The organism is Amphibacillus marinus, assembly GCF_900110345.1.
Lineage (GTDB): Bacteria > Bacillota > Bacilli > Bacillales > Amphibacillaceae > Amphibacillus_D > Amphibacillus_D marinus.
On the sequence record NZ_FODJ01000003.1, the window covers coordinates 115,343 to 173,013 of the forward strand.

The window sequence follows — 57,671 nt, forward strand, 5'->3', positions numbered from 1 at the left end:
GATATTAGTCCTTGATTACGGTAGCCAGTATAATCAATTGATTACCCGCCGTATTCGTGAATTCGGTGTCTACAGTGAGCTTCATTCCCACCGAATAACAATTGAAGAAATTAAAGCGATTAATCCTAAGGGGATTATCCTCTCAGGAGGCCCTCATAGTGTTTATGGTGAGAATAGCTTCCGCGTTAATGAAGCAATCTTTGATTTAGGTATTCCAGTGTTAGGTATCTGCTACGGCATGCAGCTGATTACCCAGCATTTTGGTGGTACGGTCGAGCGCTCAAGCCAACGTGAATATGGCAAAGCGGATATCGCTGTCACAGACGGTGCGCAATTGTTTATCGGCACTCCAAACGAGCAAACCGTGTGGATGAGTCATAGTGATAAAGTGGTCGCAGCCCCAGCTGATTTTGTTGTTGAAGCAACAAACCCATCAACACCGATTGTAGCCATGCGCCATCAAGATAAAGAGATCTATGGTGTGCAATTCCACCCAGAGGTGCGTAATACAATTTATGGTAATGATATTCTGCGCAACTTTGTCTTTAATATTAGTGGTTGTACCGGCGATTGGACGATGGCTAACTTTGTAGAACAAGAAGTTGCCAAACTGCAAGAAAAGGTGGGCGACCGCAAAGTGCTCTGTGCCTTAAGTGGTGGCGTCGATTCATCTGTTGTTGCTGCACTCATTCATAAAGCAATTGGCGATCAACTAACCTGTATTTTTGTTGATCACGGGCTGTTACGTAAGCACGAAGGCGATATGGTCATGGAAACGTTCCGTGACGGCTTTAATATGAATATCATTCGCATTGACGCAAAAGAACGCTTTATGAACAAGCTAAGAGGCGTTAGCGATCCCGAGCAAAAACGTAAAATTATTGGTAACGAGTTTATTTATGTCTTTGATGACGAAGCAGCACGCTTAAAGGACATGGATTTCCTTGCCCAAGGAACTTTGTATACTGATATTGTCGAGTCCGGCACCGAAACCGCTCAGACAATCAAATCTCACCACAATGTCGGTGGTTTGCCAGAAGATATGCAGTTTGAACTACTCGAGCCATTAAATACGTTATTTAAGGATGAAGTGCGGGCATTAGGGATTGAGCTTGGTGTTCCTGAAGCAGTTGTGTGGCGTCAGCCGTTCCCAGGACCAGGATTAGGGATTCGTGTCTTAGGTGAAGTGACAGATGAAAAGGTAGAGATTGTTCGTGAATCAGATGCGATTTTGCGGGAAGAGATCAAATTAGCAGGTCTAGAACGTGAAATCTGGCAATATTTCACCGTCCTACCAGACATCCGCAGTGTTGGGGTAATGGGCGATGCGAGAACATATGACCACACGATTGGTATTCGTGCAGTTACTTCAATTGATGGAATGACTTCTGATTGGGCGCGGATTCCGTGGGATGTATTGGAGAAGATTTCAACACGGATTGTGAATGAGGTTGATCATGTTAATCGGGTTGTTTATGATGTGACGAGTAAGCCACCGGCTACGATTGAGTGGGAATAGCCCACTGTCCTGATCTGATAGTAAAAGGTTTATTTAAGAGCACTTTTTGGTGTCTAAATTGACTTGATTTGAGTATATTCCCGCCTAGACTCCGTCAGGGGAGTTTTGAAGGAAATACTTGAGCGGGTTTTAAGAGGGATAATCTTTAGAAGATGTCCCTCTTTTTGTGTGCTTTTCCGCCAAAAAGCGAAATTATGCAAAAAAACGTCTGAACGGTTGGCTGACGAAGTGTTAGTCAACCGTTCAGACAAGATGTGATTGGTGTGATGCAAGCCACGCAAATCGACATTCCCCTATATTTAAAAGGGGATAGGAAAACATTTAGGAATATAAAAATAGTGGTGCGAAGTTGGTGTAAGGGTTTTAATAGAAACTAAAAGAATCAAATTTTCCATTTATTTTATATAAATTTGAGTAAAAAAGAGATAGTTATTTTTCTACACTTTCAATAATTGATTGTGCAAAATCTTTTGCGCCTTGTAACAGTTTATGAGTGTAAGCCTTTTTGTTAGTAGGATCTTGTTCTGACTTAAACCAACTTTTATTCTTATAAAAAATATTACTAATTATTTTTTCTGAAGAGGATAACCCTAAAATGTCAGTCATTAAGCATTGAACATCAGCATTCGAAAACCATTCGCCTTTACCTTCCACTGTAACAATATAAAGAGTTAATATCATTTTTTCTTTAAACGTTTTTTGATTTTTAATTTCTGGATAATTTTTGAGCTTTAAATCATCAGCACTAAGAGATGCATATGTAGAGGACTTTCTATCTAGTTTTTTCCTCTGTCTTGTTGCTTTAGATTTCACTTCACTATCTTCTTTTGGCTGGTAACTTTCAACATATTCCAATCCCTCACTAGTTAAAACATAATGTTTTGGATGGGCTTTTTCAGCATTTGAGTCATCCATTATAAGACCTTTTTGAGCTAAATCATTTAATAATTGACTGTTATTAGAATATTTTTTCCTTCTAGCATTAGAGTAATATTGTTTAACATTTTCTGATGAAAAAGATTTTATTCCATTTTTATTTTCTTCATAATAAGCCGCAATTAATACAAAATCTTGCTCTGTCAATTTTCCAAATCCGTTTGAATATGAAACTAAACTTGTTCGCGATAAGTCTTTAGCAGGGGAAATACTGTACGAATCTTCTTTATTCTCAATTTCAAGAAGTGTAGCAGGTTGCTCAACTACTCCGATATTTGATTTAGTTTGACGCTCTCCACGAGTACGAACAATAGCATCAACAGCGGCAGGAAGTAGCTTATTCATGAATACAGCCCTTTCACGTTCTATTGTTTCAGCTGATCCCTCCGCTTCAAACTCTATCTCTCCAATTTTAAATTTCACACGATTTTGCACTTTATCACTCCTTATACTGGAAAGCCAGATTTATTAAATAACTCTTCAAGCATCACACGATAATTAAGTTTTATATCATCTATATCTTTTTTTCCTGCTGTATAGGTAATATTATGAGCAGAAAAATTGCCAACTTTCCGAAATGTGTCAAACTCATTTTTGATACGAGATAATTTTAATGTCTTATTATTTTTTGCATTTTTTACTATTCCCTCTAACATTATGTATCCTGAGTCAGATTTATTTTTTATATCATCATCTATATTATAGTGTTGGAATGAAAGCACAAGTGCTACTTCAAAAAGTCTTCTCATAAGGACTGCACAAGCATCATAACAATTATGAGCATAGGAGTGATTTATCTGATGTATCAACTTATCCAAATACTTTCTTTTTCCACAAAACTTTGATTCTTCCAATAATTCACTGTCGGAATCAATCGTTTCTGTATCATCCCATAATTCATTTAAGCTACTTTCTAATTCTTGCAATTTAGCTGAGATAAAAATAAATTTACTTTTATCTTTTTTTTCAGGTAAAAAAATTTTGTCTTTCCCTTTTAAAAGTTTATTTTTTAGACGGGATGGGTTTGGAGCATTATAGCCGCTTTCTATCATCAAATTTTTTATTTGAGTCATTGTAAAAATGCCCTCTCCCGTTTCTTTATAATGATAGAAACAGAGTAGTTTTGCCCGCTCCACCTCAACGCAATTATCCAATTGAGTTGTATTAATAAAATTTAATAATTGCATCTGAATTTTTACTCCCTTTTTATGCTTATAATTAGTTTTCACCTTTGATTTTTTACAACCTTCTTCAAAAAAATATTATTTATGAATCCCTATAAGTTTATTTAGTAACCTCTAAATTCAGAAAAAATCATACATATTAATCTTATTTTACTAAATCTCAATGTAATCCGTATCACTTAGTGTGATGACTAGATAATACTTTTATTTTAGAGTAAAGCGCCATATAAAACTAGACTATATATTTATTATTCCTAAATATTACTTTATAACATTTATTTTAAATACTATACCATAATATGGATCTTAGTCAATATTATGTACATAAAAAAGTTAAGCCATTTTTCAGAAAGGTATCTACTCATGAAGTTTCCTTCTTTTTTTATTGATTTCTCCTTACTTTAACATTACTTTTTAGTCTTGTTTATATGTACATAAGAGACGCCAGTGAAAATCTCTTTTGTTTTCAAACGCTTTCAATAGAGAGAATACCCTTCACCAACGTCAAATATTATGCAAACAATTTTTTTGGTTTTATTGCTTTCTACTTCACCATTACTTCTATAATTTCATTATTAATTAGGTAAGCTAAGTTCAATCGTATTTAAAAATCAAATTGCATTTTTTAAATACTTACTTATTTTTCCTCTGTATAAAGCTCATTAGGGACACGCAAAATAGTAAAGATTAATACAGCAGATAATAACAAGAAAATAAACAAAGTCAATGTGAAACCATAACCATACCGATTATGAATCTTGAGACCAGTAATGAAAATTCACTAAAACCACATCTCCCATAACAGAATTCATAACATCACGGTACAGAAAGTAAAGAAATCCTGTAAAAATTAAGAGTCATATTAGAAATTTTAATTTGGTTAATTTGAAAAATTCTAAAACATATAATATTAGAAAATATAGTAATTTTAGGAATAAGTATACAACTATACTACTAAAGACAATTTGTACAGATTAAGAGTGTTACATAAGAAAAGCTAGAGCGTAACAAAATAGCAATTACATTAGAGAAGGAAATAGCACTAACTATTATTAATGCCATGATTAATTCAAACAGCAAGAATGAAACACTGCGTTCTTGATTAGTAATAAGGAGTTGCGACGTTATTTTTAAAAAAGAACCTCTTTTCAAAAATAACAATTTTATAAACAGAAAATTACCACATTTGATTCCCTTATAATGATTTTATTTTCCACATATAGTTATTGTTAATTTCTCTCTATAATTAACATACACTGAAAATTTACTTTAAACAATAAAAAAAAACATAAAAGTGTAAGTTATATTCCAATAATATTGTAGCGTCTAAATATATTCATTATTTTTTCAGACAAAGCATTTGTATACCGATAACTATTATCCGCAAATGAGAAGATGTGAGTCTCATTATTGCTCCTAACAAAATTATGTATTGGCAGGATTTATTTAACTGGTTTAAATAAATCACTAGAAGATTCAACAAATATTGACGTAGGTTCATTTAGTTATTTTTAGAGCTGTTAACAAGGAAAAAAGCATAAGTATAAATGATTTAATTTGCAAACTCAAAAGAGATTTTTTATGTGGAGTGTTAGACAGTGGAGAGGAGTTTTAAATTTCATATAAGCATGAAGAGGAATAGTCTATAAAAGAACTTTTGTCATTATCCAAATCCTTTATTCTAAATGGCTATAAATCAACCATATTACTTTTAAGTCTCTAGAATATAAAAGAGTGGGAGTAATAAAATAAGTTTGGACATTGATAATTTGCTCCCCCATTTGATAAACAGGTGGAACTGTCAAGAAAAACTAGACATTAAGTTAACAGAATCAAGGAATTATTTCTTTCAAATTCTTTTGGTGATTAAATAGCCTAGTACAGAATGAATCCATTTTGTATTATTGCAATAGGTTTCAATGTATTTAAAATTTTCTATTTGAGCGTGATCAGTGGATGTAAAATCTGCATCATTGATTAGCTATCTTTTTATTGTCTTGTAGGAAGATTCCATGAGCGCATTATCATATAGATTGCCTTTGCGGAGCTCATGCTTGAAATCGCGCTTTTATTTCGTAGAACAACTTGAATAAGTATCGACAAGGGATCAAGGCAGTATTAGTCCCTGCTTCTTCATCCATCAAGGGAAAAGAGATTTTCACTCTTAGGTCTTTAAGGAACGATTTTCATCGACTAATAAACAGTGAGAATTTACAAGAGAAGTACCCAAGGTAGAATATGTTTGACAGTTGGAACTTTATCCAAATAGTAACCCTGAGATGGCAAAAAACTCAATATAATTATTTAGTCAATCTTCTCATGTTTCCTATATTTTTCTATCAGTCCGATTTGCCAAAGTGCTGTGATTTACTAGTTCTTTTCTTCTTTCAATTTAATCGGAACATATCTCTGCATTTGTCGATAACCTAATCCTTTTTCAACATCTTGTTGATAGATATTTTCTTCATCCAGATATGGCATATTGAACATGAAGCTTCGGCTCTCATCCAGTTTGAAATTGGTCATCTCAATCCATTGACAGATTTTATCTTGTACCTTTCGGATACTCTCATCATCCTCATCAATACTGACTGCCATAGCATAGAGACCTCCAGGGAAATCAATAATTTTAAGCGGGCTGACATCAACATCGTGAACATTATTTTTAACGGCACAGATCATTTCACCCTTATCATCAGTCCTCACTAATGTGAAATCTAAACAGTCAAATATAACTGTTTTAAACGAGTGGTAATGTTGCCATAATTGAAACATATATCCACCTTGTTTGAAAATTTCTTTCCATGAATGCGTACCAGATGTCAATGCTCTAAATGGTGGGACTCTAACAACCATGACATCGGGAATTTTCTTATCCAATCTATCTGTTATCTCAATTAAACGACTAATGTTGGCAGTTTTTCCAATATAGTCTTTATTTACAATCTGTTGCTCAATTTCTTTTGCTTTACTGTAAAGTTGCTTTATATCTGAGTGATCAGTAAAGTTTATTCTTTCAATTTCCTGAATGAAATCAAGTACAATCTCCTTTAATTCGTGTAACAAGGAGACTTCGTCATCAATATGCTCGACTTTCTTTCCTAACACATCTAAAACGACCTTTGAATCAGAAGAGGCAAAAATGCGTTGAATATCTTTAATGCTGATGTTCAGTTTACGTAGAATAAGTATTTGTTCGATTCGCTGAACTGCATGTTTATTATACATTCGGTAAGCCACATCATTATGACGTATACTCGTTAGCAATCCAATGTCTTCATAATAACGTAAGGTACGAGCTGTAATGTTATATTTACTAGAGAGATCTTTAATTTTTATTAAATTTTTCACAATTTTATACCCTCCCTGTTTCTTGATTTATTTGTATTATATAGGCTTCCCTAAAGGAAGCGTCAAGCGTTTAATCAAAAAATACTTTCCGTACCTGTAGGTAAAAGAATGAAATTGATTCAGGTGAAATAATTAAAAATATTATAAAGTGCAATTATGAAAAAATAGTAACAGGAGAGATATAGGAAAACAAAATAATATTTGTCGGCATATTTATTTTTTTGTCGACCAGAACTCAGCAATTCATGCATTAATAGAATGCAATTCAATCTTTATTAGCTGGTGCTAGGTACATATTAGAAACAGCCATTAATAGTACTAAAGATGCTCTGGGTGGAAATTTATCATTGTTATATCAACAGTAACCTATCTACTTTTAAAAAAACTAATAATAGTCATTAATTTTCGTGACTTTGACCGAACGTCAAATGATATAATTATATCAAACCACAAACTATTGTAATTGGCACAAACGGGCAGGATAAAAAGTTGTTTCGCTCTATCAAAATTTCACAGCTAAAAAGCATGCCAAAAATAAACACAACGCAAGGAGCGCTGAAAGTGAATATAAAACAAAGTAACAATATTTTGCCGAATTTGCACCCGATCGCCCGCGAAGAACATGGAGAAAATTATTGGTTTAATGGGTGTGCTGGCTATCTAATGGAGTGCTTGGGAGAGAAAGATTTCGATTATTGGTTCTTTGCAGGACTTACGGGCGATAATTTCACGCAAATTTATTCTAAGGACTATTTTAGAGGAAATAGTGCGCTTGATTATTTAATAAGTGAGAAAAATAAACATGAAATAGTGGAGCTGATTTTTAGTAATTGTGGTTATGCAAGCACTTTTGTTCCATTGAAACAAATTCTTAGTAACCGTGAAATGTACGTTCAAATGGTTATGAGTTACATTGATAAAGGTGTGCCAGTTATTTTAAATGATTATGGTAAAAATCCTCATGGTCGGTTTAGTTGGGGCGTTTTAGTCGGTTATGCGGATTTCGGGAAAACCTTGCTTTACACTGGGGCGGATGCCAGCGAACCTGATAGTATTTCACTTGAGGATTTACTTCCCAAAAATTATGCTGAAGAAGACGAATATTGCCACGGGTGGGTCTTTGTTGGTGAAAAATTGGAAGAGAAAGAACTAGCGAAAATCTACCGTAATCGCATACTTTCCCTACCCGATTTATTTGCTATTGAGAATGAAAAATTTGTCCTAGGTGCTAACGCATTTCGTACATGGGCAGACAAAATAGACAGCGGTTTCTTTGAGCAAGTTCAAGCTGTGAATTTTGATAATTGGGCCTTGCACACCGTTTATGTCTGCTGTCTTGCCACAAATAGTGGCGGTTGTAAGGGCTTTTTAGAACAGGCGCTTGAACTCAATCCCGACATGGATTTTATTGGCGAAATCATCGATATTTATACAGAAACTGGTCAATATTGGAACAATGACTATGGCACAGATTTAGAGGCGATTGGTGGCGGTTTTAATATTACACTTGAAGCCTTACAAAATAAAGAAAATCGTCCAAAAATAGTTAGTAAATTACATGATTTTGCGATTTGTATGGATGAAGTTGTCTCGTTAATTAATAAATTTAAGACGGCTAATCAAAGGAGAAATTATGACATTTAGAATTATTTCACTACCACCATTCAGAGCAGTAACTTCAGGGGTTGACACAGCTTTTGACTTTTCGGAAAATGGAATTCTTGGTAAATTTAACGCATTTTTTTCAGAGCTGTCGCCAAGGCACCAGGATAATTTTACGCCACGCGATTTTCTCTATTTTGATGAAGAAAAAGGCGGAATGGTATGGATTTATGCTATGACAGATTATTTTGATACAGGTGGTTTTAAAACAGTTGATTTTGATGGCGGATTATATGCGACTTATTACTATAAAGACGGTGATGATGAAGAAAATGATCGACTTTATAAGCAGATTTTGGACTGGATTGAAAAATCGGATGTTTTCGAGGTTAACAAATATAGAAATCACTATCCAATGGGGCATATTATCACGCCGCCAGAGGTGATTAAGGCACAAGGTTTTGCACAAATGGAGGCTTTCGTACCTATAAAATTAAAGGAAATCGACTAAAGCGATATCTAGTTTATATTAACAAACTATCATATTTTATGATGCCTTGAATTCATATTCAAAAAACAGAAGTTTAGCGCATGCAAATTCGTGATGACTGAGCAGAAGCAAGTATTCTGTTAGTACGCTGGATTTTTCAGTAGAAAGGATATTTAAGAGACAAAAGAAGCAAGTATTACTACATGATTTGTTATGGATGTGAATTTTTTGTCTCGTTAGCTTAAATCGAAAAAGTCCCTTTACAAAGACTTATCATAATCAGTATTTCTAGTTCAAGAAGCTCTTTCTCAGAAAGACGATGAGACTGTGACTTATATACAAAACATTACAGAATGCTTCTTTGGTAACTTAAGTATGCTTTCTAAAGAATGCTATACTTAATTAAATGGAACGCATGCAAACTTCTTTAAAAATTTCTGTGTGAATAAAAAAAACATCTATTACAGTTGAAAGAAGAATAGCTAATGCACCATATCAAATTCTAATGAATTCTAATTTTTGGATATAGATAGTATAATTAATCACAATGTTAACTTTGGCTTGTGTTTAATAGATATATAGCTAACTGATATGACATAATAAAAGATACTAATTAATAGAATTGTTATCCATATTGGATGTAATTGATTAATATCTAGTCCAAATTGCATATACAAATCCCATTCTGGAGAGTCCTCACTTATTTCCAAGGTTACAGCTCCAAAGTATGTTGTATAGTATCCAACATGCTCATTACTAAATAAAAGAACTATAAAGCTAATTACTAAAATTGTTAATGTGGTAAGCACTGATGCAACTAAACAGTTAAAGATTAGTCTAACTTTTCGCATAAATTACTTCCTCCTTCAACTTCTCTAAACTTAACCAACTTACATAGATTAAGAGTAATTAATATAGATAATTAGTTATTTTTGTAAAAGTTTATTCTATAATTAGGTTAAACTAAATTTTAACATATTACAATATAATAATATGAAAAAATGAATAATAAATGCTATTAGTTATTCGCTAAGTTGTATTAATTAATGATTGTTATTAAGGAATTACAGCATAAATTAAATGCAACTCCCGATTCTTGCCAAACGCTGCTCTTTACTCATCCTCTTAACAAATCTCAGGGTTCTTTTCCTTAAAGACATTTAGCGCAGAGCAACAATCAGTAAAAGACCGATTGGCTCATCTAATATTCCGTAAAACCCGTACTGATTAAAGATTCACTTTAAGTAAGCGGAACTATGTTTTATACTTAGTTAAGTAGCATTACAAAAAGAGCAATTTTATACTTGGAAAGCTTGCAATGATGCCTTAATCTGGGCTTTTCAAGTGTTTAGGAGTAGTAATAAGGAGCGATAATATGATCGACATCTTTAGTGGCTTATTTATTAATGCGACCATTATGATTAGTGCCGTAACGATTGTTTCTATTTTACTAAATAGTCATCTGTACACGTTAAATTCAATTACAAAAGAAATAAGCATTGGGGTTATTGCCGGTTTACTAGGCTGTAGTCTCATTCTATATAGTGTGAGTGTGACTGAAGGCCAACTGATTGACTTTCGTTTAATTCCGATTGCACTTGTTGCTATTCATTACTCACGGAGAGCAGCGATTTTAACGGCAGTGATGATTAATATTTTTCGGCTAACATACTATGGTGTTAACATTAGTTCTATTGTTGCCATTACAGCGGTTTCGGTCGTGACCGTTGCCACTTATTTTATTTCAAAGCTCGAGATACCAAGACACGAGAAATGGATTTATGTTGTTCTGACAAAATGTTTAGTAGCAGGAGTAAGCTTTCATTTTTTGTTGAGAGGAGAGGGGTTTTTCAACGTTATTATTCCTTATTGCTCAGGTCTTGTCATTCTCAGTTTTTTGGTCTATACCTTTACTGAATACTTTACAGCAGTGGCTACACATTATGAAAAAGTGATTGTCGAAGCACAACGGGATTACTTGACTGGTTTATTAAATTTACGACAGTTTACCTTCTTATATGAGCGCCTACTCAAGGATAAAAAATTGACGAGTAAGAAAATTGCGGTCTTGTTTATTGATGTTGATTTATTTAAAGCGGTTAATGATCGCTTTGGCCATATTACGGGTGATTTAGTTTTAATTGAGGTGAGTAAGGTTCTTGAAAAAGTGTGTAGCCCTCATGGTATAGTCGCAAGGCGTGGAGGTGATGAGTTTGTTGCGCTGTTTGAGAATATCGGTTATCAAGCTGCAGAAGAAATTGCATTACAACTTAAGGATGAGGTGAGTAAGCTCAAATTCAATCGGGGTTCTAGCAAAGAGTTTGGGATTAGCATTACGGTGGGAATCTCCGCTTATCCAGAGACTGTACAAATTATACAGCAATTACTAAATTATGCTGACATCAATTTGTACGAGCACAAAGGACAACGGGAAGCTAATAAATAGTTAGTTATAAACGTTAGGTGCTATTTTGTACAAAATAGCACCTAACGTTTATAATAAAAATAACCATAATAAAAGGAGAATCATGATGACGAAAAGTAAAGCAAAGAAACGAAGAGACAAGCTGGTTAGAGAGGGTTATCGAGACCCTGGTGAAAATAGGGGCATTTATGCTTTGGGAGATTTAAGAACAAGAAAGTGCAAGACAAAACATGAAAAACAGTACCAAAACAAATATGGAGAGCTGTCAGCCATTGATAAAAATCAAATGGATGACAGCTATTTTTGTGCTTTTACCGATGCAAATATAGCATAACTAATTGCATAGTAATAATAACATTCTCCCCAGCCATACTAGGTGTTCCACTGGAGCGATTTGAGCAAGAAGTCGGTATAGTTTAGGCCATGATTACAATGAACTGGATAAATAAGTAGCTAGGTCAGCTGTCTTAGTTAATCATGCTGATTTACTTATCGTTAAATTTCGCTATAATAAAAAATATTATCCGGGAGGAAACGCCGCATGGAAACTGAAATTATAGTTATTATTCTAGTCATTGTCATGTTTGTCGTACTTATCTATTTGTTTGCAAAGCTATTAAACGTCATTCAAAATGGGACATTAAGACGGCAAGAACAGCGCATACCGAAGTTTAACGATAAGAAATTAATGAGAGGCTACCGTAGCTTAAACCATCAAAGAAAGAATAAGTTCTTGGCCATTTATCTTACGGGTTTTTATTATAAAAGCACGTTAGCAATGTACGAGAAGCAGTTTCAACTCTATCAAGCAGAAGTCGAAAGACGAGGCTTGGACGCGAGTTAATTTATAAGATAGAGTATAACCTCCTGTAGCATGACCAACGGGAGGTTTCTTTAGTAGCGCATAGAAAGTCAGTAAAGGCCCGATTCGTTCAGCTAACAACCAGTGAGGGGATAAAGGGAGATCCCCGACTAATTGAAGGTTCACTTTATACTCGTGTTGATCTGGTAAGAGGGAGGGACTGACTTAGGTAATAAACTATTTATAGTGGTCATCTTGGGATAATCAATGTAATATGAAGATGGAGTGCTAAAATGCATTTACTGCTTAAGCAGAGGGGGCATATAATGAAATTTACCACTGAACGGCTAACTATTAGACCATTTGAGCCAGAGGATATGACGGCTGTCTTTGCTATTTATCAAGACGAGAATGTCTGCAAATATTTACTTCATAATAGTTGGACACAAAGTGATTTACGGAGAAACTTCACTAAAAAACTGAACAATAATAAACTGACAAAGGATACGGTACTTAACCTTGCAGTCCTCCGTGCTGATCAGGTTATTGGTGATTTATCTGTCTGGTATACGGATATGAAGGATACGATTGAAATTGGTTATAGCTTCTTGCCCGTGTCAGCAGGGCAGGGCTATGCAACTGAGGCTGTAAAAGGTCTCATTAATATGCTTTTTGACACTTTTGGCTGTCACCGCATTCAAGCTAATTTGGATGCGCGGAATCGAGAATCGGAAAAGCTATGTCAACGGGTTGGAATGAGAAAGGAAGCGCATTTTATCCAGGATTTTTGGAATAAAGGTGAATGGACAGATAGCCTTGTCTACGGGCTACTACAAACCGAGCATCTTCAGGGGCATGCTTAGATTTGATGTTGGGCATCTAGTATGAATATATCTGCTAGCTTGCGACGATTTAAAGAATGAAGTTAATCTGTTCATTTGTCAAGGTGGCACCCAGATTAATTCAATGTTCGTTCTTAAGCGTGATTTATGCAGCAATTGTCATAAAATTAGTCAGTTTACTTAAGTGCGCTCGCATCTAGCTCATTTACTTTGCCCTTGTCTGCTGCATGCTTTATTGGCAAGCTTTACGTCATAAACTAGTTAACTTGCGCACCTGAAAAATAATACCGCGCTTAAAACAAAAAGCTAAGGAAAATCAGCAGGCAGGCGCTGTCCAAGATAGTGATGATCATTAATACGCTTGGATACGCTGTTTAAGATCATTAACGATTTCATTTCTGTCGACTTTTTCTGCGGCGTTTTTTAAGTGAATAAGACAAACCTCGAAGCCCATTTTTTTATTCATTCGCGCCATCCACCGCCCAATTAGAGAGAGCTGACGTAGGTAATCTTCTTCATTTTTGAGTTGAATACAAATGTACAAATTAATTCCATAAGATTTTGTGTAAACCTTTTTAATGTTGACAAAAGGTATTTCTTTGCCGGCAATTATGCCCACCGAATAATTAATTAAATGATCGTGTTTGATAATGACTAAGGGTCGATTGGAAAATGTCATTTTTGCAAGGGAGAACGTTGTCAAGCTAAACCACAAAATTGCGATTAAGCCAATAAAAGCGATTAAGTAACGCCCATTTTGTTCCACCGCCAAATTGTAAGAAATAATAACGCCTTCAGATGCGAGCACATACCACACTACAAAGATAGAGGTCGCTAGCATAAATAATGAGAGTACAAGTAAGATAAAATAAGCTGTTTTACTTTTTTCAATAATTTTATCCTGTTGCGCCATCGTTTCTTCACCTCCATGTTATATAATGCTAATATTGTATCATAGATTAATTGCCGTTGTTGTACAGAAGAAAGTTGAAGTTTGTTGCAGATTAACTGACTGTAAGACCTTGATTGATTAATGATTTATTTTAGATGATCTTGACTTTAGCTGAGCAAAGTCTAATCAGTAGAGGAGTGGTGAAAAATGATTATTTTAGGTGGCTTATTTTTTCTAGTATTGGGAACGGTTTCGGCTTTTTTTCCTAATGGAGTGATCGAGCTTGAAATGATGTTTAAAGCGAGAGAATACGAACCGGCTGAGTCTTATATTACACGAACACGTTTCCTTGGCGTTATTTGGATGATTATTGGGGTGTTATTTATTTGGTTAGGTATTGCAACCATATCATCATAAGACATTATTTAGTTGAGCATGAATAAATGAATCATGCTATTAAAAGGAATCTGTAAAACGTGGCTCGTAAATCATTATTAGAGTAAAATGATATGCCTATTTTATTATGTTGTAAATCTGGTTTTAATTATAGCGAATTATTAGATGATAAAGAAATAACTTTGAAGCGCTAGCGGTAAGTTAATTCAGCAGAGCGCTTCTTTATCTTGTCAGTTGTTATCTTACATTGGATGTTGTTTTGTCTAGGCAGGACCAGATAAGCCAGTGATTAACGATTCACTTTATGAGGATTGGTCCTGTTTATTTTTATTTTGGCCTAATTAACGTAAATTCTTTGTCTAGACTAGCGTATTGGTTTCCAGCTAAGCGCGCGACAGGATTGAGTTCTTTCGTGTTAATATAACTTCTGTCTAAAACGGATTCAGCAAAACAAAAATTGACCACTTTCAGTATAAGTAAGTCAGTGATGACCACTTGTTCATCATTCTTTACGGGAACATATTGATGTAAGATTGATTCAAGCTTAATCTTAGGCTCGTTAAGCTGAGGTGGTGCAACCAGCTTGCTTTCTGATAGTGTGAAATTAGTAAGGCTTAGTTCGCTTTGATCAGGTGGTAGGGAGGTACATGTTGCATTCATGTCCTCTGCGATCGTAATGTCAACAATATGAACGACTGCTTCTTTCTGGTCTAAAATATTTCTTACCGTATCTTTCATGTGCCCATTTGCGCGAAGGGAGGAAATGGTTAGTAATGGTAATTGGTCAGATGCACCACTAAAGAAACTGAACGGTGCTATGTTAACTGTCTGCCCATCCTGTGCGAGAGTGGTGACTAACGCAATAGGGCGGGGAACGACGGAACCAATGATGTACTTGTATTGCTGCTTTACCGTTAATTCACTTGCTTTAAACGATTTCACTAGTTAAACACCTCTTAATTAAATAGTAAGTGGACGCTAAAAGAAGGGCAGCATAATTGCCCCTATTCTACTAATTTTAGGATGCTTGTGCTTAATAAGCAAGCAGAAAGAGGCGATAAATGTAATTTGTGTTACGATAGAGAAAATATCTGCTTAACGAGCTTGCCATTGTGAGTCTAAGCATTTTTTATTAAAACTATTAGTCGTTTAGCCTTGGCCTCACAATTCATTAGCAGACATAATGGGTAATCGGATAAATGGATAAAAATGCTTTAAATGCGCATTTTCTTGCTTAAAGTTAAATAGAGCTTTATAAATCCAGCATGCCAGTTCTGGGTTAGCTCTAAAACACGTGCTTATCACTAATCTTCCGAATCCGCTTATTCACCACCTGAAGCAATCTGTCCATCATTGTTGTACTCAAATTATTTCTCATCCGCTTATAATAGAGAAATTCTGGCCAATATTCCGCACCTCTTGTTAATTTAAAATTCCCTACCCCTGAACTCATGTGAAAGCAGGTTGTTTCGTTTACTTTCATCAGTGTATAGTAAGTCAGCAACCGGTAAATTCCTGCTTCTTGGGGATAGGTCAAATCATAGCCCAAGATCGGGACGGTAATGACCTGATCTAACGTCCAGCTCATCGTCACGCCGACTAGCTTATCATGATCAAAAATGCCGGTAAAGGTAGTATTTTCGACCGCAAACATCTCGATAATAAACTTGCGCGTATACTGAGGATTGATGGTTGAATACTTCTCAATGTAGAGCTGTTGATACAAGTCGACAATCCGATCGGCATAATACGCAACATCAAAATCGGTCTTTACCGTCAAATCAGTTTGTCGGGCAAATTGGCGATCTTTTTTGAAGCTTTTTTTCTTTTTAATTTTTTGGGCATCATCAGCAATGTAGACCTGTCGTGATAAGAATGGTTGATAGCCTAGTTCGGTTAAATTTGCGATCAAGCCTTTATTTAGACAGGCATTTTGGGAGCGGAAAATAATGGTCCGATTAGGCAATTGTTTGGCAACTACTGCTTCGATTTCCGCTATTTCTGCGATTGATAACGATTCAAACAGATTGGTTGAGAACAAATAGTTACCAACGTATAAGACCTTATCCGTTTTGTTTGGAACGATCCGCTTTAGACCTTTAAAGAGGGCAGAGAAGATGGTGGCACCTTTAATGTTAACAATCTTTAATTCCTCTTGGGCATAATCTAGATATTGTGCTCGTATAGAAGTGACATAGGACTGGTTTGGTTTATAGTCGGCATCGACAAGCAGCATCAGTTTATTGCCAACTTCTAAAGCGTAGCATTCCGCATTTGTTATGTTCGCGATTAGTGCAGATGGGTCGTTGCTCATCAGCACCCTGATATAGTCATACAAAGGATGGGTCACGTTTTGACATTGTGAGAATTGATCGGCACGGTAGAGTTTAACTTGACTCATCGTCACTTTGCTCCTTTCGTTCACTTGGGGGTGGGTATGAAATATCATGAACCACAAAATCGGTCACGTTCAAACCAAGCTGCCTGCCTTTCACGTAATAGCTTGCTAACACCCAGGGCAACATGCACCAGGTTTTGAATGTGAACGCTTCTTTGAGCACATCATTCGCCTGTTTATATGACCTAATTGTTTGGCGCCAATTTCTTCGCGTTATAATCCTCCACCACCAGACCAACTTGATCCCATAGCTGTCGCTCCGGATGGCTTGTGGCTTTACTTCACCTAGTAAATGGGCAATGAGATTGTCACCATCTAGTATCGCACCGACGGTTAAACGCGGGTTACATTCAATTGGATAAAAATCAGTACCGGTAAAGAAAAAATCAAAGCTATAGAAGCCATTTGCACCTAGATTTTCGGCTAAGCGTGTTATCAGCTGATCCAGTTGAGGATGCTGAAACGGGACATAGGTGATGCTGGCATAGCTTTCTATGCCTAAATTGGTATCATGGGCAATTACTGACACGAGCTGGCTATCTTTAATCATTAGGCAGACACAAATTTGCTGACCGGCTAATTTTTCTTGGACAAGATAGGCCTTATTGGTCGGAGCCTTACTAAATGCGTGTTCATCTAAGAAAACCGCTTGCCCAAACCGCGAGTATTCTGGTTTCACTAGGTTTTGAGTGAAGTCGACGTCTTGTCCGTAATATTTCTCTGTATGCGGGACAGCAATCCCTATTGATTCACACCAGTTGATAAAATAATATTTATTATGCAACGTTTCTAATAGGGGTAGCTCACCGATTAGAAAGGTAATCCCAAGCTTGTGTAGCTCTGCTTGCAGTTGTGCATAATAAAGGGTTTCTTCATTTATTGGTAGCAATAAGTCAATCGCGTTAGCCTGTAAGTAGGCGAGGACTTGCTTGCTAAATAGAGTCCAGTTTTTGGCCGGTGAAGCGATCAGCTTAACCTCTTCAAAAAAAGAACTATAGGTGGCAAAAGTCGGACTAAAATGCTCGAGCATAAAAAGCTTATGGCCTTGTTCACTTAATTTCTTGGCAAAATATAAAGCTAATGGCGAGCGACCGCCAGTTAGTGCGATCCGCATGGTTAGCTACCTACTTTCTTTAAAGGTGGAGCTCACACGACGTAGCTTCCGATCGTTCTGGTAATCAAGCTTGGTAAAAGTGATGGTGATCACCAAGTTATCGCGACACGCACTCGGAAAGAGCTGTTGTAACTGCTTAATAATGGTCTCCTCAATTGTTGCTTTCAGAGCTTTATCATCGATTTCCAATAATACTTCAATTTCATATTCACTGTGCTGGATACATTGGAACTGACTAATCGCATCACTAGCGCGTGTAATCGCATAGCGAATAAAATCAGGGAATATTCGAACCAACCCTTGATCAGTGGTTACTTTAAAGCAATCATCCTCACGCCCTTCAATGCGCTCGAGGGCAATAAAGCTACTGCCACAAGGGCAAGGCGTCTCCTGTTCGACTAGAATATCGGTATGACGATAACGAACAAGCGGTTGAGTGCTTCGATAAAGATCGGTGATAATCGGCACAAAGCGTCGTGACTTTTTGTCAATATATTCTTTTTCGATATAAACAATATCCTCATTTAAATGCATCATGCCTTCATGACAACTGATACCCAAAAAGCCCTCGGTTGCTTGATAGATTTCTTTTAATGGAACCTTCATTTTTGATTCAATATAGTCGCGATCAGTTTGCTCTAACACTTCGGCAACACTGAATATGTCCTTGAGCGGATAGGTTCGTTCATGTTGATCGTAGTAGCTGGCAATTTCTCTAAGCATTGATGGTTGAGCGACGATAACGTTGGGACGTAATTGCTCTAGCTGAGTCAGATTTTCCTGCACAGGTGTTAATAAGTCAAAAAAGTGCAACGTGATCCTCTTCTGATTAATACCGGTATAGAGATTGTTGCTGGCCCGCATAAAAAAGGCAATTACAATGGGTGTGTTTTTAAATTTTTTGCGATTAATCGCTTTTTTCATCATCATTGCTGCCCATTGGACGACCTCTTGATCACTAACTAAGAAAACGCCCTGATTGCCGGTTGTTCCCGAGGAAAGACCGACCGAAATATCGCCAAGCTTTGGTGAGAATTCTCGGCTTTCTTCAGCATGCAGAGCAATTGCTTTAGCTTCCTGTAAGCTCACACCGCGTGTATTTAATTGGTCAAATTCACGCATCATCACATTTTTATTCATAATTGGGAATGACGCATAGGTCGGCGCAACTGTGTCTTTAACTACACTGTGATAATAAGGCGAATGTTTAACGACTGTTTTCAGTTGCTTAGCTAATCTTCTTGCTTGTAACCTTCTAAACCGTTGAGGATACATGCGGTTAAGGAATGCTTGATAGCTGATGTCTAAATAAGTAGAAATAAAGGTTTTAGCCTTCTTGATTGACAATTCGGTGACCTCCTTTTACCTGATCCCATTCCATTAATTGTGCAAGTGAATGTGGGCAATGACTCAGTAAAATTGGAATATTCTGATGCTGCTGGTGCCAGCGACTGAGCTGATTAATATTTGCCATCATGCCCTGATAATTATGGACAATTAGTCGAGTAACCGGATGGGGCATGCGTTGCTGCTGAATGGTCTCAATATGCCAGGCAACGTCAACGCCAAACACTACTGGCCCTTTACTGGTTTGAAGATAAAAAATGTGCTGACCGATTGCGTGACCAGCCATCGGAATGGCGATGATGCTCTGATCACCCAGCAAATCATAGCCAAGTTGATTATCAAAGCCATATGCGGCCATTGACAAGCTGTTGGCATCTTCAAAATATGAATGAGGCGCGATAGAAGGAAGTAGTTCTTTAAAAAATCCTTTGCGTAGCTGCGCTAGTCGTGATTGCTGCATAAGTTGTTCTACATCATGTGAATACTTTAGCTGCTGATATTTGACCTCACTTAGCCCACCTAAATGGTCTGGATGGAAATGAGATAGAAAAACGTGATCAAAAGTTGCCTGGTAGATCGACGATTGAGCTAATTGACCATGTTCCTTATCCATAATTAAGTGCTGATAAATATAGCGTGGAAACCGAGCTAATCGCTGTAGAAACTGCTGTCCATAGCCTACGTCGATTAAAAGCTGACCGAACTCAGTGTGCTGGAGCGCTAGACAATAGATCGGATATTTTTGTCTTCGCCATGATCCACCTGACATCGTAAAGAACGGTCGCTGCCGAGCATGGGCAACCTTAACCACATTAATGGTGGTAATCATCGTTTTCTGACCCTCAGAATTTGCCCACCAATGGATAGTCCCGCCCCCGTACCCAAGAGCATGACAATTTTCTGGTCCCAATTCTTCTCACGCTTTAATAAGTAGTCAAGCGTATAGGGAATCGAAGCTGCAATCGTGTTGCCTGTCTCACTGAGAATATTGACAACCTGCTCTGCTTTAAATTGCGCCAACCGACTTGCCAGCATGAGACCAGCGCCACTTGCTTGGTGCGGGACGACAAAATCAATATCGGTCACAGCGACATTGCCTAAGGCATATAGGTCTGCTAAAAAGGCAGGGAGCTTGTGTTTAACCGATTTTAACAGGTTGAAACCATTCATATGAAAATAGCGATCACTTGCTTGTTCAGGGTGATATAAACCATTACCGCCCGCTTTTATTTCGGCGTCATGCGCGTATTCGGGATAGGTAATGAATTTTGAACTTAGTATATCTAAATCAAATTTGGCAGTTGTTTCTTGTTCGGTTGAGAAGATAAAGGCCGCACTAGCATTGCCAATAAGTGCATAGCTTTCGAATGCCTCAGGATTAAGGGCATCATCACCGGCTTCAGCGGAAACAACTAGTATCTTTTTATATTTGTGCGTTGCTAAAAAAGCCTGGGCAATGTCACAAGCGGTAAGAAAGCTTAAACAGGTGGCATTGACATCAAAGCACGGAATTGGATGATTCTCAGTCAAAAATTTCTCCGCAATCAAACTGGCGGTACAGGGAATCGGCTGCTCAAATGTTCCAGAGGCACAAATGAGGGCATCAATGTCCTGATAAGTTAAATCTGCATCAGCTAGCGCCTGTAAAATCGCTTGTTTGGCTAATCTTGACGTACCTTGATCAAAGAAATGACGTTTATGTACCCCTGTTCGTTTCTCCGTTTCTCCGTGGTCAAAGCCAAATTTTTCATCAAGTTCATGTGAATAAACAATGCGTTCAGGTAAATAACGTCCTGATCCGATAAGTGTTAGTTTCATAGTTTTTCTCCACTCTAATTCTTTTTAATCGTATCAATATAGTGTTTAAGCCCTTGATCAACAGTCATAATCGGTGCATACCCCAGCTTTTCCTTAGCCAACGTAATATCTAATGTTTGACTATATGCTAGAGTGTTGACGGTATACTTGGTTAACAGGGGCTCTTGCTTTAGGCGGAGCAAGTAGTGCACCGCTTCTAAACAGTTAGCAAGTTGATAGATTACCGTTTCGTTTAGTTGTTTAAACTTTACCTCTTCACCTAACAATGAAAAAATCCGCTCAATGACGACTTTGAATGCAATTGGCTCATCATTAGTTATATTAAACGTATGTTGATCAATGTCTGCCGCTTCAAGTGATAACCGCAGTGCATGAGCGACATTCTCAACACAGGTAATATCAATGACATTGCCAGCTCCTTTACGAAACAAGGGCACACCAATCTTTTGATTGACTTCCATCAAGCGCGGGAACAGACTGGTATCACCAACACCAAATAATCCTCGTGGGCGGATTACCACCACTTCAATTTGATTCTGATACTGCTTCAACAAGTGCTCAGCTGCACTTTTCGATTTAATATAATGATTTAAATACGTGTTATGCTCTGAATAATCCTCACTATCGGTTTCTTTAATATTAAACTGATCCTGACGTTTGGCATAAATGCTCGGTGTGGAAACAAAAACAAACCGTTTTACACCATTAGCAATTGACGCTTCGATCGCGTATTTTGTTGCTAACACATTGGCTTCGTAAAAAGCCTGATAACGGCCATAAACAGTTGATAACCCTGCACAGTGCAGACAGCTATCCGCATCCTTTGGCCATAATTGGTGCATATCAGTCTTGTTAGTCAATTCTAATGCCAGTGTCTCCACGCTATGTGTGTTCTTCAAATGCGTAAGCTGTGCTTCATTTCTGCCAATTGCGATGACGTCATAGTTGTTGTGAATCAGCTCTTTGATAACGTACTCACCAAGGAAGCCTGTAGCTCCCGTAACAATTACTTTGCCTTTCATTGTAAATATTACCTCTTCTCCATAATGCAAAGATGGCTGCATAATTTGCAAATAATTTAAAGAATCTCTTTCTCGTACTCTAGAAAATTTTAAAAAAGGTGTTCTATGGATGACAAAATACTGTTATCACGGTTATTGCATTCTAATTGCTAAGCGGCCATTACACCTTTGTTCTATTCGCGCGTTGAATTGTCAATTAAACAAGCTAATGTCATAATCTTTCGTCTTTTTTCGACATATTTCTATAATAGCATAATTAGCAAATGGATACGCTAGTGAACGTTGCAGCGAATTAACTAAAAAAAGATACCATTACAGCTAGTGTGATGGCTCCTATGTCGTTTAGAATAGGTAATATTTTTAATGGGGAAAAATACGCTCAGCAACTGTAGCATGATTAAATTCTTGCCCTATAACATCGAGAGGTACTTGCTTGGTTATTAAAGAGACTAGGAGAATAGCTAGATGTTGTGTATCGGATAATAACAAGATCCTTGTTAAATTTATTTTTTGATTAATAGGGAGTTACATTTGTCAATCTTAAAGAATTAATTAAGAAATTGTTAATAATTTGAATGTAAATATAAACCGATTAGGTTAACGTCTTTATAACATTTAACAAGTCATGTCTACAACAATAACGAATAAAGCCAAATGGTGTTTTAGCAGAAATCGTTCTAAACTAATTGTAGGCGGTTACAAACAAAAAGGAGGTACACGATGATTTTAGAGAAAACAGTTTTTTTGGGGGAAACGCTTCATTCAAAGGACGAAATCTTTAGCTTTATTGCTAAGCAAGCATATAAATTGGAGATCGTTCACGATGAGCAAGTGGCAGTCAGTGATTTGAAAAAAAGAGAGGCTGAAGTGTCAACAGGGTTACAGGATGGTTTTGCTATTCCACATTGTAGAACCGAAAATGTTAAGAAAACAGCTATCCTCTTTATTCGATTAGATAACGAGATAAAATGGGAAACCTTTGATGGGAAGGATGTTAAAAACGTTTTCTGTATCCTTGTGCCAGCAGGTAGTGAGAATAACAATGCTATTCACCTCCAATTAATCTCTAAAATAGCAGTTAATTTATTAGAGGATGAATTCAAACAAAAGATTGCAACTGCAAAAAGTACAAAAGAAATTGTTGAATTGATAAATTTTGAGGACTAGGAAGGGGTTAGTTAAATGAATATTGTCGGTATCGCAGCATGCCCAGCAGGGTTAGCACATACGCCAATGGCAGCATCAGCATTAACAAAGGCAGGTAAAAAACTCGGGTACAACATTAAGATTGAACAGCAGGGTGTTATGGGGCAAGTGGATAAGATTACAGCTGAAGAGGCGACAGCGGCTGATTTAGTAATTATTGCCTCTGATCAAAAGCTTGAAGGCATGGATCGCTTCGAAGGGAAAAAAGTTTACCGAGTTAATATTAACACGTGTATTTCTTCACCGGAAAAAACGATTGAAAAGTTAGTATCTGTTGCACAAGGAGGAAACTAGAATGAAGAAAATATTGAGTACAGCAAGAGGGCACTTAATGACTGGTATTTCCTGGTCAATTCCGATGATTATTGGGGCAGGGATGTTGGTTGGTATTCCATCAATCATTGGTCTAATGTTTGGAGTAACCAGTTGGGGCGAGTTTGCGGGGACAGGTACGATTTGGCAATTTCTTGAGTTAATTCGAAATGTAGGCTGGGCAGGTATTGGTCTTTTTAATGTGGTGCTAGCTGGATTTATTGCTTATTCAATTGCTGATAAGCCTGCAATCGGTGCCGGTTTCATTGCTGGTTACTTTGCCAACCAACGTGGGACAGGCTTTTTAGGTGCAGTTGTTTTGGCCTTTGTAGCTGGTTATGCAGCGAAGTATTTAATTAAAAAGATGAATTTTAACAATCAGTATTTACAGCAAATTAAAGGTGTCGTGTTTATCCCGCTCTTAACAGTGACTGCAGTTGGGATTGTGGCGGCGATTGTCGACACACCACTCGTTAATTTGAACTTAGGTCTTGTTAATTGGATTAGAATGATGTCAGAATCAGGCACAAATAGCTTATTGCTAGCTGTTATTATTGGCGCTATGATTGCAGCTGACTTAGGTGGTCCGATTAATAAAGCTGCTTTTACCGCAGTGACAGCGCTAATTGCTGAGGGGATCTTTACACCAGCTGTCTTTATGCGGGTTGCGATTTGTGCGATTCCATTAGGCTATGCGTTAGCAGTTTTTATAAAGAAAGACAAGTTTTCAAATGATCTTCAAGGTCAAGGAATTGGTGCATTCGTTATGTCACTGGTCGGAATTACTGAGGGGGCAATTCCGTTTGTGTTAGCGAATCCACTTAAGTTGACGATTATTAATATTATCGGTGGTTCGGTTGGTGCTGGTTTGGCTGCTTTGTTAGGCGCGGCAACGGAGATTCCGATGTTCGGTGGCGTATACGGCTTTCTTGCTGTCACGCAAAATAGCTGGGCCTATCTTGTTGGCGTGCTAGCTGGAGCATTAATCGTCTGTGCTGGAGCCTTAGCTTTTGGCGATTTTAATGTTAAGAAACTAGATGAATCTGCTGATGCCGACGAAATAGTATTTGAAGAATTGTAAGCAGATATGGGTTACTGGGAACCAGTAACCTCATTTTGCGGAAAGGACAAGTTATGACCAAAAATAATAGAGTAGTACATGGTGTGTTGCATACACATTGGGATCGAGAATGGTATTTTACTGATAATGAAGCAAGTGTTTTACTTGTTTATCATATGGATGAAGTTATCGAGGAATTAGAAAATGGCACAATCGACTATTATACCCTGGATGGCCAGATGAGTATTGTCGATGATTATTTACGCGTCTTCCCTGAAAAAAGAGCACAGTTAGCCGAGCTTGTAGCAAAGGGAAAGCTAATGATCGGTCCTTGGTATATTCAAGTAGATGAATTTTTAACCTCGGGTGAATCTTATCTTAGAAATTTAGAGTTAGGAATAAATATGGCCAATGATTTAGGCGGTTCGATGAATGTTGGTTATTTGCCAGATTCATTTGGACAAAGTCAGGACATTCCAAAAATTTTGAATGGTTTTGGAATTGATTCATTTATCTTCTGGCGTGGACTTTATAATCCAGATAAACCGAGAGAATTTTACTGGTCAGCTCCTGACGGTTCAAGGGTTTTATGCTCGAATATAGAAGAGGGATATTTTGAAGGAAGGGACATTGTCGAACATAGTGATGATGAGCAAGCCGGAGAAATTGTTAAGCGCAACTTAAAGCGGAGCCAAGGACAGCATACATTAATGCCATTTGGCTGGGATCAACGGCCTGTCTATCGTGATTTAAAGGCTAAGCTTAATCATATTAATAAAACAAGTAATGCTTATGATATTATCGAGAGTACCTATGATCAATACTTTGATGCTTTAAAAAGTGAACAGTTGGATTTGGAAACACGTACTGGTGAGTTCATGTATGCAGTGGTTTCAAAGATTCACCGTTCAATTTATTCTTCACGCTATGACCTTAAGCAATTAAATGATAACCTTGAACGGAAGCTAACCTATGTCTTAGAGCCGTTAATGACCATGCTAGCGGATAAAGGCATATCATATAAAAAGGAACTGCTTGATTATATTTGGAAACTAGTTATTAATAACCAGGCTCATGACAGTCTTGGGGCATGTAATAGTGACAAAACAAATTTCAACATTTTTAGTAGAGGAAAGCAAGCGCTTGAGTTAACGCACTCAACCATTGATTATCTAATGAAAAAGTTTGTCATATCTGATCACAGCATTGCAGAGAATGAGCTTGTCATTGCGAATCCATTACCATATTCAAGTCAGTCAAATATGACGCTTGAGGTGACGACGAAGTCAAAGAACTTTACGCTCTTTAATAGTCAAAATGAACAGTTAGCATTTGATGTGCTTGATCAAGTTGTTAAAAGTTCAGCCAATGTTACCCGAGATAAACATACAATACCTGAAGCGGATCGCTACTATATCACTAAGCTAGCAGTTGATTTCCAAACAGCTCCCGTTAGCTTATCAAAATTAAAGGTAATCGAAGAGAATGGTCAACTGGTGCGGGTAATAGAGGCTACAAATGATACGGTAATTGAGAATGAATACTATGCGCTCTCATGTGACAATGGACAGTTTACCCTTCAGTTAAAGGAACAAGGTACGATAATTAAGGATTTCATTTCATTTATTGATGATGGCGATGAAGGCGATAATTATGATTACTCTCCAGCCTATCAAGATCAAGTATATCAGCTAGACCTTGTAGATGCAGAAGTGTCCTGTAAAAAAGGACGATTGGTTGAAGAAATGATTGTAGAAGGACAGTGGCTGCTACCACTTAACCTTGCTGACCGTGCGACTGACCAATGTACTACAGCATTGCCATTTAAATTAATCGTTCGCTTAAATCGTCATGATAAAAAGATAGATGTTAAAATTAACTTAACAAACACGGTTAAAGATCATCGCTTAAGATGTGTTCTTAATTCACAAATTGTATCAACCCAAAGTCATGCAGGAACGCAATATGGACAAATTACAAGAGAAAATGTTGATCCATATTTAGCTGAGTGGCAAGCATTAAAATGGAGAGAAGAACCGACATCACTTTACCCGCTCCTAAACTATGTGAATATTCATGATGAGAAACTAAGCTTGTCAGCATTTACAAAGGGATTAAAGGAGTATCAAGTAACAGGTGATCAATTTAATCAAATAGCATTGACATTATTTAGAAGCGTTGGCTATCTAGGACGTCCAGACTTAATAAGAAGACCTGGAGCTGCCTCAGGGACAAAGGACAAGTATATCGCAACACCAGATTCACAATTGCTTAAAGAATTAGAGTTCGAATTCGCCATTATGCTTGATAGTCAAAGCGGTTATACTAATATTTATCAAGAATATTTAAGCTATGTTCAAGAGTTTCCTTACTATCAAAAGCAGCGCTTAAATAAATTCTTTAATCCGATTTCATATTTTATGATTAATGAAAACAAAGATACGTTAGAATGGAATCATGAAGCATTATCATTTAAATTAAATGACAATCAATTGGTTTATAGCTCATTTAGGTTGGTTAACAATCAATACGAGTTACGTATTTTCAACCCAACGCAATCGGCAATTTTTAATGAAGAAATAGAATTTAACAAGGCAATTAGCTATTGTGAAACTGATCTGAAGAATCAATTAAAGACGGATTGGCTATCATCAACACGAAAGATTATTATCGACAAACTTAAACCAGGGGAAATCAAAACGTTTGTCATTCAGCGTTAAATTTATTGAACCTCAGGAGAGATGACAAAGTGAAAGAAACTAGGCTAAAAAAAATTTTAGACAAGCTGTCTGAGACAAGTGGCTTTATTACATCGACTGAGCTAGCAAATCATTTTAATTTAAGTAAGAAAACCATTTCGAGAGATATTCGAGAGCTTAATACTTTATTAAACAAAAACGGTGCTAAAATTAATGCTAAGCCTTCATTGGGCAATAAATTTGAGGTAACTGACAGTAAACTATTTGAAGAATTTATTAGAACGGAATGGTATAAACATGCGTTTGAGCATGATGATCGCAACAATCCACAATATCGGAGAGAGTATATCCTATCTGAATTGCTTATTAACAAGGTGTATGTTAAAGCTGAAGATTTTATGGACCAACTAGTAATTAGTCGATCTACATTTAACATGGACTTAACGAGAGCAAAGGATTTTTTAACTAAGTTTCAACTCGAGATTAAAAGCCGCCCTCATTATGGTTTGTATGTTGAGGGGGAAGAAACCAATTTTAGGAAGGCTATTTTGAAGCTATTAAATCATTCTTTAGCTGATCAACAGACAGAAGGGGTTATGGAAGATATAAAAGGGGTTCTGTACAGTGAAATTAAAAAGCACAATTATGTGACAACCCTCTACTCTTTAAATGATCTTGTTTCTCATGTTTATGTAAGTGTACTCAGAATAAATAAAGGACTAGAGCTGCGAAGTGATCATACCTCGTTTGACAAGTCAATTGCTAACAGTTCTGAGTTCCACGTTGCAGTAGCAATAGCGCAAAGGTTGGAGCGTCACCTAAGTATATCAATGAATATGAATGAAAAACTTAATTTAACGATGCTGCTTATCAGCAGAATTACACCACTTAATAGTCATGATGCGTATATTATCCCGAACAATATAAATGATTTACTGGAGCGTATTGTAGCAGCAATAGATGAAGAATTTAACATTAGCTTACAGAATGATTTAGACTTTCGTATTTCTTTAGGGTTGCATCTGAAAAACATGGGAAACAGATTAAAGTATAATCTTATTCTGAAGAATCCAATTTTAGAGCAAGTTAAATCAGATATTCTGCCGTTTCAAATTGCAACGTTTATCTCTTCATTAATAGGTTGTGAGTTTACTACTGAAATTACAGAGGATGAAATTGGCTATATTGCCTTGCATATTAACTCAGCATTAATAAAAAAAGATAAATTAAAGAAGAAGAAGGATATTCTTATTGTTTGTGCGACTGGCAAATCAACAGCGATCTTGCTAAAGAATAAATTTGAAAATGAATTCTTAGCTTATATTAATACGTTGCAAACCCTTGATGCACTTGAATTAGAGCGGATTGATTTAACAAAATTTGATTTAATTGCTACTACAGTAAAGCTAAATATTACTACCAATGTTCCCATCATTGAAATTAGCACATTTTTAAGTGGAAATGATGTTGAATCGATTCGAAATCGCCTGAAGAGCAAGGAAGAAATCAATTATTTAAAGACATTCTTTTCAAAGGATCTTTTTTTTGTTCATCCTGAAGGTCAAACGGCAACAGAGATACTTGACTACTTAAGTGGTGAAATTGCAAATAAGTTTGCCGTCTCGAAGCAGCATTACTTTGAAGAACTAATGAAGCGAGAAGCTTTGTCGTCTACAGCATTTGACAATCTAATTGCCATTCCACACCCTTTAAATAAAGTAGTTGATGATTCCTTTGTGGCTGTTGCACTGTTACGAGAGCCGATAAAATGGGGACAAAAAATGGTTTCCATTGTTCTTTTAATGAATGTAGACCCAACAAAGGGAAACAAATCTGATTTCTTATATCAAACGATAACCGACCTATTATCAGATCGTCTGAAAATTAGTTTTGTGCAAAAAGCGCAAAGCTATGATGATTTTGTTTCAAAGCTTGTCTAAGCATTTGGGGGCTTAACGAACCGTTGAGGAATAGTTGACTTGTACTGTGTACTTAATCGGCTATTTTTCTAACGGTTCGCTTGCTTTACCGTAGATTAACTGACTGCAAGCCCTCATTACAAGCACACGAGGACCATTTAAGTACGCTCAGTGGAGACTAATAACCAGTCAGTAAAGACGGTTTGTTTAGAGCTGTTCTTTGGAAGGTCGCACTTTGGTCATGCCTTTAGCTGTATGACGGTAGTGCTAACAAACAGTGGGCGGTAAAGTAAAACCCCCACTAATTGAAAATTCATTTTATAATAGTAACTAAAACGGACTTGGAGGAAGTATATATGCAAATGAGTTTTAGATGGTACGGAGAGGAAGACCCAGTTTCATTAGACTATATTCGACAAATACCAAATATGAAGGGGATTGTCTCCGCAATTTATGATATTCCAGTTGGTGAGTCATGGCCGTTAGAAAAGATTCTAGAATTAAAGCAAACGATAGCGAAACACGATCTAGAACTAGCCGTTATTGAGAGTGTGCCTGTTCATGAAGATATTAAACTAGGTAAATCAACGCGAACAAAATATATTGAAAATTACAAAACGACACTTATTAACTTAGGGGAAGCGGGCATACCGGTTGTTTGTTATAACTTCATGCCTGTATTTGATTGGACACGATCTGATTTGTCCTATGCATTAGACGACGGCTCAAGAACATTAATCTTTGATGAAGAAGCGGTTAGCAAGATGGATCCTCGAACGTTATCCCTTCCAGGCTGGGATGAGAGCTACACAAAAGAAGAAATGAAGCATTTGTTAGATGACTATAAGAAAATAGATGAAGAGCAATTATGGGAGAACCTGTCTTTCTTTATTAAAGAAATTCTTCCCGTAGCGGAAAAAGCAAAGGTGAAGATGGCGATGCATCCCGATGACCCCCCATATAGTATTTTTGGATTGCCAAGAATTATTACGGATAAACAAGCGTTAAATCGTTTAGTCAACCTATACGACAGTCCGTATAATGGCGTAACCTTGTGTGTGGGTTCATTTGCTTCCGATCCTAAAAATGATGCAGTGGAAATCCTAATTGAAATGCTTGAGAAAGGGCGTGTGAATTTTATGCACACGCGAAATGTGAAGTTGGTAGGAGGGAAATCATTTCAAGAGTCAGCTCATTTATCGCAAGCAGGCTCAATTGATATGTATCAGGTGATTAAAGCACTTGTTAATCATAACTATACAGGACCACTTCGCCCTGACCACGGTCGAATGATTTGGGGAGAAGAAGGAAAACCAGGATATGGGTTGTATGACCGTGCTCTCGGTGCAACTTACTTCAATGGTTTATATGAAGCTTGTTTAAAGGCAAACGGATAGGTAACGAAAAGTAGCTCATAACAGCTTAATGGCATATATATGCCATTAAGCTGTTATGAGCAAAAAACTATCTGAACTTACCTTGAGGAACACGGTAATCAGCTTGGTAAAAGAAATTAATTTGATCATCCTGTTAAAACGGGTACGCCTTATTTGTATCTGCTTAGTAGAGGTTATTTTACAAGTAACATACCAAGTTGAAACTGGATGATAAACGGACAATTAAAGTAGCTTTGCAACACTTGTAATGTCTGCAACTTTTAGATATAATCTAATCTTTTTCTTTTTCTTTGTTGTTTCTAATTCAACCCAATCATCATCTACCGCAATTACTTTGGCATTAATATCTGTGTCAGCAGAGATATAAATGAGCTGGTTACTCATAATTCTACAAGATAATCCACGAGCTTCGTTTAGTTGCTTGCGAATCGCTATCCGCTCTTCTTGATGTTCGATTTGCTCTTTCTCTTTTTCGTGCTGGTAATGTGGGTTTTTGCTTTTAAAAAGTTCAATGACATCATCAAGTTTAGCAAATAGCATAAGTGCAACAATTAATACCAAGAGCCACCACATATTAGTCCTCCTCCTCAATTTCAAATCCAATAATATCTTTTACAAAGAGTAGCTTTTCAATCATCTGTTTATTCTCCTGCATAATGATTCTTATACTACTAGGCTGTACCTCAATAATCTCACAATGCTTAAGCGCTGTTTTAAAAAGGAAAATATCAGCATCGCTTTCCGGATTTAAATAGATGGTTGCTTTTCTATGTATTAGCGTCGATAGAACTTCAGACTTCTGCTTAGCCTGTTCGGTTACCCCAACCAACTCATTCATTGAAATGCCGTACAAATTTGCCAACTCTATTGCTTTATTAATGGTAGGTTGCGCAGTCCCGGTCTCCCAATTTGAAATGGTTTGTCGAGACACATTTAATTTATTGGCAATTTCTTCTTGGGTAAAGCCGCCTTTCTTTCTAAATTCATATATTCTTTCCTCAAACTTCACAATCTTCACCTCCTAGAGAAATTGTATTAAAGAAGTTACATAGATACTAGCAAATGTTCTTATCAATTGCGCAAAAAAACTTAACATCTCAGATTTCCCCTGACTTTAGCCCACTTTATTATCTCATTAGTGTTTAAGATTCTCTTTGCAATTCATTATAATTTGATGTAACTAAAAAAGTCACGTGCCCAATTTCTTTCTTGAACGCGTGACCTTTTATTAGTATAAGAATTCTAGACTGGCCTTTTTCGCTACCTCAAGATAATCTTGAGTGGGCTGATGATCAGTAATTACACTTTCAAAAGAAGACCAATCAGAGAATTTATAGGCATGGCTTTTTCCGAACTTGGTATAATCAACAAGTAATAAGCTTTGTTTAGCTAAGTTCATTACTTTTTTCTTGAATAAGGCTTGGGCAAAGTTAGCCTCATAAATACCGGTTAAGTCAATTCCCGTGGAACTTAAAATACATAAGTCAATGTGGAATAGCTCAAGAAAGGAATTACCATAATCGCCGACTACGCTTTCAGCATCCTTGATTGCTTCTCCGCCAATCATATATATTTTCGTGTCTTGTTGACAAACTTGTAATAGCTCATAAGCGATCTGTAAGCCATTCGTAATGATAACACTGTTCGGTAGCTTCGCTAAATACGGGACAAGGGACTTGGCTGTTGAGCTCGAATCAATGAATAAGCTCATGCCAGGACCAATGAATGTACTTGCGATTTCAGCTATGTATTCTTTTTCCCGAATCATAACATGCTCACGATAACGTGTAGAGATAACATGGTTCTTCTCAACTTCTAATACAACGCCGCCCCTGTATCTACGAATTAAGCCTTCTTTTTCTAATAACAATAATTCCCGTCTAAGCGTAGAAAGGGAACAGAATAGTTCTTTTTGCAGATCACTATTTTCCATTTTTTTATGCTTCTTTAATAAGGATAAAATTTGATCTTTTCTCAATTCATTGACCACTCTGTCCCCTCCCGCAATAAACACTAGCTTTTATTCATTTTAGCACATTTCTATTTATTGTTGTCCATATGTTTTAAAGCGTTCGGCCATGTTAGCCATTTCAATATCTGACATAACAGTTGGCGTTCCTGCGCTAGAGGCAATGAGGTGAACTTTGGAACAGTACTCCAGTTCTTCTAACACTGTATAAGCTTCAAGCATTGTTCTTCCACCAGTTAGCACGCCGTGATTTGCTAGAAGCACGGCTTTTCGATCCTTCATCGCCTCATATGCGTTGACAGACAGTTCTTCAGTTCCGAACGAGGCATAGTCTGCACAGCGGACATTCTTTCCAGCCACTGCAATCATATAATGTGAAGCTGGTAAGGGTTGTCTTAATACAGCAAGGGCGGTGGAATACATGGTATGTGCATGGATGATGTAATCTAAATCAGTCCGTTTTTCATACATAATCCCATGCATGCGCCACTCACTAGAAGGTCGCCTTGCTCCTTCTTGAATTTCACCCGTACAACTCATAACGACAATGTCATCTGCAGTGATCTCATCAAATGGGATTCCAGATGGAGTAATGAGCATCACTTGCTGTTCGCGGATAAAGGTACTTAAATTTCCTCCTGTTCCAAGGGTGTAATTATTGTCAATTAATTTATTTCCATATTCGATAAGCTGCTGTTTTTGTAAAGCGTACATCTTTTACCTTCTTTCATGAGTTATTTGTAAAATGGCCCATATGTTTGACAGGCTAAGAAATCAGCTGATTCTAAATCCTTTGTGCCAAAACCGGAAAAAACATGTGGACGAAAAATCTTATCTTGAGCTACATTGTGTAAGGATACTGGAATTCTTAACATACTTGCTAATGTAAGTAATTCAGCCCCAATATGACCATGCACACTTGCGCCATGGTTGCTTCCCCAATGATTCATCATCGTATAGACATCTTCAAATCCAGCTTCTCCGAGGTTTGGGGCGAACCAAAGTGTTGGCCAAGTTTGATCGGTACGTTCGTTAATAATGTTATGAACTTCTTCTGGAAGTTGACATGAATAGCCCTCTGCAATTTGCAAAGTTGGTCCGACACCATCGACAATATTTACTCGAATAAGTGTTAGTGGCATTTCTGCTTGTAAATGATATTGACTGGAGAAGCCGCCACCTCTGAAATATTCGTAATTTGCTCGACACCATTTTGTTTTGTCCAAACATGACTTTATATCGCTATCCGTCATATTCCAGAATTCCTTCATGGTAGCTTGACCGTGTTCATCAATACTCCCACCACTGCCATCGAGTGCACTGGCACCAGAGTTAAGCAAATGAATTAAACCATTTTGTGCTTTACCCTCTAAGGTATAACCAGTGATCCGTTTTACCGATTCGGGGCTCCAGTACGTTCGAACATCTGAGAATATCGGTGCTTTATTGGTCAATAATGTCCCAAAAAGCATGGCAGCCGCATTACACGTATCATTTTCTGTCGCAAAAGCAATGGGTTGCTTCGGACCATTCCAGTCAAAGCTACTCGTTAAAATCGCCTCTAAGAAATCGCCATTTGGTAACCAATCTGTCCACTGACGTTGCCCTTGAAAGCCTCCTGATAATGCGTTTCGTCCCTTTGCTTCTTCTTTCCAACCTAATTCCGTGAGCTTTGGATTACCAAATAAAATGTCGCGCACAATCAAAGTTTGCTTTGCAATAAAATCCCATTGCTTCTCTTCAGATATATAGCGCGATTTCAAAATTACTTCTGGGAAGTCTTTGCCGTCGTTAATGTTGATGCCCTCAGAACAATTCGTTTCAATCCATGAGCGTAGCTTTGTGTAGGCGTCAGGATCGTAAATCCCTAATTCAATTCGACGTAATAATTCTGTCATGTCTACGTACTCAATCTGCATCCCTAAATATTTCTCGAAAAAATGTTGATTGATTTGACTACCGGCAATCCCCATCGAAGAGGCGCCAATATTGACGTAAGCTTTATTCTGCATTTCACCAGCGGCAATACTAGCACGAGCAAATAGAAGTATTTTCTCCTGCACATCTGCTGGGATGCTTTGTTCATCGTTTTCTTTAACATCTGCTCCATAAATTTTATAGGCGGGGATACCTTTTTGGGCATAACCACTCATTGCAGCAGCTAAGTAGACGGCACCAGGGCGCTCTGTCCCATTGAAGCCCCAGATCGCTTTAAATGTATTTGGACGCAAATCTAATGTTTCCGTTCCGTAACACCAGCATGGGCTGACTGTAAGAGTAGCCACAACATCCTTTCGGGCAAAATCATTGTCTACTAAACTAGCATCTGCATAGCCACCAATTGTTTGCTTAGGTAAAATACACTCTACTGGCGTACCATCCATATAAAATAGGGTAGATTCAATTAGCTTTTTTGCCTGTAACGCCATCGCCATTGTTTGTTCTTCTAAAGATTCTCTGACACCACCCTGTCGACCATCAATTGTTGGTCGAATACCAATTTTGGGATAATCCATGATTATACTCCTCCTTGTTAAAGAATTACTAAACCGATTTAACTATAATAGTTTTTTTCAAATGTTCTTTGCACTTAGTTCCTTTAGTGATTCTTGATAGCATTGATAGGCTTGTTCATAGGCTTGGTTTCTTCTAGGGATAAAGTAGGTTGGCGGATGACTAGCTGTTACTAATAACACCAGCTCTTCTCTGGTCCGAATGGCTTTTAATGCTAGGAATTGCGCCAGTGCATTGCCTAAAGCAGAGCTTTCGGAATAACAAACAGCAATGGTGCATTGCGTTAAATCCGCCGTTAATTGGTTTAAAAAATCTGATTTACTACCACCACCAAACAAATAGATCGGTTTCGAGTTCTCCCCAATAAGATCAGCAAATGTGGCAGCATATTTAAAGGCAAGATTTTGATAAATGGCTAAGAATAATCTTGCCGTTGAATCCAGTAAAGGAAGGTTGTGCTGTTTTCCGTACGTTCTCAGTGCTGAACCGAATTGGCCTTTACTTAAAAAACGGTCATCTTGACTATCAAAAAAGAAGCCAATAGGTGGCTCATTTTCTAGTAATCGCTGAACCTCTTGAATAGAAATCGACTTCGTTTGATTGACTTCACGCAAAGCTTCCTCAATAAACCACATACCAAGCATGTTCTGTAACTTTAAGATTTTCCCATCGCCAGCTTGTTCATATGAATAGTTGGCTTCTAGTGGATGGCGCAAAATTAAGCCGCTTTCTGCTTTTTGCCCTAAAACGGACCAAGTTCCTGATGATAGGAAAAAACTAGTATGATCATTTGTCGGTAAGGCGTATATAGCACTAGCCGTATCATGCTCCATAACTGAGTGAATCGGAATGTGGTGTTCGCCAGTTTTTACCGTGCCTACTCTTGTATACGGTAAGACGATTGTTGAAAAAAGCTTTGTTGGAATGTCCATTTCTGCAATTAAATCTAATGCCCACTGCTGTTGTTTGATGTCAAATAATTGACTTGTGGAAGCAATTGAAGATTCTGTCAAGATCGAACCTGTGAGCAGATAATGAATTAAATCAGGAATCATTAGCAAATGCTCAGCCTCTTGCAGGCTTTCTGGATCGTTATTCTTTAAGTAAAGCAATTGTGAGCTTGTGTTAATTGATGCATTTGCGATACCAGTCCGTTGTCGAAACTGGTCAGGTAGCTTCATTCCATAGTGTAGATTCTTCTCTTGTAGCATCGTTTGGTAACATAAAGGTGTGCGTATTAATTCACCTGCACCATTTATCAAGCCAAAGTCACAGCCCCATGAATCAAAGCCAATGCTTTCAATAAAATACGTCGTTGACGCCATCCTGATGATCGTCCTTATCTCATTCATTATCATATCTATGTCCCACCGGATCTCGCCTTGCTCCTGATTAACAAGCTGATAGCCTGTAAAACGGTAAACTTCTATTTCTTGTAGGGTACAGTTATCTAAGCGATACACGATGCCCCTTGCACTGGTAGCGCCTAAATCAAAGGCTAAGATCGTATGCATATCTCCCCTCCAATTCTGAAAATATTCTCAATTATTTCAGTTAACATAATTGAATAACCCCAATTCTATATTAGAACGTTTTCAAACATAAGCGATGAACACATTTTTGAACAAACGTCAATCATGGTTTCAAATCTAGCTAAATTGGCTTGCAACCGATATCATAAAGCTAATCAATTTAATAGACGCACAGGAGGATTTAGATGACAACAAATAATCACAAGTGGTTTTCAGAAGGCAGATATGGATTATTTATTCATTTTGGGCTATATTCCATCGCTGCTAGACATGAGTGGGTTCAAACTTTGGAGGAAGTCGATGTTGAATCGTATCAAAAGTACTTTGACCAGTTTAATCCTGATTTGCTAGATGCAAAGGAATGGGCCAAGAAAACAAAGGCAGCAGGGTTTAAATATGTCACAATTACCGCAAAGCATCATGAAGGTTTTTGTTTATGGGATACAAAAGAAACCTCATATAACATTACCCAGACCTCGTATCAACGGGATTTATTAGGTGAACTGATTGAGGCATTTCGTGAAGAAGGCTTGAAAATAGGGATCTATTACTCACTTCTTGATTGGCATCATCCCGAATTTCTTGTTGATGGCTACCATCCAATGAGGAACAATCCAGAATTTATCCAGAATCAGCAAGATAATATGGAAAACTATCGCGCATTTATGTTTGCCCAAGTTAAAGAACTCTTAACAAATTACGGGACAATTGATTATCTGTGGTTTGATTTCTCTTATCAGAGTCGAGATTGGGGTACTTCAGTTGGCAAAGGAGCTGATGATTGGGGAAGTGTTGAATTAGAGAAGCTAATTTATTCCATTCAACCTAATATTTTAATTAATGATCGGTTAGGCTTAAATCGAGGTGTATTGACACCTGAACAATTTGCTAGAAGCAAAGGGATGGAAAATGAAGCTGATGTTTGGGAAACAGTGCAAACCTTAAATAATAGCTGGGGCTATGATCGTGATAATCTTAACTTTAAGTCTAGTGAAATGGTTGCTAAGCAATTAGTTGATACCGTTTCAAAGGGTGGAAATATTACCATTAACATTGGTCCGAACGCTAGAGGGTTATGGGATGAACAAAGTGATACGATTTTGTCAGAAGTAGGGGATTGGTTAACTCGACATGGTGTATCGATTTATGGAGCGACTGGAAGCAACTATCCTGCTCCATTAGATTGTCGTTACACGCAAAAAGGAAACAAGCTGTTTTTACAAATATTCAGTTGGCCTTATCGAACCCTGCTATTACCCGAGCTTGGTGGAAAAGTAGCTTTCGCGCGACTTTTGAATGATGGTTCCGAGATTCGGTTTACTGATACCAAAAATTTAAGCGGAAAAAGAGCATCTAACACCAATCTCTATAAAGAAATTACTGAAGTCAATATTAAAGAAGCGCTTGATCCAACCATGCTGATGTTAAACTTACCTATTCGTAAGCCAAATGAATTAATTCCAGTAATTGAATTAACCTTAAAGGAGGAATAAAGATGGGGATAGGCATTATTCTTGCAAGTCATGGCGACTTTGCGAGTGGAATTAAAAATACTGGTGACATGATTATGGGTAGACAAGATAAAGTAGCGGTCTGTCTCCTGATGCCAGATGACAATCCAGAACAACTTAAGGATAGCCTAGAAGCTGCAATCGCCAGCTTTGAAAAAGAAGATGAATTGTTATTTCTTGTAGATCTTTGGGGGGGCACACCCTTTAATCAAGCAAATCAGCTTATTCAACAGAGTGATCGGAACATAGAGATAGCTTCAGGATTAAATGTACCGATGCTGCTTCAGGCATATAGCGAGCGATTTAATCCCGATCGTGGTGTTACAGAAATAGTCGCTAGTATTTTATCAGAAGGAAAAGAGGGAATCCGTTCAAATACAGAGCAACCTCAACACGTCAATAAAGTAGAACCAAGCCAAGTAACCGAAATGGTAACGAATAAAAAGATGGCCCAACTGGGCATTCAACATGTCCGTCTAGATGAGCGCTTAATCCATGGGCAAGTTGCAACACTTTGGTTAGGGAAATTGGGCGCTACCCGAGTCATGATCGTTGATGACAATGTTGTAAATGACTCAATCACGAAAGCATCATTAAAAACGGCTGTCCCTGGCGGAATTAAATTAAGTATTTTGAAAACTGAAACCGCTTCGAAACGATTAAAACAAGGCATCTATCAAAATCAAAAAGTGATGATCATTGCAAAAGAAATTGAAACTATTTTTGCCTTAATTGATTCTGGTGTGCCAATTGAGCGATTTAATCTGGGTAATGCAAGTTCAAAAGAAGGGACAATCCAAATTAAAAGATCATTATTTTTAACTGAAGCTGCTATCGCAAAACTAAATGATTTAGAAAAACAGGGTGTTTTCGTTACTGCTCAAATGGTACCAATGGAAGAAGAAAAATCATTTTCACAGATTTATGGAAGGTAGGGGAATCTCATGAACATGGAAATTTGGCAAATTATTGTCCTATCACTATTAGGATTTTATGCAATTGTTGAGAATTTAGGGATTAATGTTTTTGCGAATCAAGCACTGATAATGGGGACGATCACAGGACTTGTGATGGGCGACTTAGAGACAGGGCTAGCTGTCGGAGCAACCCTACAACTAATGGGCTTAGGTATTCAAGCGTATGGTGGAGCCAGTGTTCCTGATTACATGACAGCATCGATTGTTGGAACTGCATTTGCAGTCATGAGTGGCAGAGGGGCGGAATTTGGAATTGGTTTAGCCGTGCCAGTAGCTTTGTTAATGATTCAACTCGATATTCTAGCACGCTTTTGTAATGTCTTTTTTCAGAAAAGAATTGATAATGCGATTACATTAATGAATCTATCAAAAATTAAAATGTTTCACCTCTTAGGAACAGTAAGTTGGGGATTATCTAGGGGATTACCAATCTTTCTCGTGTTTAGCTTTGGAGAAAGTATTATTGAATTTATCTCTGACGTTATTCCAGAATGGTTAACTGGTGGTTTATCGGTAGCTGGTGGGATGCTGCCAGCTGTCGGTATCGCAATTTTGCTGCGCTATTTACCAGTAAAGAACTTTATAACGTATTTAATGATTGGCTTCATTGCCGTTGCCTATTTGCAAATGCCTATGTTTGGTGTGGCATTACTTGGATTTGCTTTAGCCATTCTCCAATTTAAGAAATTAATTAGTGAACAATCAGGGCATGCTGGCTTGGTAACAGCCAATGCGAATCTGAATGTTAGAGGAGGGTTAAGCGAAAATGAATACGAAAATTAATCAAAAAGATCTTGATAAAGTAAGTGTTAAATGGTTGTATGGTAGCCAACTTTCTTGGAATTATGAACGGATGATGGGCGGCGGTTACTTATATGCCATGCTGCCAGTGTTAGAAAAATTATATGATGATGATAAAGAGAAGCAACAAGAAATCATGCGGGTTCACAGTCAATTCTTTAATACAACGCCGCATATGGGAGGATTTATCCTCGGAATGGATATTGCTACAGAAGAAGCGGAAGGATACAAAGCTAAAGACACGGTAACAGGCTTGAAAACTGGACTAATGGGTTCCTTCGCTGGTGTAGGTGATACCATTTTTGGTGTGCTATTTCCTACCGTGTTTGGATCAGTAGCATCATATCTTGCTTTGAATGGGAATGCAACTGGTGTCGTTATCTGGTTACTTGTGAACATTGCGATCCTCATTTTCCGATTCTTTTCGGTGCGAATTGGTTATAAGCAAGGGGTAAAATTAGTTAGTAGCATGTCAGGCCACTTAAATGCACTAACAAATGCTGCGACTTTATTAGGGGTAACCGTAATTGGGGCAATGATACCTTCTGTTATTAATGCACCCATTGCCTTGACGTTTACCACAGGTGATGTGGAACTTAATATTCAGGATACAATTGATCAAATTATGCCAATGATGGTTCCAGCCATTTTAGTTGGTGTTATCTACTGGTTATTAGGCAAGAAGCACTTTAATTCAACGAGAGCGATTCTTTCAATTATAATCTTGGCTGTTGCTTTAAAAGCTTTAGGAGTTATGTAAGAATAAGCTACCTCTTCTGAATGCAAAGCGAGTTGAATTCAGAAGAGGTAGTAAAGTTAGGTCAGGCTTATTTATTGAGAGCTTAGGGAATGAGGAGAATGGCAGGTAGGTTAGTCAATTATTTTTGATAAAAATAGAGTTAAAAGGGGGCAAATCATGACATTAGCTTTTTTCGAGGAATGTAAGAGACTTACAAAAGTATTGGAAGAAAATGAAGCTGGAAATATCTCGAAAGCAGCCGCAATCGTTGCGGAAGGCATTATGAATGGAGGGATTACCCAAGCATTTGGTAGTGGACACTCGTATGCAGCAGCTATTGAAATAAGTGGGCGCGCAGGAGGCTTAATTCCGTCTAAGGTAATTGCTGATCCTGCTGGAGGGATGTATGAGCAACACGAAGGTGTAGGTAAAGCGTTGATGCATAAAGTAATGATAAAGCCTCACGATGTTTTCTTTTTGATCTCTAACTCTGGGCGCAATCCAATGTCGATTGAGTTGGCGGAAGAAATAAAAAGGCAAGGGAATAAATTAATTGTAGTCACTGCATTAGCAATATCTAAAAATTCTGTATCTAGGCATAGTAGTGGTAAACTATTATATGAGTTTGCCGATGTTGTCCTAGATAATCATTCAGCGTTTGGGGATGCAGCTTTAGCTATAGACAACCTTGATACGAAAGTTTGTGGGACCTCATCGTTTGCTGCTACGCTCCTGCTCCAGCAAACGATGTATGAAGCCATTCAAATTATGGTAGAGCAAGGTTTTGAGCCACCTGTCTACCTTAGTGCAAACGTCGATGGGGGACATGAACGTAATTTAGCTATTGAAGATAAGTATGCTGATCGTATTTTCCATATCTAAATTTGCTAAGTGGTCTTTTCATAAGGAACGTCAAATTATAGGATGGTAGCAAAGTGACACTAATGAAATTGGTTAAGGGGATGAGGAAATGGAAAGTCATGTGATTAAAGAGTTCTGTGCGGAGAATCTGACCAATATTCCAGCAGCTATTAAAGCCGGAGCCAAACGGATTGAACTTTGTGACAACTTAGCTGTTGGTGGCACCACCCCATCTTATGGGGTGTTAAAAAAAACAATTGAACTCGCACATCAAGCCGATGTTACGGTTATGACAATGATTAGACCACGCGGTGGGAATTTCGCCTATTGCAAAGCAGAGATCGAGATGATGGCAAATGATATTCAAATGTGTTTGCAGCTTGGGTCGGATGGTGTTGTATTGGGTTGCTTGAAAAAGGATTGGATTGATGAAGATGCGACTTCTTATTTAATTAATAAGTCAGCAGGTATGGCCATTACTTTTCACATGGCCTTCGATGAACTTTCAATAGAAAATCAATTCAGAGCAATTGATTGGCTCGCTGCCAATAAAGTGAGTAGAATATTGACCCACGGTGGTAGCCCAGAATGTAGCATTGAGGAGAACTTCCCTCATCTCAAAGACTTAATTGAGTATGCAGCAAATCGAATTATAATCCTACCCGGTGCAGGCATTACTTATCACAATGTAGAAAATGTCCTTGATGTTCTGCAAGTAGATGAGGCACATGGAACTAAAATTGTCAAACTATCATCCTAATGCGTTTGAGCGATAGTCGTGTCTAACACGCATACTTGACAATTTAGGTAAAAAGAATCAGCCGTGCTCGCCCTCATTCTAATTTGAGGGCGATTAAACAGCTTTAATTGTCTTAATCAGCCAACCTAACTTGGTAGTTTGGATCAAAGCTAGATGAGCCAAACAAACCGATGTCGAATCCGCCACTTAAATCAAGACCATGGCTTAAATCAAACGTTTCAAGGTTGCCATAATGGCTTGCACGGGCTCTTTACGGTTAGTCTCATAGTAGTAACGGGCTTGTTTATAGTCATAGAAAAGTACTACGAGATAAAGCCTCTAAGCACGTAAGCTTCTTCGGTAGCTAACAGCATAGGACTACCACACCCCGTTACCTATCATTAATTTTAAAAAAAGCCTATGAAAGTGAACATATTGTTAGATATTATGTTGTTACGATAGCTTACTACCCGCAGTAATAAGCTGTATTAGCTTGGCTTCATCTATCATGTACCCCCGCCCCTGTTTTTTGATATAGTTTTGCTCGCGCAGTTTTTTAAATGTGTGCATTAAATGGCGATAGCTCGTACCTAGGTAATCGGCAATTTGCGTGTTGTTCTCTGAATAGTACCCGTCAACGGCAACTGTGATTAACAGTTCAGCTAGCCGATATTTAAGTTCAAAGGTTTGTGCAAGAGAAAAATGCTCCATTCGTTTTAACAACTTTTGACCAATGTACGTGCTAATAAATGTTAGAAACAAGGGGTCATTTATTAAGTGTTGCTTGACTATAGGTAACGGAATGGCTAAGCAGTGTAGCTGTCCAATGGCAACCACATCTTTAGTATGCTTTTCAGCATTGACAACATAAAGGTCACCGATTAAATCCTCCGCCTGGATAAATTGCAGAATGACATTTTTTCCATTAGCCTCAGTATTAATTATGCGTGCCTTTCCAGCCAGAACAAAAAATAAAAAATCTAGCTGTGTACCTGTTCTAATGACATATTCGTTTTTTTCATAAATAAAAAGATAACTTCTCGCTAAAATCGAGCTACTAAGGAATGGATAAGTTAGTGGTGTTAGTTGAGCCTCTTGGACATTCATTTTTTTCATGTTTATCACCTCTAATGTGAGATATCTCCTAGTTACATGCTAGCTTTCCGTATGATAATAACGGTATTAAATCTATTTTAGGAGATCATTATTGTGAATTTAAAGCATGTTTACTTATCATTGTTATTCTATCTAGTTAGTGCATTTGGTATTAGCTTGACAATTAAAGCTGGAATCGGGGTTAGCAGTTTTAATTCGTTAAATGTGACGCTATCAGAATTTAGTCAGATCAGAGTTGGAACGATTACGACAATGATTAACTTAATCTTTCTATTAATGAGCTTTCTTATTGACAAACAGCCTAAGCTGATGAGCTATGCGCTTATGATTTTAAGCTTGCTATTGTTTGGTTATACAATTAATCTGATCACCTATTCCATAATTGGCTATTTTGAAATTCGACAATATGTTATAAAAATAATTGTCTTTATTATTGGCGTCATTATTGCTGGCTTTGGGACTGGTAAGGTCCTAAACTATTATGTATTCAATTTTCCTATTGAAAAGTTCTGTTTGCTGCTAGCTCAGCGGACCACTCGGAGTTTCAAGTTTTACCGTTATGCTATTGATTTAATTTGTATCGCAGCAGCAATGAGTCTGGCATTATTTTTCAACTTAACAATAACCGTACGAGAAGGGACGATCATTAGTTTTATCCTGTTATCCGCTGTCATTTCATGGGCTAAGGAATGATGATCTGCTTGCAATTGTAACACAGCTATTAATTAATTGCTGGTGAATATGTGGCTATGCTTACTTAGCATAAGTAGCACGCAGGTTAAAAGTCCCCCACTTTAAGCATAAACAGAGCTAAGTGGGGGATCAACAGGCAGAATCGTTCAATGGTTGTTCTTTGCTCGTGCTTATGGTATGACCAAGCAGTGCGGATAAAGAAAGCCGCCACTGTATTGAAGATTCACTTTACTTCAGCGACTTGAACGATCGGCTTGGCTGAACTGTATTCACCTATGTGCTTGATAAAATTAATTAGATCTGGATTTTGATTGTGTTGATCTAAGGACGCTTGATCCTGCCAATTCTCAATCATGACAAATTCATTGTCTGACGAAATGGATTGGTATAATGCATACCGGCTACATCCTGCTTCTGCTCTTGAAGAGGCAATTAGCTGTTTAACATCTGCAAGGAAGCTGTTTTGCTGATCGGGTTTAATAAAAAAAGTGGCGCTGACACTAAGCATGTATTGATTCCTCCCTAAATTATTTAAAGGTCGTTATTTTTGCTGGATCAAGTCTGACCGACTGGTAACCTGTTTCTGTTGCTTTTCCAATTGATAAGATCATAACCGGAACATAGCGGTCTTTATCTAAGTCGAATGCTTCTGCAAGCTGATCAGCTTCAAAGCCACCAATTGGGTTGGTTTCATAGCCATGGGCACGTGCTGTCAGCATGAGTTGCATAGCGGCTAAGCTAGCATCAATCTTGACCACGTCATTCATTTGCTGCTTGGTTAGATTCTGATAATAAGGGATAATGGCCCCTAGTTGTTGATCGCGAACCTCTTTTGGCATTTTGCCGGCTTCAAAGGCTTGGTTATAAATCTCCTCACCTAATTCGTAGCAGTGCATGTCACCAAAAATTAAGATCATAGCTGAAGAGGTATCGTTTTGTTTGGTATTAAACCGGATTAACGGTCTTAAGCGCTCCTTGCCAGCTTCACTTTCAACAACAACGAAACGCCAAGGCTGCATATTAACTGAAGAAGGCGCTGTTGTTGCTTCCTTGAGCATGGTCAGCATCTCTTCGTTGGTAATCTTAACGTTTTCGTCATAGGCTCTAATAGATTTCCGTTCAAACATAATTTCGGAAAAGTTATTTGTTATAAAATTATCTGTCATAGGTAAGCTCCTCGTTGTCAAAATGATTTAGTTTATTAAGCAATTTAGCTAGGTGATTCATTTCTTGCTTGGATAGTGCTGAATAAATCGGATGCTCAGAAAAAGCATGCTCTTGCTCGCATTGGCTTAATGCTAACACCGCTTGTTCAGTCAGTTCGACAAAGACTTCACGATTGTTTTGCGGGTTACGTTCACGTATAACATAACCTTTATTCTCCAGAATCTTCAAATGCCGAGTAATTGCAGCTTGATCAATGTTAAGCTCCTGCTTGATGGTGCGCTGAGCACAGACACCTTTCTCCTGAAGCGTCATTAATAGCGCATAGCGCGTCAGACTAAACCCTGTTTTCCTCTCAAAGGCCGATGCTACCTTCTGATCAGCCAGTTTAATCTGATAGAGTAGTCTACCCAATTCATGTAAATGCATGTGTTCACCTCTCTTTAAATTGACTTATCAAACGTTGACAAGTCAATGATAAGGTAGCTTTAATGGGTTGTAAAGTGATTTGCTCATAATAATCGTGAGCCCAGCTACTTTAAAAAATAGTTTGTGAAAAAACCAGTAACCTTGTCACCTGGTTACTGGCGGACGAAATTGAGCTATAGTGTGTTCGCTAACGCAACAAAGGCAATTGATATAATAATAATCGCATTGCCAAGTAATGCAAGTCGCTTTGCTTTTGGAAAACCTGTCCATTCATGATCACGAAATCCCCACAGGTTGGCAATAATTAGTGCAAGCGCATTAAAGCCAACCCAGCCAACAATTGGTCCCAGCTCTCCTAAAAGATGAGTCGCTTTGCCATAGATAGCTAAAGCAGCAAACCAAACAAATGAAGCCACTATCACTTTAAGGTAGGCATGGCTGGCACCAGGGTGAATGTAGTCAGAAGCCGTTTTGTTCTGTAACACTTTAACCAGTGCATAGACGAAGTTAGCAACGAATCCACCAGCAAACACGACAACCCAAGCGAGTAGACTGGCACTCACGGGGTTAACGCCAGCTGCTATGGCAAGGTTGACTGGGTAATGTGCTGCCGAAGCGCCGATATTTATCGCTGCTGAGCCAATTCCAGAAATTAAAGCAAGGATAAAGCCAATTCTTAAATTTTTTTTTTGCAAGACAAGCTGGTTCGTCTTGGTCATTCGCCCTTTGATAAAGCCAGCTCTTGCTAGAATAAAAACACCAATCATTAAAACAACCATACTTAGAATAAGCATACCTAGCGCTCGTGGTGCGGGGAACTGCTGAATAATAAACATAGGGATAAATGTGCCTAATAGCAAAGAAAAGCCAAGGTTAATCCCAGTAACCAGGGAAACGCCAATCATATCAATGGCTTTACTATAAAAGACTGCACTGATTCCCCAAAGCAATCCCATTAAAGCAGCAAGCAGTAATTGATCAATTGGGGTCGCTTGAAGATAGCTGAAATAATTCGGTATCTCAATAAAAGCCCAGAGATGAGGGATAAATAAGATGCCTATTATTGAGAATAAAAGCCAAAATGTTTCCCATGAGAACGGTTGATATTTTTTAAAGCAAATACCGAAGCTTCCTTGAAAAATGCAGGATAAAAACAAGACACTTAAAGCAATAACCATGGCATACTCACCTTCTTATAAAATTAAAGATTTTTTATCGCAAATTATATTATAAAGGCAATATCCTCAAACGACTAGATAATTTAGCATTAAACTAGCAGACTATTAAAACTAAACTTTTAAAAAAATATTGACAATTTTGTGAAAACGACATAAAATATGATAATGATAATCGTTATCAATTAATTGGTAAGATTGCTACATAATATAATTATAGATAAAAAGGGGATAGCCAGATGCAAAAAAGTAAAACTAGTCTTATATTAAGTTTATTCACCATGTTATTATTGGTGGTATTAATAGGGTGTGCCAGTGACTCAACAGCACCTGAAGAAACAGAAGCCGATACAACTGAGCAAGATAGCACTGAGGTAGATACTTCTGAGGAGAGTGAAGAAGGGTATCCGATTGTCATTGAGCATGCGTTAGGTGAAGCGGTATTAGAGGCAAAACCTGAACGAATTGCTACTATCCAATGGGCAAATCATGATGTTGTATTAGCTTTAGGCGTTGAGCCAGTTGGCTTCTCAGCAGCTAACTTTGGTGTGGAGGATGACAGTGGTTTGCTACCTTGGACAGCTGAAAAGCTAGATGAGCTTGGTATTAGTGACCCAAATATTTTTCAAGACACTGATGGTTTAGATTTTGAAGCTATTGCTGATAGTAACCCAGACGTTATTCTAGCTTCATACTCTGGTATTACTGAAGAAGATTACGAGATTCTATCGCAAATTGCTCCAGTTGTTGCTTATCCTTTATCACCATGGACAACATCTTGGCGCGATCAAATTATTTATAACGCCAAAGGAATGGGTATGGAAGCTGAAGGTGAGCAGCTTATTGCGGATACGGAAGCTCTCATTGCCGAAACAGTTGCCCAGCACCCTGAGATTGAAGGGAAAACATTTGCTTGGGTTAACTTCTCAGCGAACGATCCATCAAGTCTTCATCTTTATTCAACGATTGATCCGCGCGTGTTATTCTTGCAAGAGCTAGGGCTGGTATTCCCAGACAGCATTGCCGAGTTAATCGAAGATGACACGGCTTATTCATTAAGCCTTAGTGCAGAGAATGCTGATGTTCTTGATGCTGTTGATGTTATTATTGGTTATGGCGATGATGACTTATATGAAGCAGTCAAGGCTGATTCTCGGTTAGGACAAATTAGAGCAATAGCGAACGGTTCAGTTGTCTTTATTGGAGGGAATTCTTCAATTGCAGCGGCTGGTACGCCTAACCCGCTTGCAATTGCCTACACCATTGACGATTATACCGATTTAATTGCCGATGCGCTAAGTAAAGTTGATGAGTAATACACCAAAAAAACTAAACGATGTAAGGCTAAAGCGAACGACAGCAGTTATTTTACTGTTTGTCGTTTTGCTTGCGCTTTGCATCGTTGCTTCAGTTTTATTAGGTTCACGAAGTTTTAATTGGGCTGACGTTGTAACAGCGCTGTTTGATCTTAGTAGTGATTCATATGGTGTAAGTGTGGTGAGAGAAAGAATCCCACGGACCCTGTTTAGCATCATGTGTGGAGCGGCTTTAGGGATGTCAGGTGCATTAATGCAGGCTGTAACAAGAAATCCGATTGCTGATCCCAGTATTTTAGGCGTAAATACTGGGGCAGCCCTGTTTGTTGTTGGTGGGTTAGCTTTTTTAAATATTAGTTCTGCAACGGAGTATATTGTACTCGCCATTGTAGGTGCGCTGCTGACAGCCTGTCTTGTTTATGGTATTGGCTCACTAGGGCGGGCTGGAGCAACTCCTTTGAAGCTTATTCTGGCTGGTGCAGCCACGAGTGCTGCCTTGTCCTCGTTAGTGAGCGCGATCATGATTCCCCGGTCGTACGTTATGGATCAGTTTAGATTTTGGCAAGTCGGTAGTGTCGGAGCAGGGAGTTGGAGTCATGTTCGACTGTTTCTGCCATTTCTAGTCGTGGGGTTTTTAATTGCTGCGGCGACTGCCCCAGCACTAAATGCCTTAGCACTTGGCGATGAGGTTGCCAAAGGTCAAGGTGTTAAGCCAGGGCTACTCCGACTATGTGCCGCTTTGGCTGGCGTGGTGCTATGTGGTGCGGCTACTGCCTTAGCAGGTCCAATTTCCTTTATTGGTCTGTTAGCTGCCCACTTGATTCGGTTAATACTGGGTCCTGATTTTCGTATTATTATTCCAATGTCCGCGCTTGCTGGAGCGGCTATACTAACGCTTGCTGATATAGGGGGGCGCCTGCTTGGTAGTCCTGGTGAAATAGAGGCGGGGATCATTACTGCCTTTCTCGGTGCACCAATCTTAATTATGTTAGCAATGCGAATGAAAGTGCGTGCGCTATGAGTAAATCAATTATGGTAATGATAAAAAGAGGTCGCAATAAACGGCGGCAACGGTGGCTGTTGATTAATGTACTGCTAGTCCTTATTGTATCTGGTCTGTGCGTGGGCATGCTGATGCTTGGGAATACCATTTATCCAGTTAGGGATGTCGTGCGCAGTCTATACGATCCATCAATGGGTGGCGTGTCGTTTGCGGTAGCGACCATTCGTTTACCTAGGCTGCTAGCTGGTTTTTTTGCTGGCATAGCTTTTGGGATGGCTGGTCACACCTTTCAGACCATGTTACGCAATCCTTTAGCTAACCCAGATGTACTTGGCATCACCACAGGTTCAAGTGTAGCTGCGCTCTTTTGTCTCTTGATTTTTCAAACAAATCAAACGACGGCATCTCTTTATGCTGTTATCGCTGGGCTATTAACGGTTATTGTTATCTATCTTCTTGCGTGGCGGAAAACATTCTCAATTGGCCGATTAATCTTGGTCGGATTAGGTATTCAGGCCATGCTAAATGCTGTCATTTCTTATCTGCTTCTTGTTGGAAATCAACAGGATATCCCAGCAGCTCTTCGGTGGTTAAGTGGTAGCTTAAATGGTGCGCAATTACCAGCTACGCTACCATTAATTTGGACAGTAGTTATCTGCGCGCCACTGCTCATTCTTTTAGGTAATCGGCTTAATATCCTTGAGTTAGGGGAAGAATCGGCTATCTCTTTAGGTGTGAAAACAAACAGAACAAGGCTGCTATTAATCGTGTGTGCTGTTGCGATGTTGGCTGTGGCAACAGCTTCAACAGGACCGATTGCTTTTGTTGCTTTTCTTTCTGGACCAATTGCGCAGCGATTAGTCGGTGGTGGCTATGCAAACATTGTAACTGCAGGGTTAATTGGTGCTATATTAGTGCTTGCTGCGGACTTACTTGGTCAGTTTGCCTTTGGGGTCAGGTACCCAGTTGGGATTGTAACGGGGATGCTTGGAGCACCCTACTTACTAATTTTGCTTATTAAAATGAATCGTAGGGGGCGCTTATAATGTCAGCTGCACATACATTGCAAGCACAGCATTTAATCACTAAATATGATCAGACAACAATTATCAAGGATTTATCACTTAATCTTGCAAGTGAGCAAATAAATGTTATTATTGGTGCAAATGCTTGTGGGAAATCTACCTTGTTAAAAGCAATGGCACGCCTGCTTAAGCTTGAAGCGGGTCAGGTTATCCTAGATGGAAAGAAAATTGAAAGGCTACCTTCAAAGCAGCTAGCGCGGATTCTTGGGGTCTTGCCCCAATCACCAATTGTACCAGAGGGGATTACCGTTACCGATCTGGTTGGGCGAGGCAGATATCCTTATCAATCAATGCTAAGCCGCTGGACAGACGCGGATTATCAAGCAGTGGCCGAGGCGTTGGAACTAATGGATATCACCCAATTAGCTGATCGCCATATTGATGAGCTATCTGGTGGACAACGGCAACGTGTTTGGATTGCTATGGCGTTAGCACAGCAAACAGATATTCTTTTTTTAGATGAGCCGACCACTTTTCTAGACATCGCTTATCAGGTTGAGATTTTAGATTTACTTACTGATTTAAATAAGAAACGTGGGACAACCATTGTGATGGTGCTTCATGACATTAATTTAGCGACCCGCTATGCTGATTATATTTATGCGCTTCGGGAGGGTAAGCTAATTGCCGAGGGTAAGCCTAATCAGGTGATTACGAGTGCGCTGATTGAACAAGTATTCGGCTTAACCTGTCAGGTTATTGAAGATCCAGTAGCTAAAACGCCGTTAGTCATTCCGATTGGGCGTTATCATGCTGGTTTGTAGACTAGCAATCTGTTGCTGAACGATGTAAAAACCTTTCATACTAACATTAAATAAGCTCCTGGCGATTAGTCAGGAGCTTACACATATAGATTATTTAGGGTGGGCTTCGATAACTGTTCCATCTTGATAGACATCATAGAATCCAACCGTGCCACTACCTCCACCATCAATTAATTCTTGACTCTGCACTTTGATCGAATAAAATACGTTATCGCTATCATCTGTGTGTCTGACACCGTCACTACTGAACACAAGATCTTCATTGTTTAAAAAATCTTCCGCATAGCTAAGGGCATCTTCTGCTGAAAATAATTGCGCCCGATATTCATCAAGTAGCAATGTCCATGTTTGCACACCGACAATACCATCTACAATTAACCCATACTCTGCTTGCAGATTTCTTAATTGCTGATCAGTATGCGGTCCAAAGATGCCGTCAATCTCTGTTTCGTGATCAAAGTGAACTAACATCATTTGAATGAACTCTACTTCGAAACTCTGACTACCTTGGCTAACAATTGGTTGCTCTTCTGGAGGCCAATTAAACAATGCCTCATACCCTTCTTGAATTTCTTCAGTTGTTGTGGAAGCTTCTGCTGATTGAAAAGGAAGTAGCAGAATCATCAAAGTGATCACTGGTAACAAAACAAGCCATTTCTTATTCATGCAACATATCCTCCTTTTAAATTTAACTTAAGCTTATTAATCTTTTCCACCTTTATTAAATTGTTAAACATCTATCTCGAGGAATGGTATTCACTTACTTTGTTTATCGCACAAAAAACAACCGAACGATTTTCTAATAAATCAGCGTTCGGTTGTTTTGTTGGTCTGTCCTAACATTATATGCAATTATTGCTGCTTATCAGCCTTTTGCTCCGCTAATAAATCACGAATTTCCGCTAAATACTGCTCAGCCGTTGGGGCTGCTGGTTCTGGTTCTTCTTCTTTTTTCTTACGCGCTAATTTGTTAATACCTTTAATGGTTAGAAATAATACAAGGGCAACAAGTAAGAAGTCAATGATTGCTTGTAGGAAGAAACCATAGGCGATTCTGGCTGAGCCAAGCTGAAAGGCTAATTGACTCACTTCTGCTTTTCCCGTTAATGCCACAATAATCGGGGTGATCACATTCTCCACTAGTGCTGATACAATCGCTGTAAAGGCAGCACCCATTACCAGTCCAACTGCTAAATCAATAACATTCCCTCGCATAATAAACGCTTTAAATTCCTTAATCATAATTCAATCTCCTATCTCTATCGTTTTAAAATACTTACCCCTTTGCTTTCTCTATTATTTTACTCAAGAACGTTTTTTTATTCAAATGGTAAACATATGTTGGTTAACAGCTAATTATTTGGAGTAGGCAGGTAGTGCTTTTAAGCAACAGCAAGCTGTGTCTATCAGTTAAGGATTACGAGATAGTACGTTTATTTCATTTAAAGGTAAGCGAGCAAAAAAATGATCACTATGTAGTTCGACAAAGTCATTATAAGACTTAATCAGCAAGCGATAATCTTGCGTTGCTTTTCCTAGATAATATTTGGAGAATGGTGTCAACTTTGGTAATTTGGCAAGTAATTCCTCAGCATATTGGTAGCGGCCACGGGCAATAGCTAAATGGGCTCGTTCACTTAAATCGGTAGTCATAATGCCTTTTGGTTGATTGAAATGGGCATAAATAAATGGGCGGTTTTTTTGGTCAATTAGGTCTATTACTGGTAAAATAACCTGTTTCTGAGCTATTTTATAGGCTTCATCTAGGTGGAATTTAGCGATATTAAAATCCTCAAATATGTAAGTAAGACTTAGGCTATTATGTAAATTTGCTAGTGTTAGGTAATTAGTTGCTTCAGCGAGTGCTTGGTAACCATACTTTCTAGCAAGAATTAAATCGTTTCTTTTCCAATAGAAGAAAAATAAAATATTGTCTAAGCGCTGATGGATAAACGGCTTTAAAATACTATGTTCAACTTTATTTACGGCATGCTCAAAGCTATCTACCTGCGTAAACAACCAATCATGATTAGATAGGGCGCTTTGGGCAGCGAAAGTCATAAAGGTAATTAAGCACTTTAACGCTAAATCATTGGTCTTAATCGTTACTAATTGCTGTAAAATTTGTTTTGGCGGGTGTATCTGCTGGTATTTTGCCAGCATCAACTCATAAACAAGAGCCCAATCATTGTTGAGCTTAAGAATTGTTTTTTTATTTTTCTCAATTAGTGCTTCAAGTTCAGGGAGATTGCTACTTGCATAGAAAAACTCTAACCCGACACACATTGAATAGTTGTGAGTTGTGTGTTTGAAGTAGTCCTTAAGTGCCATTTCATGCTGTTGCTGTGGCAGGTTTTTGAGTAGCCAATTAGAAAATACTTCTGCATCAAGATGATAATAACTATTTAAATTATAACTTACTTGATCGATTTTCCTCTTCATTAGTGGCTTACTCCCTTATTTTTACCTACTTTTAACTCTATCATTATATATAATGACCATGATAGCAATAGGGTAAACAAGAAAATCGTTCGACAGATTTCTTGTTTTTTCGAGCTTTAATAGTAAAAGACAACCAATTCTTATGATTTACGTCTCTAGTCCTATGTGAAGATATAGCTAGAGCCTGTTACGAATTATTTGCTGTTTAGCTAGAATTAAAGTAACGAAAGGAGGTCGATAGTTATGCGGACATTCTTGTTTGTTATCGCAGCGTTTTTTCTAGGATTAATTGTTCTATCAACGTTAGGTCCATTAATTAGCTTAATCATTACGGTTGCCCTTGGTTACTATGGTGCACGAAAATGTATTCTAGCAGAAACGACTGGTGCTAAGATTGGTTGGGCCATTGTTGCCTTAATTGGTATATCAATGTCCTTTTCAAATGCTCCAGCAATCGTTGGAGGTGTAGCCCTTGTCTTACTCTATTTTGCCTACCGTAAATACAAGAGAGCAGAGCGAATTAAAGACCATGAAAATTGGATTATTGATTAAAAATTAAAAGGAGATGAATGAAATGACAAATGTTTTTACACGTCTTAAAGATACTATCGTAGCGGATTTTCATCAATTACTTGACCAGAAGGAAGAAAAACACCCGATGACCCATTTAAATCAATACATTCGGAAGTGTGAGGATGAGGTTAAAAAGCTAAAAAGCTTGATTGAGAAGCAATATGTCATTAAACAGCAGTACCAGAAGGAATTAAGTCAAGCGAAGCATATGCTTGAAAAACGTGAAAAGCAAGTTGCTTTAGCTGAGCGAATGGATGAGTTCGAGCTTCTTGAAGAAGCAAAGCTAGAGGTTGAACAATACCGTGCCCGTGTTGAACAGTTATCTGAGATGAGTGGATCAGCTACAAAGCAAATTGAGGAAATTGAAACTAAGTATGGTGAGATGCAGCATCAATTAAAGAATCTGTATGTTAAACGGTTGGAGCTTAAGGGGAGAGAGAATATTGCTCGTGTCCATAAAGGCATTAACCAAGTCCTTCAGGCGGATTACTTAGATAGAAGTAGCAACAAATTTGCTGAAGCAGAGGATTATATTGAACGGCTTGAGCAAAAGGTAAGAACAAATTATCGCTTGCATACGCTAGATGCCAGGTTTGCGGAGCTTGAGAAAAAGGATACGTTGTCTTAATTAATATTAAGATAATAAGTAGTAGGGTCTTTAATTAGGCGCTACTACTTTTTTGTTGTCTAGGAAATGATAAAAAAGTATCTTGTGGTGTCGATAACAAAACCACGTCCAGCGCAATCGCTTAGCAACTAGGCGACTTCACGAATCGCCCTACGATAAGTCAGCATCGGTTCGTTCCCTTATAAATCAGTGCAATCTCATCTATTTGCCTAATTGCGCTCTAATTATCTGTCCATTATTCCGTCCATTTACGAAAGCCGATCATTTCAGCATGCCTTATTTCATCGTAATCAATTCTATGCTGATCGATATAAATACCACGCTCATCAGCACCGTTAATAAAGCCACTAATATCATCATAATAGTTGCCCTCTTCGTTAACAGCCTCTAGTTGAATTGTGACCTTATTATGTTTAATCGTGGCATTGTTTAGAATCTGCCCAATCTGCTCAAGTGTCATTTGTTCTTTCTGGTTATTTTCGCGGCTTTCACTTCGCAATTGCTGTTCACGTTCCCAAGAATGCTCAGACAAATAGAAGCCATGCCATTTCTTTTTACCGCGGTCATGATAGTCATCATTAACGTATTTCATCGAATACCCTCCATTCCACCAGCATGTCCCCCAACTAATGAAGAACGACTAACTGCTGTTGCTCCATCCAGTAAGCTACTCGCATGTATGAGTGAACAAAAGCCATACTTTTCTCTAATCTTATCAACGAGAAAGTCTAGCCGTGCTTCTGCCAGTTGTTTGTGGGGATCTTCAAATAAGTCTAGTTGTATACTTTCTGTATAGGTTAGCTTGCTATAGCTTATGCCAAGTTTTCGGACGGCCTGTCCACCATAATGCTTGTTAAACAGTTCTAAGCAGTATTGCGCAAGTTTTTTTGAGTGTGAGGTTGGGGCAATTTTCACTTGCTTTGCAAACCCACGCTCAAGCTCGTGGCGAGAGTAACCTACGTAAAGGCTGACACAAGCGGTTTGACAATGGTGCTTCCGAAGCCTGGTTGCGACTTGCTCAGCAATCTCACGAATAACAATGTTAAGCTCAGTGCGTTTAAGGTAATCTCTCGGTAAAATCTGTGAGTTACCGTAGCTTTTCTCAATTGATGTAATCTGCTCGCGGATATTGCTTCGGTCAATCCCCCAAGCTCCGGCATAAAGCTGTTCACCAATTAATCCCATTTTCTGGCGGAGCTGATAGAAATCATAATGCGCTAAATCATAAACGGTATAAATGCCAGCTTGATTCAGTCGAGCTGCTGTCCGACTCCCGACTCCCCACATATCGGTTAAGTTGGGGATCTGCCAAACCGTTTGAGGGACATCCTGATAACGCCATTCGGCAATGTAACCCATTGTGTGTTTGGCTGCATTGTCTAATGCCAGCTTAGCTAACAGCATGTTATCACCAATGCCAATTGTAAGATAGAGCCCGAGCGCCTTTTCGATATGAGTTTGAATTAATTTGGCTAGTGCAAAGGCGCTTTTTTGCTTAAATAATTTAATACTAGGTCGGATAGATAAAAAGGTTTCGTCAATAGAGTAAATATGGATATCCTCATCGGGCACATATTGCCGATAAATATTGTTGATCCGCATATTCATTTCAATATAAAAGTTCATGCGCGGTGGGACAATAATTAAATCGGGATGGTCGGGAATCTCCCATTTCCGGGAGACATTGCTAATACCTAAAGTTTCTTTAGCTTTAGGAGAAGCGGCAAGAATAAGCCCACCAGCATTTTCTGCGTTTGACATTACCACTAGCATGGTCTCCATCGGATCATCACCTCGAGCCACACATTCAGCTGATGCATAAAACGATTTAACATCAATGCACAAGATATCTTCACTCTTCTCCTCGGTGTAATCGAACATACTTTCGCCCCCCTTGCTAGTTCTATTATACGAACTAGCGTTCGAATAGTAAACAAGAAATACATACCAGACTAGGTAATTAATATCTAGTAAGAAGTGAATAATAGTCTGGATGATATGGCTAACCATGATTAGTCGACAAAATTTTTAAAAAGGGATTGCTAATTAAAAAGATATTAGTTATAATTTAATAAACCGGTTTAGTAAATCGATTTATTAAAAGGAGGAATGGGCTGGAAATAGTTATTTTGATAGCTAAGGACATTCCCTAAGGATCTCTTAAATTTACAGATAGATCTTATTGTGAAGGGTTATAAAGTCAAAGATTAAATTTAAGAGAAGAAGGGGTGTTAACATGGGAAAAGAAACAAACATGGATGTGGTAACATTTGGTGAGGCGATGGCAATGTTTATTGCTGATCAGCCAGGTCCATTAACGAACATGAGCAAATGCTCTTTAGCACTTGCAGGGGCAGAGGTAAACGTAGCAATTGGACTTGCACGCTTAGGCTACCAAACAGGCTGGGTGAGTCAGCTAGGCAATGACGAATTCGGACGATTTATTCTTGACCGTTTAGCTCAAGAACGAGTTAATTTAGCAAATGTGACCATTAATAAAGTGTGGCCAACTGGCTTTCAATTTAAGTCCAAGGTGCGCTCAGGAGATCCGCGGGTTGAGTATTTTCGAGCAAATTCCGCCGCAAGCAAAATTGATCAACAGCAATTTAGTAACAGCTATTTTTTAAATTTTTCGCATCTTCATTTAACTGGAATTCCTTTAGCTATCTCAAAAAGTGCACGTATGTTTAGTCAATTAGCGATCACTTGTATGCGGGAGCAGGGGAGACCAATATCTTTTGATCCAAACCTGCGTCCAATGCTTTGGAAATCGAAACACGAGATGATTGATACAGTCAATATCTTTGCCAAGCAAGCTAACTACTTTTTGCCTGGGTTAGAGGAAGGTAGGCTATTAACAGGGCGAGAGACCCCAGAAGATATTGCTGATTTTTATTTGGAGCAAGGTG

56 protein-coding genes and 1 pseudogene (2 of these 57 running past the window's edge) are annotated in these 57,671 nt (G+C 38.2%); 28 read left to right on the plus strand and 29 right to left on the minus strand.

Features of this window, described 5'->3' with window-relative positions; genetic code table 11:
• Window positions 1–1,519: the 3' portion of a glutamine-hydrolyzing GMP synthase gene (guaA, locus tag BM000_RS06130; RefSeq protein WP_091496283.1), read on the plus strand. It extends 2 nt beyond the left edge of the window; only the last 1,519 of its 1,521 coding nucleotides appear in the window; the start codon is cut by the window's left edge — 1 of its three bases falls inside, at window position 1; the stop codon is at window positions 1,517–1,519.
• 429 nt (window positions 1,520–1,948) lie between these two features.
• On the opposite strand, the gene BM000_RS06135 is transcribed toward guaA, so the two are convergent.
• From BM000_RS06135 to BM000_RS06145, 4 genes and pseudogenes are all read right to left on the minus strand, one after another.
• Entirely contained in the window at window positions 1,949–2,890 is a 942-nt protein-coding gene (locus tag BM000_RS06135) for a hypothetical protein (RefSeq protein ID WP_091495910.1), read from the minus strand.
• Between the two features lie 11 nt (window positions 2,891–2,901).
• On the minus strand, window positions 2,902–3,642 hold the full coding sequence (locus BM000_RS06140; protein ID WP_091495912.1) for a hypothetical protein: 741 nt from the start codon (window positions 3,640–3,642) through the stop codon (window positions 2,902–2,904).
• Between the two features lie 1,815 nt (window positions 3,643–5,457).
• A pseudogene (locus tag BM000_RS16975) lies at window positions 5,458–5,727 on the minus strand (integrase core domain-containing protein); the annotation flags it as partial.
• 282 nt (window positions 5,728–6,009) lie between these two features.
• Complete coding sequence (locus BM000_RS06145; RefSeq protein WP_091495914.1) at window positions 6,010–6,990, minus strand: helix-turn-helix domain-containing protein; 981 nt, start codon at window positions 6,988–6,990, stop codon at window positions 6,010–6,012.
• Window positions 6,991–7,551: 561 nt separating this feature from the next.
• On the opposite strand from BM000_RS06145, the gene BM000_RS06150 reads away from it, so the two are divergent.
• Together BM000_RS06150 and BM000_RS06155 are read left to right on the plus strand one after the other, a co-directional pair.
• Window positions 7,552–8,634: a hypothetical protein gene (locus BM000_RS06150; RefSeq protein ID WP_091495916.1), complete on the plus strand. Its 1,083-nt coding sequence runs from the start codon at window positions 7,552–7,554 to the stop codon at window positions 8,632–8,634.
• Window positions 8,624–9,103 carry a GyrI-like domain-containing protein gene (locus BM000_RS06155; protein ID WP_091495918.1) on the plus strand — a complete coding sequence of 160 codons (480 nt, stop codon included), beginning with the start codon at window positions 8,624–8,626 and terminating at the stop codon, window positions 9,101–9,103. The genes BM000_RS06150 and BM000_RS06155 overlap by 11 nt, the downstream gene beginning before the upstream one ends.
• 521 nt (window positions 9,104–9,624) lie before the next feature.
• Here the strand turns inward: BM000_RS06155 and BM000_RS06160 are convergent.
• Window positions 9,625–9,933 carry a hypothetical protein gene (locus BM000_RS06160; protein ID WP_091495920.1) on the minus strand — a complete coding sequence of 103 codons (309 nt, stop codon included), beginning with the start codon at window positions 9,931–9,933 and terminating at the stop codon, window positions 9,625–9,627.
• 524 nt (window positions 9,934–10,457) lie between these two features.
• Between BM000_RS06160 and BM000_RS06165 the strand changes: the two genes are divergently transcribed.
• The 4 genes from BM000_RS06165 (at window position 10,458) to BM000_RS06180 (ending at window position 13,172) form a co-directional block, all read left to right on the plus strand.
• The gene (locus BM000_RS06165) at window positions 10,458–11,528 is read left to right on the plus strand and encodes a GGDEF domain-containing protein (RefSeq protein ID WP_091495922.1); all 1,071 of its coding nucleotides are present in this window, start codon (window positions 10,458–10,460) and stop codon (window positions 11,526–11,528) included.
• 85 nt (window positions 11,529–11,613) lie between these two features.
• On the plus strand, window positions 11,614–11,841 hold the full coding sequence (locus tag BM000_RS06170; RefSeq protein WP_091495923.1) for a hypothetical protein: 228 nt from the start codon (window positions 11,614–11,616) through the stop codon (window positions 11,839–11,841).
• A gap of 207 nt (window positions 11,842–12,048) precedes the next feature.
• Window positions 12,049–12,351 (plus strand): hypothetical protein, encoded by a 303-nt coding sequence (locus tag BM000_RS06175; RefSeq protein ID WP_091495925.1) that lies wholly within the window; start codon window positions 12,049–12,051, stop codon window positions 12,349–12,351.
• Window positions 12,352–12,635: 284 nt separating this feature from the next.
• Entirely contained in the window at window positions 12,636–13,172 is a 537-nt protein-coding gene (locus tag BM000_RS06180) for a GNAT family N-acetyltransferase (RefSeq protein WP_091495927.1), read from the plus strand.
• A gap of 331 nt (window positions 13,173–13,503) precedes the next feature.
• Here BM000_RS06180 and BM000_RS06185 read toward each other — a convergent pair whose 3' ends face one another.
• On the minus strand, window positions 13,504–14,064 hold the full coding sequence (locus tag BM000_RS06185) for an STM3941 family protein (RefSeq protein WP_091495929.1): 561 nt from the start codon (window positions 14,062–14,064) through the stop codon (window positions 13,504–13,506).
• A 186-nt stretch (window positions 14,065–14,250) separates the two neighbouring features.
• Here BM000_RS06185 and BM000_RS06190 point away from each other — a divergent pair, with 186 nt between their 5' ends.
• On the plus strand, window positions 14,251–14,460 hold the full coding sequence (locus tag BM000_RS06190) for a DUF6199 family natural product biosynthesis protein (RefSeq protein ID WP_091495931.1): 210 nt from the start codon (window positions 14,251–14,253) through the stop codon (window positions 14,458–14,460).
• A 306-nt stretch (window positions 14,461–14,766) separates the two neighbouring features.
• Here the strand turns inward: BM000_RS06190 and BM000_RS06195 are convergent, their stop codons facing one another.
• The 7 genes from BM000_RS06195 to BM000_RS06225 form a co-directional block, all read right to left on the minus strand.
• Window positions 14,767–15,381, minus strand: a complete 615-nt coding sequence (locus BM000_RS06195; RefSeq protein ID WP_091495933.1) for a flavin reductase family protein — start codon at window positions 15,379–15,381, stop codon at window positions 14,767–14,769.
• 343 nt (window positions 15,382–15,724) lie between these two features.
• On the minus strand, window positions 15,725–16,840 hold the full coding sequence (locus BM000_RS06200; protein WP_091495935.1) for a hypothetical protein: 1,116 nt from the start codon (window positions 16,838–16,840) through the stop codon (window positions 15,725–15,727).
• Complete coding sequence (locus tag BM000_RS06205; RefSeq protein WP_091495937.1) at window positions 16,827–17,951, minus strand: ATP-grasp domain-containing protein; 1,125 nt, start codon at window positions 17,949–17,951, stop codon at window positions 16,827–16,829. The genes BM000_RS06200 and BM000_RS06205 overlap by 14 nt, the downstream gene beginning before the upstream one ends.
• A 6-nt stretch (window positions 17,952–17,957) precedes the next feature.
• Entirely contained in the window at window positions 17,958–19,298 is a 1,341-nt protein-coding gene (locus BM000_RS06210; protein ID WP_091495939.1) for a F390 synthetase-related protein, read from the minus strand.
• Window positions 19,279–20,127 (minus strand): MBL fold metallo-hydrolase, encoded by an 849-nt coding sequence (locus tag BM000_RS06215; RefSeq protein WP_091495941.1) that lies wholly within the window; start codon window positions 20,125–20,127, stop codon window positions 19,279–19,281. The genes BM000_RS06210 and BM000_RS06215 overlap by 20 nt, the downstream gene beginning before the upstream one ends.
• A complete protein-coding gene (locus tag BM000_RS06220) occupies window positions 20,124–21,116 on the minus strand; it encodes a 3-oxoacyl-[acyl-carrier-protein] synthase III C-terminal domain-containing protein (RefSeq protein ID WP_091495943.1) in 993 nt (330 codons plus the stop codon). Before BM000_RS06220 ends, BM000_RS06215 begins: the two co-directional genes overlap by 4 nt.
• A 14-nt stretch (window positions 21,117–21,130) precedes the next feature.
• Window positions 21,131–22,138: an NAD-dependent epimerase/dehydratase family protein gene (locus tag BM000_RS06225; protein WP_177178230.1), complete on the minus strand. Its 1,008-nt coding sequence runs from the start codon at window positions 22,136–22,138 to the stop codon at window positions 21,131–21,133.
• Window positions 22,139–22,858: 720 nt separating this feature from the next.
• Here BM000_RS06225 and BM000_RS06230 point away from each other — a divergent pair.
• The 6 genes from BM000_RS06230 to uxuA all read left to right on the plus strand — a co-directional run bounded on the left by BM000_RS06230 (window position 22,859) and on the right by uxuA (window position 30,731).
• Complete coding sequence (locus tag BM000_RS06230; protein WP_091495947.1) at window positions 22,859–23,305, plus strand: PTS sugar transporter subunit IIA; 447 nt, start codon at window positions 22,859–22,861, stop codon at window positions 23,303–23,305.
• A gap of 15 nt (window positions 23,306–23,320) precedes the next feature.
• Window positions 23,321–23,638: a PTS fructose transporter subunit IIB gene (locus BM000_RS06235; RefSeq protein ID WP_091495949.1), complete on the plus strand. Its 318-nt coding sequence runs from the start codon at window positions 23,321–23,323 to the stop codon at window positions 23,636–23,638.
• A gap of 1 nt (window position 23,639) precedes the next feature.
• Complete coding sequence (locus BM000_RS06240; RefSeq protein ID WP_091495951.1) at window positions 23,640–24,737, plus strand: PTS fructose transporter subunit IIC; 1,098 nt, start codon at window positions 23,640–23,642, stop codon at window positions 24,735–24,737.
• Window positions 24,738–24,790: 53 nt separating this feature from the next.
• Window positions 24,791–27,436 (plus strand): glycoside hydrolase family 38 N-terminal domain-containing protein, encoded by a 2,646-nt coding sequence (locus tag BM000_RS06245; RefSeq protein ID WP_091495953.1) that lies wholly within the window; start codon window positions 24,791–24,793, stop codon window positions 27,434–27,436.
• Between the two features lie 29 nt (window positions 27,437–27,465).
• On the plus strand, window positions 27,466–29,355 hold the full coding sequence (locus BM000_RS06250; RefSeq protein ID WP_177178231.1) for a BglG family transcription antiterminator: 1,890 nt from the start codon (window positions 27,466–27,468) through the stop codon (window positions 29,353–29,355).
• Between the two features lie 335 nt (window positions 29,356–29,690).
• The gene (uxuA, locus tag BM000_RS06255; protein ID WP_091495957.1) at window positions 29,691–30,731 is read left to right on the plus strand and encodes a mannonate dehydratase; all 1,041 of its coding nucleotides are present in this window, start codon (window positions 29,691–29,693) and stop codon (window positions 30,729–30,731) included.
• Between the two features lie 222 nt (window positions 30,732–30,953).
• On the opposite strand, the gene BM000_RS06260 is transcribed toward uxuA, so the two are convergent.
• The 6 genes from BM000_RS06260 to BM000_RS06285 all read right to left on the minus strand — a co-directional run bounded on the left by BM000_RS06260 (window position 30,954) and on the right by BM000_RS06285 (window position 36,728).
• Complete coding sequence (locus tag BM000_RS06260) at window positions 30,954–31,304, minus strand: hypothetical protein (protein WP_091495959.1); 351 nt, start codon at window positions 31,302–31,304, stop codon at window positions 30,954–30,956.
• A gap of 1 nt (window position 31,305) precedes the next feature.
• Complete coding sequence (locus BM000_RS06265; protein WP_218144080.1) at window positions 31,306–31,740, minus strand: helix-turn-helix transcriptional regulator; 435 nt, start codon at window positions 31,738–31,740, stop codon at window positions 31,306–31,308.
• A gap of 219 nt (window positions 31,741–31,959) precedes the next feature.
• Window positions 31,960–32,721, minus strand: a complete 762-nt coding sequence (locus tag BM000_RS06270) for a DeoR/GlpR family DNA-binding transcription regulator (RefSeq protein ID WP_218144081.1) — start codon at window positions 32,719–32,721, stop codon at window positions 31,960–31,962.
• Between the two features lie 54 nt (window positions 32,722–32,775).
• Window positions 32,776–33,414, minus strand: a complete 639-nt coding sequence (locus BM000_RS06275) for an L-fuculose-phosphate aldolase (protein WP_091495961.1) — start codon at window positions 33,412–33,414, stop codon at window positions 32,776–32,778.
• A gap of 20 nt (window positions 33,415–33,434) precedes the next feature.
• Window positions 33,435–35,216 carry an L-fucose isomerase gene (locus BM000_RS06280; protein ID WP_091495963.1) on the minus strand — a complete coding sequence of 594 codons (1,782 nt, stop codon included), beginning with the start codon at window positions 35,214–35,216 and terminating at the stop codon, window positions 33,435–33,437.
• A gap of 57 nt (window positions 35,217–35,273) precedes the next feature.
• Window positions 35,274–36,728, minus strand: a complete 1,455-nt coding sequence (locus BM000_RS06285; RefSeq protein WP_091495965.1) for a rhamnulokinase — start codon at window positions 36,726–36,728, stop codon at window positions 35,274–35,276.
• Window positions 36,729–36,931: 203 nt separating this feature from the next.
• On the opposite strand from BM000_RS06285, the gene BM000_RS06290 reads away from it, so the two are divergent.
• The 6 genes from BM000_RS06290 (at window position 36,932) to BM000_RS06315 (ending at window position 42,395) form a co-directional block, all read left to right on the plus strand.
• A complete protein-coding gene (locus tag BM000_RS06290) occupies window positions 36,932–38,239 on the plus strand; it encodes an alpha-L-fucosidase (protein WP_091495968.1) in 1,308 nt (435 codons plus the stop codon).
• A gap of 2 nt (window positions 38,240–38,241) precedes the next feature.
• On the plus strand, window positions 38,242–39,192 hold the full coding sequence (locus BM000_RS06295; RefSeq protein ID WP_091495970.1) for a PTS sugar transporter subunit IIB: 951 nt from the start codon (window positions 38,242–38,244) through the stop codon (window positions 39,190–39,192).
• Window positions 39,193–39,201: 9 nt separating this feature from the next.
• Window positions 39,202–40,017 carry a PTS mannose/fructose/sorbose/N-acetylgalactosamine transporter subunit IIC gene (locus tag BM000_RS06300; RefSeq protein ID WP_091495972.1) on the plus strand — a complete coding sequence of 272 codons (816 nt, stop codon included), beginning with the start codon at window positions 39,202–39,204 and terminating at the stop codon, window positions 40,015–40,017.
• A complete protein-coding gene (locus BM000_RS06305; protein WP_091495974.1) occupies window positions 40,001–40,795 on the plus strand; it encodes a PTS system mannose/fructose/sorbose family transporter subunit IID in 795 nt (264 codons plus the stop codon). Before BM000_RS06300 ends, BM000_RS06305 begins: the two co-directional genes overlap by 17 nt.
• A 156-nt stretch (window positions 40,796–40,951) precedes the next feature.
• Window positions 40,952–41,656, plus strand: a complete 705-nt coding sequence (locus tag BM000_RS06310) for an SIS domain-containing protein (RefSeq protein ID WP_091495976.1) — start codon at window positions 40,952–40,954, stop codon at window positions 41,654–41,656.
• Between the two features lie 88 nt (window positions 41,657–41,744).
• Window positions 41,745–42,395: a copper homeostasis protein CutC gene (locus BM000_RS06315; RefSeq protein ID WP_342708155.1), complete on the plus strand. Its 651-nt coding sequence runs from the start codon at window positions 41,745–41,747 to the stop codon at window positions 42,393–42,395.
• Window positions 42,396–42,827: 432 nt separating this feature from the next.
• Here the strand turns inward: BM000_RS06315 and BM000_RS06320 are convergent, their stop codons facing one another.
• Complete coding sequence (locus tag BM000_RS06320; protein WP_091495978.1) at window positions 42,828–43,490, minus strand: cyclic nucleotide-binding domain-containing protein; 663 nt, start codon at window positions 43,488–43,490, stop codon at window positions 42,828–42,830.
• A 93-nt stretch (window positions 43,491–43,583) separates the two neighbouring features.
• Here BM000_RS06320 and BM000_RS06325 point away from each other — a divergent pair, with 93 nt between their 5' ends.
• A complete protein-coding gene (locus BM000_RS06325) occupies window positions 43,584–44,183 on the plus strand; it encodes a DUF6198 family protein (RefSeq protein ID WP_091495980.1) in 600 nt (199 codons plus the stop codon).
• 223 nt (window positions 44,184–44,406) lie between these two features.
• Here the strand turns inward: BM000_RS06325 and BM000_RS06330 are convergent, their stop codons facing one another.
• The 4 genes from BM000_RS06330 to BM000_RS06345 all read right to left on the minus strand — a co-directional run bounded on the left by BM000_RS06330 (window position 44,407) and on the right by BM000_RS06345 (window position 46,954).
• Window positions 44,407–44,691: a putative quinol monooxygenase gene (locus BM000_RS06330; RefSeq protein ID WP_091495982.1), complete on the minus strand. Its 285-nt coding sequence runs from the start codon at window positions 44,689–44,691 to the stop codon at window positions 44,407–44,409.
• 19 nt (window positions 44,692–44,710) lie between these two features.
• Window positions 44,711–45,349, minus strand: coding sequence for a nitroreductase family protein (locus BM000_RS06335; RefSeq protein ID WP_091495984.1), 639 nt, complete (start codon window positions 45,347–45,349; stop codon window positions 44,711–44,713).
• Window positions 45,339–45,776: a MarR family winged helix-turn-helix transcriptional regulator gene (locus BM000_RS06340; protein ID WP_091495986.1), complete on the minus strand. Its 438-nt coding sequence runs from the start codon at window positions 45,774–45,776 to the stop codon at window positions 45,339–45,341. Before BM000_RS06340 ends, BM000_RS06335 begins: the two co-directional genes overlap by 11 nt.
• A 173-nt stretch (window positions 45,777–45,949) precedes the next feature.
• On the minus strand, window positions 45,950–46,954 hold the full coding sequence (locus BM000_RS06345) for an L-rhamnose/proton symporter RhaT (RefSeq protein ID WP_091495989.1): 1,005 nt from the start codon (window positions 46,952–46,954) through the stop codon (window positions 45,950–45,952).
• Window positions 46,955–47,190: 236 nt separating this feature from the next.
• Between BM000_RS06345 and BM000_RS06350 the strand changes: the two genes are divergently transcribed.
• Genes BM000_RS06350 through BM000_RS06365 form a run of 4 tightly spaced genes read left to right on the plus strand, consistent with a single transcriptional unit; the run spans window position 47,191 to window position 51,119 of the window.
• On the plus strand, window positions 47,191–48,267 hold the full coding sequence (locus BM000_RS06350; RefSeq protein ID WP_091495990.1) for an iron-siderophore ABC transporter substrate-binding protein: 1,077 nt from the start codon (window positions 47,191–47,193) through the stop codon (window positions 48,265–48,267).
• The gene (locus BM000_RS06355) at window positions 48,260–49,288 is read left to right on the plus strand and encodes a FecCD family ABC transporter permease (RefSeq protein ID WP_091495992.1); all 1,029 of its coding nucleotides are present in this window, start codon (window positions 48,260–48,262) and stop codon (window positions 49,286–49,288) included. The genes BM000_RS06350 and BM000_RS06355 overlap by 8 nt, the downstream gene beginning before the upstream one ends.
• A complete protein-coding gene (locus tag BM000_RS06360; RefSeq protein WP_091495994.1) occupies window positions 49,285–50,316 on the plus strand; it encodes a FecCD family ABC transporter permease in 1,032 nt (343 codons plus the stop codon). Before BM000_RS06355 ends, BM000_RS06360 begins: the two co-directional genes overlap by 4 nt.
• Window positions 50,316–51,119 carry an ABC transporter ATP-binding protein gene (locus BM000_RS06365; RefSeq protein WP_091495996.1) on the plus strand — a complete coding sequence of 268 codons (804 nt, stop codon included), beginning with the start codon at window positions 50,316–50,318 and terminating at the stop codon, window positions 51,117–51,119. Before BM000_RS06360 ends, BM000_RS06365 begins: the two co-directional genes overlap by 1 nt.
• 90 nt (window positions 51,120–51,209) lie before the next feature.
• On the opposite strand, the gene BM000_RS06370 is transcribed toward BM000_RS06365, so the two are convergent.
• The 3 genes from BM000_RS06370 to BM000_RS06380 form a co-directional block, all read right to left on the minus strand.
• Window positions 51,210–51,785, minus strand: a complete 576-nt coding sequence (locus tag BM000_RS06370) for a peptidoglycan-binding domain-containing protein (protein WP_091495998.1) — start codon at window positions 51,783–51,785, stop codon at window positions 51,210–51,212.
• A gap of 186 nt (window positions 51,786–51,971) precedes the next feature.
• The gene (gene mscL, locus BM000_RS06375) at window positions 51,972–52,361 is read right to left on the minus strand and encodes a large-conductance mechanosensitive channel protein MscL (protein ID WP_091496000.1); all 390 of its coding nucleotides are present in this window, start codon (window positions 52,359–52,361) and stop codon (window positions 51,972–51,974) included.
• A 168-nt stretch (window positions 52,362–52,529) separates the two neighbouring features.
• Window positions 52,530–53,561 (minus strand): AimR family lysis-lysogeny pheromone receptor, encoded by a 1,032-nt coding sequence (locus BM000_RS06380; protein WP_091496002.1) that lies wholly within the window; start codon window positions 53,559–53,561, stop codon window positions 52,530–52,532.
• A gap of 243 nt (window positions 53,562–53,804) precedes the next feature.
• Here BM000_RS06380 and BM000_RS06385 point away from each other — a divergent pair, with 243 nt between their 5' ends.
• Both BM000_RS06385 and BM000_RS06390 read left to right on the plus strand, forming a co-directional pair.
• Window positions 53,805–54,113, plus strand: a complete 309-nt coding sequence (locus BM000_RS06385; RefSeq protein ID WP_091496004.1) for a lmo0954 family membrane protein — start codon at window positions 53,805–53,807, stop codon at window positions 54,111–54,113.
• Between the two features lie 22 nt (window positions 54,114–54,135).
• Window positions 54,136–54,762 carry a PspA/IM30 family protein gene (locus BM000_RS06390; protein ID WP_091496006.1) on the plus strand — a complete coding sequence of 209 codons (627 nt, stop codon included), beginning with the start codon at window positions 54,136–54,138 and terminating at the stop codon, window positions 54,760–54,762.
• A 235-nt stretch (window positions 54,763–54,997) separates the two neighbouring features.
• Here BM000_RS06390 and BM000_RS06395 read toward each other — a convergent pair whose 3' ends face one another.
• Window positions 54,998–55,354, minus strand: a complete 357-nt coding sequence (locus BM000_RS06395; protein ID WP_091496009.1) for a hypothetical protein — start codon at window positions 55,352–55,354, stop codon at window positions 54,998–55,000.
• Complete coding sequence (locus tag BM000_RS06400) at window positions 55,351–56,643, minus strand: Y-family DNA polymerase (RefSeq protein WP_091496011.1); 1,293 nt, start codon at window positions 56,641–56,643, stop codon at window positions 55,351–55,353. The genes BM000_RS06395 and BM000_RS06400 overlap by 4 nt, the downstream gene beginning before the upstream one ends.
• Before the next feature lie 355 nt (window positions 56,644–56,998).
• On the opposite strand from BM000_RS06400, the gene BM000_RS06405 reads away from it, so the two are divergent.
• Window positions 56,999–57,671, plus strand: the 5' portion of a protein-coding gene (locus tag BM000_RS06405) for a sugar kinase (RefSeq protein ID WP_245751594.1). 284 nt of this gene lie beyond the right edge of the window; the window shows 673 of its 957 coding nt (coding positions 1–673); it begins with the start codon at window positions 56,999–57,001; its stop codon lies beyond the right edge, outside the window.

Bases quoted from the DNA above. Each gene is read 5' to 3' on its own strand.
- BM000_RS06390 (WP_091496006.1), top strand. From the start codon at position 54,136: ATGACAAATGTTTTTACACGTCTTAAAGATACTATCGTAGCGGATTTT.
- BM000_RS06165 (WP_091495922.1), top strand. From the start codon at position 10,458: ATGATCGACATCTTTAGTGGCTTATTTATTAATGCGACCATTATGATT.
- BM000_RS06320 (WP_091495978.1), bottom strand. From the start codon at position 43,490: ATGAAAAAAATGAATGTCCAAGAGGCTCAACTAACACCACTAACTTAT.
- BM000_RS06280 (WP_091495963.1), bottom strand. From the start codon at position 35,216: ATGGATTATCCCAAAATTGGTATTCGACCAACAATTGATGGTCGACAG.
- BM000_RS06260 (WP_091495959.1), bottom strand. From the start codon at position 31,304: ATGTGGTGGCTCTTGGTATTAATTGTTGCACTTATGCTATTTGCTAAA.
- BM000_RS06155 (WP_091495918.1), top strand. From the start codon at position 8,624: ATGACATTTAGAATTATTTCACTACCACCATTCAGAGCAGTAACTTCA.
- BM000_RS06345 (WP_091495989.1), bottom strand. From the start codon at position 46,954: ATGGTTATTGCTTTAAGTGTCTTGTTTTTATCCTGCATTTTTCAAGGA.
- BM000_RS06140 (WP_091495912.1), bottom strand. From the start codon at position 3,642: ATGCAATTATTAAATTTTATTAATACAACTCAATTGGATAATTGCGTT.
- BM000_RS06215 (WP_091495941.1), bottom strand. From the start codon at position 20,127: ATGATTACCACCATTAATGTGGTTAAGGTTGCCCATGCTCGGCAGCGA.
- BM000_RS06170 (WP_091495923.1), top strand. From the start codon at position 11,614: ATGACGAAAAGTAAAGCAAAGAAACGAAGAGACAAGCTGGTTAGAGAG.
- BM000_RS06340 (WP_091495986.1), bottom strand. From the start codon at position 45,776: ATGCATTTACATGAATTGGGTAGACTACTCTATCAGATTAAACTGGCT.
- BM000_RS06235 (WP_091495949.1), top strand. From the start codon at position 23,321: ATGAATATTGTCGGTATCGCAGCATGCCCAGCAGGGTTAGCACATACG.
- BM000_RS06175 (WP_091495925.1), top strand. From the start codon at position 12,049: ATGGAAACTGAAATTATAGTTATTATTCTAGTCATTGTCATGTTTGTC.
- BM000_RS06285 (WP_091495965.1), bottom strand. From the start codon at position 36,728: ATGCATACGATCTTAGCCTTTGATTTAGGCGCTACCAGTGCAAGGGGC.
- BM000_RS06355 (WP_091495992.1), top strand. From the start codon at position 48,260: ATGAGTAATACACCAAAAAAACTAAACGATGTAAGGCTAAAGCGAACG.
- BM000_RS06230 (WP_091495947.1), top strand. From the start codon at position 22,859: ATGATTTTAGAGAAAACAGTTTTTTTGGGGGAAACGCTTCATTCAAAG.
- BM000_RS06200 (WP_091495935.1), bottom strand. From the start codon at position 16,840: ATGAGTCAAGTTAAACTCTACCGTGCCGATCAATTCTCACAATGTCAA.
- BM000_RS06380 (WP_091496002.1), bottom strand. From the start codon at position 53,561: ATGAAGAGGAAAATCGATCAAGTAAGTTATAATTTAAATAGTTATTAT.
- BM000_RS06335 (WP_091495984.1), bottom strand. From the start codon at position 45,349: ATGACAGATAATTTTATAACAAATAACTTTTCCGAAATTATGTTTGAA.
- BM000_RS06180 (WP_091495927.1), top strand. From the start codon at position 12,636: ATGAAATTTACCACTGAACGGCTAACTATTAGACCATTTGAGCCAGAG.
- BM000_RS06275 (WP_091495961.1), bottom strand. From the start codon at position 33,414: ATGTACGCTTTACAAAAACAGCAGCTTATCGAATATGGAAATAAATTA.
- BM000_RS06370 (WP_091495998.1), bottom strand. From the start codon at position 51,785: ATGAATAAGAAATGGCTTGTTTTGTTACCAGTGATCACTTTGATGATT.
- BM000_RS06330 (WP_091495982.1), bottom strand. From the start codon at position 44,691: ATGCTTAGTGTCAGCGCCACTTTTTTTATTAAACCCGATCAGCAAAAC.
- BM000_RS06360 (WP_091495994.1), top strand. From the start codon at position 49,285: ATGAGTAAATCAATTATGGTAATGATAAAAAGAGGTCGCAATAAACGG.
- BM000_RS06185 (WP_091495929.1), bottom strand. From the start codon at position 14,064: ATGGCGCAACAGGATAAAATTATTGAAAAAAGTAAAACAGCTTATTTT.
- BM000_RS06160 (WP_091495920.1), bottom strand. From the start codon at position 9,933: ATGCGAAAAGTTAGACTAATCTTTAACTGTTTAGTTGCATCAGTGCTT.
- BM000_RS06205 (WP_091495937.1), bottom strand. From the start codon at position 17,951: ATGCGGATCGCACTAACTGGCGGTCGCTCGCCATTAGCTTTATATTTT.
- BM000_RS06190 (WP_091495931.1), top strand. From the start codon at position 14,251: ATGATTATTTTAGGTGGCTTATTTTTTCTAGTATTGGGAACGGTTTCG.
- BM000_RS06220 (WP_091495943.1), bottom strand. From the start codon at position 21,116: ATGAAACTAACACTTATCGGATCAGGACGTTATTTACCTGAACGCATT.
- BM000_RS06290 (WP_091495968.1), top strand. From the start codon at position 36,932: ATGACAACAAATAATCACAAGTGGTTTTCAGAAGGCAGATATGGATTA.
- BM000_RS06395 (WP_091496009.1), bottom strand. From the start codon at position 55,354: ATGAAATACGTTAATGATGACTATCATGACCGCGGTAAAAAGAAATGG.
- BM000_RS06350 (WP_091495990.1), top strand. From the start codon at position 47,191: ATGCAAAAAAGTAAAACTAGTCTTATATTAAGTTTATTCACCATGTTA.
- BM000_RS06315 (WP_342708155.1), top strand. From the start codon at position 41,745: ATGGAAAGTCATGTGATTAAAGAGTTCTGTGCGGAGAATCTGACCAAT.
- BM000_RS06385 (WP_091496004.1), top strand. From the start codon at position 53,805: ATGCGGACATTCTTGTTTGTTATCGCAGCGTTTTTTCTAGGATTAATT.
- BM000_RS06310 (WP_091495976.1), top strand. From the start codon at position 40,952: ATGACATTAGCTTTTTTCGAGGAATGTAAGAGACTTACAAAAGTATTG.
- uxuA (WP_091495957.1), top strand. From the start codon at position 29,691: ATGCAAATGAGTTTTAGATGGTACGGAGAGGAAGACCCAGTTTCATTA.
- BM000_RS06300 (WP_091495972.1), top strand. From the start codon at position 39,202: ATGAACATGGAAATTTGGCAAATTATTGTCCTATCACTATTAGGATTT.
- BM000_RS06245 (WP_091495953.1), top strand. From the start codon at position 24,791: ATGACCAAAAATAATAGAGTAGTACATGGTGTGTTGCATACACATTGG.
- BM000_RS06305 (WP_091495974.1), top strand. From the start codon at position 40,001: ATGAATACGAAAATTAATCAAAAAGATCTTGATAAAGTAAGTGTTAAA.
- BM000_RS06295 (WP_091495970.1), top strand. From the start codon at position 38,242: ATGGGGATAGGCATTATTCTTGCAAGTCATGGCGACTTTGCGAGTGGA.
- BM000_RS06240 (WP_091495951.1), top strand. From the start codon at position 23,640: ATGAAGAAAATATTGAGTACAGCAAGAGGGCACTTAATGACTGGTATT.
- mscL (WP_091496000.1), bottom strand. From the start codon at position 52,361: ATGATTAAGGAATTTAAAGCGTTTATTATGCGAGGGAATGTTATTGAT.
- BM000_RS06225 (WP_177178230.1), bottom strand. From the start codon at position 22,138: ATGAAAGGCAAAGTAATTGTTACGGGAGCTACAGGCTTCCTTGGTGAG.
- BM000_RS06400 (WP_091496011.1), bottom strand. From the start codon at position 56,643: ATGTTCGATTACACCGAGGAGAAGAGTGAAGATATCTTGTGCATTGAT.
- BM000_RS06365 (WP_091495996.1), top strand. From the start codon at position 50,316: ATGTCAGCTGCACATACATTGCAAGCACAGCATTTAATCACTAAATAT.